The 55,313-nt window shown below is 72.6% G+C and carries 53 protein-coding genes and 5 pseudogenes (2 of these 58 running past the window's edge); 31 read left to right on the top strand and 27 right to left on the bottom strand.

Features of this window, described 5'->3' with window-relative positions; genetic code table 11:
- Positions 1 to 88, bottom strand: the 5' portion of a protein-coding gene (locus ACGFYH_RS24205) for a hypothetical protein (protein WP_393805245.1). Its footprint begins 95 nt before the window's first position; the window shows 88 of its 183 coding nt (coding positions 1-88); its start codon is at positions 86 to 88; its stop codon lies off the left edge, out of view.
- A 62-nt stretch (positions 89 to 150) separates the two neighbouring features.
- Positions 151 to 948, bottom strand: a complete 798-nt coding sequence (locus ACGFYH_RS24200) for an amidase family protein (protein WP_393805244.1) — start codon at positions 946 to 948, stop codon at positions 151 to 153.
- 175 nt (positions 949 to 1,123) lie between these two features.
- On the opposite strand from ACGFYH_RS24200, the gene ACGFYH_RS24195 reads away from it, so the two are divergent.
- A complete protein-coding gene (locus tag ACGFYH_RS24195) occupies positions 1,124 to 1,555 on the top strand; it encodes an NfeD family protein (protein ID WP_393805243.1) in 432 nt (143 codons plus the stop codon).
- A gap of 2 nt (positions 1,556 to 1,557) precedes the next feature.
- Complete coding sequence (locus ACGFYH_RS24190; protein WP_393805242.1) at positions 1,558 to 2,604, top strand: SPFH domain-containing protein; 1,047 nt, start codon at positions 1,558 to 1,560, stop codon at positions 2,602 to 2,604.
- 116 nt (positions 2,605 to 2,720) lie between these two features.
- Here ACGFYH_RS24190 and ACGFYH_RS24185 read toward each other — a convergent pair whose 3' ends face one another.
- Together ACGFYH_RS24185 and ACGFYH_RS24180 are read right to left on the bottom strand one after the other, a co-directional pair.
- Positions 2,721 to 4,298: a carbohydrate-binding protein gene (locus ACGFYH_RS24185; RefSeq protein WP_393805241.1), complete on the bottom strand. Its 1,578-nt coding sequence runs from the start codon at positions 4,296 to 4,298 to the stop codon at positions 2,721 to 2,723.
- Positions 4,299 to 4,483: 185 nt separating this feature from the next.
- Entirely contained in the window at positions 4,484 to 5,392 is a 909-nt protein-coding gene (locus ACGFYH_RS24180; RefSeq protein WP_393805240.1) for a DUF3152 domain-containing protein, read from the bottom strand.
- 113 nt (positions 5,393 to 5,505) lie between these two features.
- Between ACGFYH_RS24180 and ACGFYH_RS24175 the strand changes: the two genes are divergently transcribed.
- The 5 genes from ACGFYH_RS24175 to ACGFYH_RS24155 all read left to right on the top strand — a co-directional run bounded on the left by ACGFYH_RS24175 (position 5,506) and on the right by ACGFYH_RS24155 (position 11,000).
- Positions 5,506 to 6,192 (top strand): response regulator, encoded by a 687-nt coding sequence (locus ACGFYH_RS24175; protein ID WP_393805239.1) that lies wholly within the window; start codon positions 5,506 to 5,508, stop codon positions 6,190 to 6,192.
- Positions 6,189 to 7,721 carry an ATP-binding protein gene (locus ACGFYH_RS24170; protein ID WP_393805238.1) on the top strand — a complete coding sequence of 511 codons (1,533 nt, stop codon included), beginning with the start codon at positions 6,189 to 6,191 and terminating at the stop codon, positions 7,719 to 7,721. Before ACGFYH_RS24175 ends, ACGFYH_RS24170 begins: the two co-directional genes overlap by 4 nt.
- The gene (locus ACGFYH_RS24165) at positions 7,718 to 8,425 is read left to right on the top strand and encodes a hypothetical protein (protein ID WP_393805237.1); all 708 of its coding nucleotides are present in this window, start codon (positions 7,718 to 7,720) and stop codon (positions 8,423 to 8,425) included. Before ACGFYH_RS24170 ends, ACGFYH_RS24165 begins: the two co-directional genes overlap by 4 nt.
- Before the next feature lie 446 nt (positions 8,426 to 8,871).
- Positions 8,872 to 10,593, top strand: coding sequence for a cytochrome c oxidase subunit I (ctaD, locus tag ACGFYH_RS24160; RefSeq protein WP_393805236.1), 1,722 nt, complete (start codon positions 8,872 to 8,874; stop codon positions 10,591 to 10,593).
- Positions 10,590 to 11,000: a cytochrome c oxidase subunit 4 gene (locus ACGFYH_RS24155; protein ID WP_393805235.1), complete on the top strand. Its 411-nt coding sequence runs from the start codon at positions 10,590 to 10,592 to the stop codon at positions 10,998 to 11,000. The genes ctaD and ACGFYH_RS24155 overlap by 4 nt, the downstream gene beginning before the upstream one ends.
- On the opposite strand, the gene ACGFYH_RS24150 is transcribed toward ACGFYH_RS24155, so the two are convergent.
- From ACGFYH_RS24150 to ACGFYH_RS24140, 3 genes are all read right to left on the bottom strand, one after another.
- Positions 10,976 to 12,670, bottom strand: coding sequence for a cytochrome bc complex cytochrome b subunit (locus tag ACGFYH_RS24150; protein WP_393805234.1), 1,695 nt, complete (start codon positions 12,668 to 12,670; stop codon positions 10,976 to 10,978). The two genes, ACGFYH_RS24155 and ACGFYH_RS24150, sit on opposite strands and share 25 nt — an antisense overlap.
- 123 nt (positions 12,671 to 12,793) lie before the next feature.
- Positions 12,794 to 13,150 carry a DUF6479 family protein gene (locus ACGFYH_RS24145; protein ID WP_393805233.1) on the bottom strand — a complete coding sequence of 119 codons (357 nt, stop codon included), beginning with the start codon at positions 13,148 to 13,150 and terminating at the stop codon, positions 12,794 to 12,796.
- Between the two features lie 37 nt (positions 13,151 to 13,187).
- Positions 13,188 to 13,592: a ChaB family protein gene (locus ACGFYH_RS24140; RefSeq protein ID WP_393805232.1), complete on the bottom strand. Its 405-nt coding sequence runs from the start codon at positions 13,590 to 13,592 to the stop codon at positions 13,188 to 13,190.
- A 153-nt stretch (positions 13,593 to 13,745) separates the two neighbouring features.
- On the opposite strand from ACGFYH_RS24140, the gene ACGFYH_RS24135 reads away from it, so the two are divergent.
- From ACGFYH_RS24135 to ACGFYH_RS24120, 4 genes are all read left to right on the top strand, one after another.
- Positions 13,746 to 14,123: a four-helix bundle copper-binding protein gene (locus tag ACGFYH_RS24135; RefSeq protein ID WP_393805231.1), complete on the top strand. Its 378-nt coding sequence runs from the start codon at positions 13,746 to 13,748 to the stop codon at positions 14,121 to 14,123.
- A gap of 40 nt (positions 14,124 to 14,163) precedes the next feature.
- Positions 14,164 to 15,066, top strand: coding sequence for an oxygenase MpaB family protein (locus ACGFYH_RS24130; RefSeq protein WP_393805230.1), 903 nt, complete (start codon positions 14,164 to 14,166; stop codon positions 15,064 to 15,066).
- A 619-nt stretch (positions 15,067 to 15,685) separates the two neighbouring features.
- Positions 15,686 to 17,257 (top strand): phytoene desaturase family protein, encoded by a 1,572-nt coding sequence (locus ACGFYH_RS24125; RefSeq protein ID WP_393805268.1) that lies wholly within the window; start codon positions 15,686 to 15,688, stop codon positions 17,255 to 17,257.
- An 82-nt stretch (positions 17,258 to 17,339) separates the two neighbouring features.
- Positions 17,340 to 17,531, top strand: coding sequence for a DUF2795 domain-containing protein (locus ACGFYH_RS24120; protein ID WP_393805229.1), 192 nt, complete (start codon positions 17,340 to 17,342; stop codon positions 17,529 to 17,531).
- 41 nt (positions 17,532 to 17,572) lie between these two features.
- On the opposite strand, the gene ACGFYH_RS24115 is transcribed toward ACGFYH_RS24120, so the two are convergent.
- Positions 17,573 to 19,348, bottom strand: a complete 1,776-nt coding sequence (locus ACGFYH_RS24115) for a serine hydrolase (RefSeq protein ID WP_393805228.1) — start codon at positions 19,346 to 19,348, stop codon at positions 17,573 to 17,575.
- Positions 19,349 to 19,522: 174 nt separating this feature from the next.
- Here ACGFYH_RS24115 and ACGFYH_RS24110 point away from each other — a divergent pair, with 174 nt between their 5' ends.
- From ACGFYH_RS24110 to ACGFYH_RS24085, 6 genes and pseudogenes are all read left to right on the top strand, one after another.
- Positions 19,523 to 21,022 (top strand): acyl-CoA synthetase, encoded by a 1,500-nt coding sequence (locus ACGFYH_RS24110; protein WP_393805227.1) that lies wholly within the window; start codon positions 19,523 to 19,525, stop codon positions 21,020 to 21,022.
- Positions 21,023 to 21,073: 51 nt separating this feature from the next.
- Positions 21,074 to 21,912: pseudogene (locus tag ACGFYH_RS24105) on the top strand (alpha/beta fold hydrolase).
- Positions 21,913 to 22,026: 114 nt separating this feature from the next.
- Positions 22,027 to 22,269, top strand: a complete 243-nt coding sequence (locus ACGFYH_RS24100; RefSeq protein WP_030403841.1) for a DUF397 domain-containing protein — start codon at positions 22,027 to 22,029, stop codon at positions 22,267 to 22,269.
- 86 nt (positions 22,270 to 22,355) lie between these two features.
- On the top strand, positions 22,356 to 23,258 hold the full coding sequence (locus ACGFYH_RS24095) for a universal stress protein (RefSeq protein ID WP_393805226.1): 903 nt from the start codon (positions 22,356 to 22,358) through the stop codon (positions 23,256 to 23,258).
- 34 nt (positions 23,259 to 23,292) lie between these two features.
- A pseudogene (locus tag ACGFYH_RS24090) lies at positions 23,293 to 23,445 on the top strand (CGNR zinc finger domain-containing protein); the annotation flags it as partial.
- A 58-nt stretch (positions 23,446 to 23,503) separates the two neighbouring features.
- Positions 23,504 to 24,001 carry a hypothetical protein gene (locus tag ACGFYH_RS24085; RefSeq protein WP_393805225.1) on the top strand — a complete coding sequence of 166 codons (498 nt, stop codon included), beginning with the start codon at positions 23,504 to 23,506 and terminating at the stop codon, positions 23,999 to 24,001.
- A 24-nt stretch (positions 24,002 to 24,025) separates the two neighbouring features.
- On the opposite strand, the gene ACGFYH_RS24080 is transcribed toward ACGFYH_RS24085, so the two are convergent.
- Together ACGFYH_RS24080 and ACGFYH_RS24075 are read right to left on the bottom strand one after the other, a co-directional pair.
- Positions 24,026 to 25,963, bottom strand: a complete 1,938-nt coding sequence (locus ACGFYH_RS24080) for an N-acetylmuramoyl-L-alanine amidase (protein ID WP_393805224.1) — start codon at positions 25,961 to 25,963, stop codon at positions 24,026 to 24,028.
- A gap of 282 nt (positions 25,964 to 26,245) precedes the next feature.
- Entirely contained in the window at positions 26,246 to 27,379 is a 1,134-nt protein-coding gene (locus tag ACGFYH_RS24075; protein ID WP_393805223.1) for an aminoglycoside phosphotransferase family protein, read from the bottom strand.
- Positions 27,380 to 27,672: 293 nt separating this feature from the next.
- On the opposite strand from ACGFYH_RS24075, the gene ACGFYH_RS24070 reads away from it, so the two are divergent.
- Positions 27,673 to 29,181 carry a hypothetical protein gene (locus tag ACGFYH_RS24070; RefSeq protein ID WP_393805222.1) on the top strand — a complete coding sequence of 503 codons (1,509 nt, stop codon included), beginning with the start codon at positions 27,673 to 27,675 and terminating at the stop codon, positions 29,179 to 29,181.
- Here ACGFYH_RS24070 and ACGFYH_RS24065 read toward each other — a convergent pair.
- The 4 genes from ACGFYH_RS24065 to ACGFYH_RS24050 all read right to left on the bottom strand — a co-directional run bounded on the left by ACGFYH_RS24065 (position 29,178) and on the right by ACGFYH_RS24050 (position 34,629).
- On the bottom strand, positions 29,178 to 30,458 hold the full coding sequence (locus ACGFYH_RS24065) for a PAS domain-containing protein (RefSeq protein WP_393805221.1): 1,281 nt from the start codon (positions 30,456 to 30,458) through the stop codon (positions 29,178 to 29,180). The two genes, ACGFYH_RS24070 and ACGFYH_RS24065, sit on opposite strands and share 4 nt — an antisense overlap.
- A gap of 206 nt (positions 30,459 to 30,664) precedes the next feature.
- A complete protein-coding gene (locus tag ACGFYH_RS24060) occupies positions 30,665 to 31,750 on the bottom strand; it encodes a Gfo/Idh/MocA family protein (protein WP_393805220.1) in 1,086 nt (361 codons plus the stop codon).
- Positions 31,751 to 31,865: 115 nt separating this feature from the next.
- Complete coding sequence (locus tag ACGFYH_RS24055; protein WP_393805219.1) at positions 31,866 to 32,960, bottom strand: chemotaxis protein; 1,095 nt, start codon at positions 32,958 to 32,960, stop codon at positions 31,866 to 31,868.
- Positions 32,961 to 33,012: 52 nt separating this feature from the next.
- Positions 33,013 to 34,629 (bottom strand): alpha/beta hydrolase, encoded by a 1,617-nt coding sequence (locus ACGFYH_RS24050; RefSeq protein ID WP_393805218.1) that lies wholly within the window; start codon positions 34,627 to 34,629, stop codon positions 33,013 to 33,015.
- Between the two features lie 250 nt (positions 34,630 to 34,879).
- Here ACGFYH_RS24050 and ACGFYH_RS24045 point away from each other — a divergent pair, with 250 nt between their 5' ends.
- Positions 34,880 to 35,593, top strand: a complete 714-nt coding sequence (locus tag ACGFYH_RS24045; RefSeq protein ID WP_393805217.1) for a chaplin family protein — start codon at positions 34,880 to 34,882, stop codon at positions 35,591 to 35,593.
- 1,080 nt (positions 35,594 to 36,673) lie between these two features.
- Positions 36,674 to 37,633, top strand: coding sequence for an NAD-dependent epimerase/dehydratase family protein (locus ACGFYH_RS24040; protein ID WP_393805216.1), 960 nt, complete (start codon positions 36,674 to 36,676; stop codon positions 37,631 to 37,633).
- A gap of 48 nt (positions 37,634 to 37,681) precedes the next feature.
- On the opposite strand, the gene ACGFYH_RS24035 is transcribed toward ACGFYH_RS24040, so the two are convergent.
- Together ACGFYH_RS24035 and ACGFYH_RS24030 are read right to left on the bottom strand one after the other, a co-directional pair.
- Positions 37,682 to 37,951 carry a GlsB/YeaQ/YmgE family stress response membrane protein gene (locus ACGFYH_RS24035; RefSeq protein ID WP_393805267.1) on the bottom strand — a complete coding sequence of 90 codons (270 nt, stop codon included), beginning with the start codon at positions 37,949 to 37,951 and terminating at the stop codon, positions 37,682 to 37,684.
- Between the two features lie 158 nt (positions 37,952 to 38,109).
- A complete protein-coding gene (locus ACGFYH_RS24030) occupies positions 38,110 to 38,553 on the bottom strand; it encodes an SPW repeat protein (RefSeq protein WP_393805215.1) in 444 nt (147 codons plus the stop codon).
- A 1,021-nt stretch (positions 38,554 to 39,574) separates the two neighbouring features.
- On the opposite strand from ACGFYH_RS24030, the gene ACGFYH_RS24025 reads away from it, so the two are divergent.
- A complete protein-coding gene (locus ACGFYH_RS24025) occupies positions 39,575 to 40,465 on the top strand; it encodes a glycoside hydrolase family 19 protein (protein WP_393805214.1) in 891 nt (296 codons plus the stop codon).
- A gap of 28 nt (positions 40,466 to 40,493) precedes the next feature.
- Positions 40,494 to 40,844, top strand: a pseudogene (locus ACGFYH_RS24020) (aldo/keto reductase); the annotation flags it as partial.
- 216 nt (positions 40,845 to 41,060) lie between these two features.
- Here the strand turns inward: ACGFYH_RS24020 and ACGFYH_RS24015 are convergent.
- The gene (locus ACGFYH_RS24015; protein WP_393805213.1) at positions 41,061 to 41,519 is read right to left on the bottom strand and encodes a pyridoxamine 5'-phosphate oxidase family protein; all 459 of its coding nucleotides are present in this window, start codon (positions 41,517 to 41,519) and stop codon (positions 41,061 to 41,063) included.
- A 143-nt stretch (positions 41,520 to 41,662) separates the two neighbouring features.
- On the opposite strand from ACGFYH_RS24015, the gene ACGFYH_RS24010 reads away from it, so the two are divergent.
- Both ACGFYH_RS24010 and ACGFYH_RS24005 read left to right on the top strand, forming a co-directional pair.
- A complete protein-coding gene (locus tag ACGFYH_RS24010; protein WP_393805212.1) occupies positions 41,663 to 42,058 on the top strand; it encodes a VOC family protein in 396 nt (131 codons plus the stop codon).
- Between the two features lie 68 nt (positions 42,059 to 42,126).
- Positions 42,127 to 43,206 (top strand): adenosine deaminase, encoded by a 1,080-nt coding sequence (locus ACGFYH_RS24005; RefSeq protein WP_393805211.1) that lies wholly within the window; start codon positions 42,127 to 42,129, stop codon positions 43,204 to 43,206.
- On the opposite strand, the gene ACGFYH_RS24000 is transcribed toward ACGFYH_RS24005, so the two are convergent.
- Together ACGFYH_RS24000 and ACGFYH_RS23995 are read right to left on the bottom strand one after the other, a co-directional pair.
- On the bottom strand, positions 43,188 to 43,703 hold the full coding sequence (locus ACGFYH_RS24000; protein WP_393805210.1) for a DinB family protein: 516 nt from the start codon (positions 43,701 to 43,703) through the stop codon (positions 43,188 to 43,190). The genes ACGFYH_RS24005 and ACGFYH_RS24000 overlap by 19 nt on opposite strands.
- 40 nt (positions 43,704 to 43,743) lie before the next feature.
- Positions 43,744 to 44,628 carry a LysR family transcriptional regulator gene (locus tag ACGFYH_RS23995; RefSeq protein WP_393805209.1) on the bottom strand — a complete coding sequence of 295 codons (885 nt, stop codon included), beginning with the start codon at positions 44,626 to 44,628 and terminating at the stop codon, positions 43,744 to 43,746.
- A 127-nt stretch (positions 44,629 to 44,755) separates the two neighbouring features.
- On the opposite strand from ACGFYH_RS23995, the gene mgrA reads away from it, so the two are divergent.
- Together mgrA and ACGFYH_RS23985 are read left to right on the top strand one after the other, a co-directional pair.
- Positions 44,756 to 45,748, top strand: coding sequence for an L-glyceraldehyde 3-phosphate reductase (gene mgrA / locus ACGFYH_RS23990; protein WP_393805208.1), 993 nt, complete (start codon positions 44,756 to 44,758; stop codon positions 45,746 to 45,748).
- A 13-nt stretch (positions 45,749 to 45,761) separates the two neighbouring features.
- Positions 45,762 to 46,073 (top strand): annotated as a pseudogene (locus tag ACGFYH_RS23985) (reverse transcriptase domain-containing protein); the annotation flags it as partial.
- A 290-nt stretch (positions 46,074 to 46,363) separates the two neighbouring features.
- Here the strand turns inward: ACGFYH_RS23985 and ACGFYH_RS23980 are convergent.
- Both ACGFYH_RS23980 and ACGFYH_RS23975 read right to left on the bottom strand, forming a co-directional pair.
- Entirely contained in the window at positions 46,364 to 46,708 is a 345-nt protein-coding gene (locus ACGFYH_RS23980; protein ID WP_393805269.1) for a hypothetical protein, read from the bottom strand.
- Between the two features lie 52 nt (positions 46,709 to 46,760).
- Positions 46,761 to 47,050: pseudogene (locus ACGFYH_RS23975) on the bottom strand (nuclear transport factor 2 family protein); the annotation flags it as partial.
- A 384-nt stretch (positions 47,051 to 47,434) separates the two neighbouring features.
- Here ACGFYH_RS23975 and ACGFYH_RS23970 point away from each other — a divergent pair.
- On the top strand, positions 47,435 to 47,845 hold the full coding sequence (locus ACGFYH_RS23970; protein WP_393805207.1) for a hypothetical protein: 411 nt from the start codon (positions 47,435 to 47,437) through the stop codon (positions 47,843 to 47,845).
- Positions 47,846 to 48,047: 202 nt separating this feature from the next.
- Here ACGFYH_RS23970 and ACGFYH_RS23965 read toward each other — a convergent pair whose 3' ends face one another.
- The 3 genes from ACGFYH_RS23965 to ACGFYH_RS23955 all read right to left on the bottom strand — a co-directional run bounded on the left by ACGFYH_RS23965 (position 48,048) and on the right by ACGFYH_RS23955 (position 50,546).
- Positions 48,048 to 49,349 (bottom strand): streptophobe family protein, encoded by a 1,302-nt coding sequence (locus ACGFYH_RS23965; RefSeq protein WP_393805206.1) that lies wholly within the window; start codon positions 49,347 to 49,349, stop codon positions 48,048 to 48,050.
- 197 nt (positions 49,350 to 49,546) lie between these two features.
- Positions 49,547 to 49,963 carry a PRC-barrel domain-containing protein gene (locus ACGFYH_RS23960; RefSeq protein WP_393805205.1) on the bottom strand — a complete coding sequence of 139 codons (417 nt, stop codon included), beginning with the start codon at positions 49,961 to 49,963 and terminating at the stop codon, positions 49,547 to 49,549.
- A 13-nt stretch (positions 49,964 to 49,976) separates the two neighbouring features.
- Positions 49,977 to 50,546, bottom strand: a complete 570-nt coding sequence (locus tag ACGFYH_RS23955; RefSeq protein WP_393805204.1) for a PRC-barrel domain-containing protein — start codon at positions 50,544 to 50,546, stop codon at positions 49,977 to 49,979.
- A gap of 167 nt (positions 50,547 to 50,713) precedes the next feature.
- Here ACGFYH_RS23955 and ACGFYH_RS23950 point away from each other — a divergent pair, with 167 nt between their 5' ends.
- Positions 50,714 to 51,169, top strand: a complete 456-nt coding sequence (locus tag ACGFYH_RS23950) for an ATP-binding protein (RefSeq protein WP_393805203.1) — start codon at positions 50,714 to 50,716, stop codon at positions 51,167 to 51,169.
- Positions 51,170 to 51,202: 33 nt separating this feature from the next.
- Here ACGFYH_RS23950 and ACGFYH_RS23945 read toward each other — a convergent pair whose 3' ends face one another.
- Positions 51,203 to 52,090: an RNA polymerase sigma factor SigF gene (locus ACGFYH_RS23945; protein WP_393805266.1), complete on the bottom strand. Its 888-nt coding sequence runs from the start codon at positions 52,088 to 52,090 to the stop codon at positions 51,203 to 51,205.
- Positions 52,091 to 52,429: 339 nt separating this feature from the next.
- Between ACGFYH_RS23945 and ACGFYH_RS23940 the strand changes: the two genes are divergently transcribed.
- Positions 52,430 to 52,873, top strand: a complete 444-nt coding sequence (locus ACGFYH_RS23940; RefSeq protein WP_393805202.1) for a helix-turn-helix domain-containing protein — start codon at positions 52,430 to 52,432, stop codon at positions 52,871 to 52,873.
- A 57-nt stretch (positions 52,874 to 52,930) separates the two neighbouring features.
- On the opposite strand, the gene ACGFYH_RS23935 is transcribed toward ACGFYH_RS23940, so the two are convergent.
- Together ACGFYH_RS23935 and ACGFYH_RS23930 are read right to left on the bottom strand one after the other, a co-directional pair.
- A complete protein-coding gene (locus ACGFYH_RS23935; RefSeq protein ID WP_393805201.1) occupies positions 52,931 to 53,533 on the bottom strand; it encodes a ClpP family protease in 603 nt (200 codons plus the stop codon).
- A gap of 1 nt (position 53,534) precedes the next feature.
- Positions 53,535 to 54,182, bottom strand: coding sequence for an ATP-dependent Clp protease proteolytic subunit (locus ACGFYH_RS23930; RefSeq protein ID WP_393805200.1), 648 nt, complete (start codon positions 54,180 to 54,182; stop codon positions 53,535 to 53,537).
- A gap of 264 nt (positions 54,183 to 54,446) precedes the next feature.
- On the opposite strand from ACGFYH_RS23930, the gene ACGFYH_RS23925 reads away from it, so the two are divergent.
- Complete coding sequence (locus tag ACGFYH_RS23925; RefSeq protein ID WP_393805199.1) at positions 54,447 to 54,929, top strand: VOC family protein; 483 nt, start codon at positions 54,447 to 54,449, stop codon at positions 54,927 to 54,929.
- A 105-nt stretch (positions 54,930 to 55,034) separates the two neighbouring features.
- Positions 55,035 to 55,313, top strand: the 5' portion of a protein-coding gene (locus tag ACGFYH_RS23920; RefSeq protein ID WP_393805198.1) for a VOC family protein. The gene runs 519 nt beyond the window's last position; the window shows 279 of its 798 coding nt (coding positions 1-279); its start codon is at positions 55,035 to 55,037; its stop codon lies off the right edge, out of view.

The following is a 55,313-nucleotide window of genomic DNA, read 5'->3' as shown; positions in this document are numbered from 1 at the left end:
CGGTGCTCGACCGCGGCCCCGGCGACAGCAGTTCGGCGTCCTGACGGCCGCCGGCCATCAGCAGGAGTGCGACCGGCGGTGCTCCCACGGACCCGGCGGGTACGGACAGGGACGGGTCCCCGGCGACGGCGGCCGGAGTTGAGGACGGGATCACGTCGTTGTCGCCCCGGGCGCAGCCGGTGGTCCACACGGGCGGGTTCGCGGGGAGGCGGGGGCGCCCCGACCGTACTCGGCCATGGTCTCGTCGCTGGACCGCCGGGAGAGGTCTGCCGGCACGGGGCGCATGGCCCGGTACTCGGGGCCCGTGGCCGGCGGCGTGGCCCGTGCCTCCTCGAACAGTCCCTGACCGGCGGAGCATGTCTGCTCGCCGGGGCGCGCGCGGCTGGGCCCGATCAGCCCGGCAAGATCCCGGGGCCCGCGGCGGGTGGCGAGACAGGCGTCGATGTCCCGGCGGAACCCGCTCAGCAACGCCGGGACCTCGAGTCCGGCCAGCCGGTCCTGTTCCGGCGGAGTCACCTCGACGACCCCGGCCCCCGCGGCACGCAACCGGTCGGCCGCGCGGGTCATCGGGGCGTCGGCCTCCTGGCTGAGCGAGCGAGGGCAGCCGGCACGAAGCCGATCCGGTCGCCGCGCGGGCCGGCCGGGCGGGTGCCCCCGTCCGGGAGCCGACGGTGCCGCCGTCGCGCAGGGTGTCCGCCCGCTGGGCACGGAGAGGGCGAGCGCGGCGTCGGCCACGTCGCGCGCCATGGGGCCCGCCGTGTCCCGCTCGGCCGAGACCGGTACGACCCCGCTCGGCCGAGACCGGTACGACCCCGACCGGCCGACCGGCCCGAGACCGGGCTTGTGGCCGACCACTCCGTTCATACCGGCCGGGCACACGAGGGAGCCGTCCGTCTCGGTGCCGACCACCACCTGCCCCCCGTGGGCGCAGGCCAGGAGGGCGGCCACGCCAACGGCCGTGGCAACGGCCGCGCTCCACCGCGGCGACGCCTGGCCTGTTCATGAGGGACAGCCACTGCACCGTGCCCCCGCAGGAGTCCTTCCCGTCGCGCTCCCCGGTGACGAACGGGTTCACTTTTCCCGGGAGCCGGTAAAATAATCTGAAAGCCGAAAGGGGGTCGTAATGGATCCTTGGCTGATCTGGTTGATCGTCTCGGCGGTCCTGATCGTGGCGGAGATCTTCACCCTGACCGCCGCGCTGGGAATGCTGGGCGTGGCCGCGCTGATCACATCCGGATCCGCGGCGGTCGGCCTTTCGACGCCTTTCCAATTCCTGTTGTTCACGGTCGTCTCCACGGTCACCCTCCTCTTTCTGCGCCCCGTCGCACTGCGCCATGTCCTCCAGCCCCAGACCGAGCGGTTCGGCGTGGACGCCCTGGTCGGCAAGGCCGCCTACGTCGTCTCCGAGGTGACCGGCATGGAGGGCAGGGTCCGTATCGGCGGTGAGGAGTGGACGGCTCGTTCCTACGACGAGACGCTGGTGATCCCCCGGGGTGCGACCGTCGACGTCCTGGAGATCAGCGGGACCACCGCATTCGTCTATCCCCGGGAGTGACCATGGAAGTTTCGGCGTTTCTCATCGCCGGTGTGATCGTCGCGCTTCTCGCGGTTTTCACCGTGGTGCGGGCGGTGCGCATCGTGCCGCAGGCCCGAGCCCGCAACGTCGAGCGGCTCGGCCGCTACCATCGCACACTCAAACCCGGCCTCAGCCTGGTCATCCCGTACATCGACCGGGTCTATCCGGTGATCGACCTGCGGGAACAGGTCGTCTCCTTCAAGCCGCAACCGGTCATCACCGAGGACAACCTGGTCGTCGAGATCGACACCGTGCTGTACTTCCAGGTCACGGATCCGCGCGCGGCCTTCTACGAGATCGCGAGCTTCCTCCAGGCGGTCGAGCAGCTCACCGTCACCACGCTGCGGAATGTCGTGGGATCGATGGACCTGGAGAAGACCCTCACCTCGCGCGACACCATCAACAGTCAGCTGCGCGGTGTCCTCGACGAGGCCACCGGCAAATGGGGTCTGCGGGTGAACCGGGTGGAGATCAAGGCGATCGACCCGCCGCAGTCCATCAAGGACGCGATGCAGAAGCAGATGCGGGCCGAGCGGGACAAGCGGGCCGCGATCCTCGGCGCGGAAGGACAGCGCCAGTCGCAGATCCTCACCGCCGAGGGCGACAAGCAGGCAGCCGTGCTGCGCGCGGAGGGCAACCGCACCGCCGAGATCCTGAAGGCGGAGGGACAGTCCCGGGCCATCGACGAGGTCTTCCAGGCGGTGCACCGCAACGACCCCGACCCCAAGCTCCTCGCCTACCAGTACCTCCAGGTGCTGCCGCAGCTGGCGCAGGGCTCGGGCAGTACGTTCTGGGTCATCCCCAGCGAGGTCACCTCCGCGCTCCAGGGCGTGTCCCGCGCCTTCACCGAGGCGCTGCCGCAGTCGCCCGCCACCCGCGAGAACCCCTCGTCGGACGACGGGGCCGCCCAGGCCGCCAGCGACACGGCGCAGGCCGCGGAGGCCGCCGCCGAGGCCCTCGCGGACGCGGCCCGGGCCAACGGCGTGCCGCCCGAGGCGCTGCGCACCCGCCCGCCCGAGGACCGGTGAGACCCTGAGGCGCGGGCGCCCGGCGTACGACTCCCGGTGCGGCGGGCCCCGGCCGAGGCACGGGCCCCGCCGCACCGGGAGGACCGGTCACGCGGGACGGGCGGGTGGCGGTGGGACTACGGGGTGACCCGGTTGCCGCCGAAGGTCACCACGAGGGTGCCGTCCGAGTCGAAGGACCAGTCCAGGGCGCCCGCGTATGCGGCACACCGGGACCCGTTGGAGCCGGTCCAGAACTGGTTCGAACCGTCGGCGTCGCCCACCGTCCTGTCGTTCGGCCCGTCGTCGCGGCAGGAGGTGTTGTCCCGGAACACCGAGGTGCCCGCGTCGAACGAGAAGTTGCGCTCGGCGTTGTCGATGCCGACGTTGTCCGAGACCGTCATCGTGCCCGGGTTCCGGTTGTAGGTGAACCCGTGCTTGCCGTTGTGGTAGGCGATGCTGCGGCGCACCACGTGGTCGACCTCGATGTCCTCGCCGCCGAGCTTGTAGCCGTTGCGGTCGCCACTGGAGTTCTGGGTGCCGTCGGAGAGGGTGCCGTTCTCGTAGGCGAGGGAGTCCTCGACGGTGACCGCGCCGATCGCACCCGTCTCCGACTTGGTGTAGAGGTCCCAGCCGTCGTCGATGTTGTTGTGGGACACGGCGTGGCGGAAGACGTTGCCGGGGCCCGCGGTGAGCTTGGCGGCGAAGCCGTCGGCGTCCTCGCCGTCGGAATCGGCGTTGTCGTGCGACTCCGCGCTCAGGACGAGGTTGTGCGACGGCCACTGGTCGCGGGGCGTGTCGGACGTCATCCGCGAGAGCTGCAGCCCGGTGTCGCGGTTGTAGCGCGTCACCGTGCGCTCGAACACGTTGTTGCTGCCGCCGACGAAGATGCCGTTGTCCCCGGCGTGTTCGACGACGATCCCCTTGACGTGCCAGTACGACCCGTTGACCGCGAGTCCCCGGTTCGAGGAGCTCTCCGGCTGGGCCGCGAAGTTCAGCACCGGCGTCTCGCCCGGGTAGGCGGACAGTTCGGTGCGGTCGCCCGGGGTGCCGTCGTTGCCCCGCGGGACGGTGACCGTCTGCGCGTAGCGGTAGGTGCCGCCGCGCAGGTAGATCGCCCCGCCGGGGGCGACCCGGCTGATCGCCGCGGTGAGGGTCGTCGGGTCGGACTCCGTCCCGGACGCCCCGTCACTGCCGCTCGGCGACACGTACAGCGCGGAACCGGACGGCGGCGTCGTGGTGCCGTCGCCGTCCACCTCGGCGTCTACGTAGTCGACGTTCGGCAGGCCGGCGGACGCGGTCGGGTCGAGCCGGACGGTGTTGTTCCCCGCGCGCACCGGCACCGTGAAGGTCTTCGTCCTCCACGTGGACCACGCTCCGGTGGACTCGAAGGAGGCCGACGCCACGCTCGCGCCGTTCACCATGATGTCCGCGGCCCGTGCGTCACCCGTGCCGTTCGCGAAGCGTACGTTCAGTTTCGCCGTGCCCGCGGCGGGGGCGTTCGCGGTGAACTCGGCGTAGGCGCCGGCCACGTTGGTGCCGTTGCAGAAACCGCTGCCCGAGTAGCCGGACCAGTCGGAGTCGATGGTGCCGGTGCAGACCGCCGAAGTGTTCTCGGCCTCGTAACGGGTGGACTCAGCCTGCGCCGAGGTGCCGGACAGAGCGACGAGCGTGCCGGCCAGCAGGCCGGCGCTCGCGATGAGGGGTCTCGCTTGCATCGTGTCTCCAGGGGTTGGGTCCGACCAGGACTCGATGGGAGGATCGACTGGAGAAAGCGCTTTCCCGGGGGACACTAGAGACTTGCCGTGGACGCGTCAACGCTTCGGTACGTGTTTTATGTTCACCCATATGAATAGTCATCCGGATCGACAGCCGCCGGTGGATGCCCTGGTTGTACGGCTGCTCAGCGGAGGGCGGGCCCGGTGACGGGCCGGCCGTCGGCGTCGTAGGGCCAGACGTTGGTCCGGCAGCCGTGCAGTCCCTTGATCTGCTGCATCATCACGGGTGCCGGCCGCCCCGGCCCGGGGCACCCCTCATGGCCGTGGCCGAGGAAGTGCCCGACCTCGTGATTGATGATCAGTGCCCGGTACGACGTCACGTCGTCCGCGTAGTACTGCGTGGCCAGGAGCCACCGCTTGAGGTTGACCATGACGTCCTGGCCCACGTTGCAGTTGACCTCGCCGCCGGTGTCCAGACCGTACCGGCCGCATATGTCGTCCACCGTGCCCGCCGTGGCGAGCCGGACCCGGAAGTCGGACGTGCCCCCGGCCACCCGCCGGAACCCCACCTTCCCGTCGGCCGTCCAGCCCCGCTCGTCGGCGAGGATGCGCTCGACCTCCGCCGCGACCCTCTGCGCGGAGATGCCGATGCCGTCCTCGACCTGGACCACGTATGTCAGCGTCCGCCCGCTCCCGCCGACCCGGTCGCCGCCGCCGTCGGCCGTGGCGAAGGTCCCGGGACCCGACGACGGGATCGAACCGGGGTCCCGTCCCTCCTCCTGCCCCCGCTTTCGCTCCTTCTCCTTCTCCGGCTCGGCCGTGGCCTCGTCCTTCGGCGCCTCGGCCGTCTCGCCGGCCTCCTGCGACCCGGGCCGCCCGGTCGCCGAGGACGCGCCGGCCGTGCCGGTGGGACGGCCGGCGGATTCCGTGGCCCCCTTGAGGGCCAGGCCACCGGCGAGCACCAGCACGGCCCCGGCCGCGAGCCCCGGCCACAGCAGGCGGTGCCTGCCGCCCCGCCGGTCGCGGGTGCGGCTGCCGCGGCGTCGGCGGCCCGTGGCGGAGGAAGGTGGGGAAGTCGGTCGGCGCTCATTCATGATCACAAAGAGTGCCCCGGGCGTGTGATCGTCCGTGGACGGCTTCTGGACCGCTGTGTAACAGCCGTCACCCGCACGCGGACTCCCCTCCGTGCGCGCGCATACTGAGGTCCATGCCACGGGTCCTGATCATCGAAGACGACCGCGCCGTCCGGGACGGCGTGCGACTGGCCCTGCGCAGGCAGGGACACGACGTCGCCGCGGCCGCCACGGGCGAGGACGGACTGGAGCAGCTCAGATCGTTCCGGCCCGACGCCGTGGTCCTCGACCTGATGCTGCCGGGCATGTCCGGCCTGGAGGTGTGCCGGCGCATACGGGCGCACGACCAGGTGCCGATCATCATGGCCACCGCCCGCGGCGACGACACCGACATCGTCGTCGGACTGGAGTCCGGAGCCGACGACTACGTGGTCAAGCCGGTCCGCGCCCGTGTGCTGGACGCACGCATCCGCGCGGTGCTGCGCCGCGTCGGCGTACCGGACGAGCAGGGCGCGCCGCGTACCGAACACCACGGTGACCTGGTCATCGACCGGGCCGGACTGACCGTCACCCATCACGGCCGGCCCGTCGCCCTCGGCCCCTCCGAACTGCGGCTGCTGCTCACCCTGTCCGCCTCGGCCGGGCAGGTGTTCAGCCGCCAGCAGCTCCTGGAAGCCGTGTGGGAGCACAGCTACCACGGGGACGCGCGGCTCGTGGACGCCTGCGTCAAGCGACTGCGGTCCAAGATCGGGGAAGCCGCGGGCAGCCCCCGCTACGTCCACACCGTGCGCGGCTTCGGCTACCGGTTCGGGCCCCGGTGAGAGCTCCGCGGGCGCTGCGGGTGCCGCGCACCCTGAAGGGACTGCGCCTGCGGCTGGTGGTGGCCTTCACCCTCGTCGCCGTCGTGGCCGCGGTGACCACCGGCGCGCTGACCTTCCGTGAGGCACGGACCGGGATCCTGCAGCAGAGCCAGGACACGGTCATCGAGGACTTCCGGCACCGCGTCGACACCCTGGTCCCCAACTACCGTTTCCCGCCCGACGCGGCCGACCTGCGGTCGTTCGCCGACGACGTGTCCAGGGGCGGACGGTCCCGGCCATGGAGGGTGCTGGTCGCCTACCGGGAGGCGAGCGCGACATCCGTCCCCGGGGACGCGTTCGCGGAACTGTCCTCGTCGATGCGCGAGTCCGTGCGGTCCCGCCGGGCCACCGTGTTCCAGCGCGTGTCGCGCGACGGCCACTCCTCACTCGTCGTCGGCATGCCCGTCACCTTCGCCGGCCGGTACGGCACCGAGCGGCGCGCCTCCGGCCTCGAGGTCTACCTCACCGTGCCGCAGCAGGACGAGCAGGGCTATGTCGACGCGCTGGTCACCGCCATCGAACGCGCCACCGTGCCGGCCCTGGCCCTGGCCGTCCTGATCGCGCTCCTGGCCGCCCGTGGCGTACTGCGTCCGGTGCGGGCATTGCGCCGGGCGACCCGGAGCATCGCCGAGGGCCGCCTGGACACCCGGCTCGCGGTACAGGGCTCCGACGAACTGGCCGACCTCTCGCGCACCTTCAACGAGACCGCCGCGGCGCTGGAGGGCTCGGTGGCGGAACTGCGGCGCATGGAGGCCGGTGCCCGCCGCTTCGCCGCGGACGTCTCGCACGAACTGCGCACCCCGCTGGCGGCGATGTCGGCGGTGACGGACGTCCTGGACGAGGACGCGGCCGGCCTGGACGACGACACCGCGACGGCCGTACGCCTCATCAGCACGGAGACCACGAAGCTGGCCGCACTCGTGGACGACCTCATGGAGATCTCCCGGTTCGACGCGGGGGCGGCCGCCCTGCACCTGGACGAGATCGATCTCGCCGAGTCCGTACGGCGTACGCTCGCCACCCGCGGCTGGCAGGACACCGTGGAGACCGGCCTGCCGGAACCGGGCGGGCTGCGCGGCCGCGTCGACCCGCGACGCCTCGACGTGGTCGTGGCGAACCTCGTCGCCAACGCCCTGCGACACGGCGCGCCTCCGATCCGCCTCGACCTCCACGCGCAGAACGACCCCCGCGCCGGGAGGGAGGCGGTCGTCACGGTCCGCGACGGCGGGGACGGCATCCCCGAGAGCATCCTGCCCCATGTCTTCGACCGCTTCTACAAGTCGGCCGACGCCCGCGCCCTGAGCGAGGGCAGCGGCCTGGGCCTGGCCATAGCCAGGGAGAACGTACGGCTGCACGGCGGCACCGTCCGGGCGGCCAACCATCCGGGCGGCGGCGCCGTCTTCACGGTCGTCCTGCCCCTGCGGCCGGACGATCCGGAGGTCCGGACGACGCGGTCGGACCCGAACTCGTCGAGGGAGGAGCGGACATGAACCCGTCGGTGCCGTCACGGGCGGCCACGGGGGACCCGGGCCTGCGTCCGACCCGCGGCCGCGCCGGCCGAAGCGCCCGGCGCGCGCTCCCCGTCCTGCTCGCGGCGCTGCTCCCGCTCTCCGCCTGCGGCATCCCCGAGACCGGCGTGGTCGAGGCGGGCGAACCCGCGACCGGCGTCCTGGAGCCGGGCGTTCCGGCCGCACCGCCGAAGGCCGTGCCCGAGGAGGCGCCCGCCGTCACGGTCTCGCTCTACTTCGTCGCGGACGGCTCCCTGGTGACGGTTTCCCGCACGGTCCCCGGCGCGCCCGACCTCGGTGGGACCGTGCTCATGCTGTTCAAGGGGCCGGACGGCGGGGAGCGGAAGCGGGGACTGACGACCGAGCTGCCGACTACCGCCGTGGCTCCCACCATCCGTACCGACGGCACGGTGGTCAACGTCCGACTGCCGCGGAGCGCCGGGAGCCTCAGCGACACGGCCGTCGACCAGCTGGCCTGCACGGTCGCCGTCGCCCGGCTGCGGCAGGACCCGGCTCTGGGGAGCGCGCAGGTGACCGTGGAGCAGCCCGGCGGCCGGCTGGCCGGCCGCTCGAGCGACGACTGTCCGACCGGCCGCGGGACCGCCGAGACCCCCGGGACCGCCGAGACCCCAGCCGTGACCCCGGAGACCGGCGGAACCAGCGGCACCGGTGGCCCCGGCGGCTGACGACGCACGGGCGACCCGAAGGATCTCCCTCCCCTCCTCTCTTTCCTCCTCCGACAAGGGGCGTCCGCACGGGCGGAACCCCGACCCGACGGAGTGAGGAGCGCATGCTTGACACGTGCTCGGACGGCATGCGCCGCCGCGACAGCGGTGCTTGACTGGTGGGACCCGCGACCGCCGTGGCCCGGGCCCGCCAGGTGAGACGGACGCCGAGGCGACGGTTCCGACGGTCAGGGACGAGGTCACGGAGCCCACGGAGCACACCGGATTCCGGAGCACGGGCGAGGAGGGCGAGCCGCGGGGACCGGTGCCGACCCGCGCCGTGCCCGACGCTTCGTAACCCGGCTTCCGTACCCGGGCGCGGACCCGGGCGCGGACCCGGCACCGTCCGGCCCGCACCCTCGTGCGCCAGGTGGCCCATCCGGCCGGGCGCCCGTGCAGGACTCGGCGTGGTCGTACGTCTGAGCCCACCGCGCCTGGGTACTCTCCGCCGCATGGCGGTGGACAGAAGGACCGAGCCGCCGCGCCGGACGCCGGCTCGGCAGCGAACGAATCGTACGCTGGGGCGGGCGCTGGTGCGGTGGGCCACGACGACCGATCACAAGGTGATCGGTCATCTCTACTTGGCGACGTCGTTCGGCTTCTTCCTCTTCGGTGGCGTCCTCGCCATGCTGATGCGCAGTGAACTCGCCCGTCCCGGCCTGCAGTTGTTCAGCAATCAGCAGTACAACCAGCTGTTCACCGTGCACGGCACGATCATGATGCTGCTGTTCGCGACCCCGCTGTTCGCCGGGTTCACCAACGCCATCATGCCGCTGCAGATCGGCGCCCCCGACCTGGCGTTCCCCCGCCTCAACGCGCTCTCGTACTGGATGTACCTGTTCGGCGGTCTGATGGTGGTGGCGGGCTTCCTGACGCCCGGGGGAGCGGCCTCGTTCGGCTGGTTCGCCTACGCACCGCTGAACAGTGCGACGTTCAGCCCGGGCCCGGGCGGCGACCTGTGGACGATGGGCCTGGTGGTGAGCGGCGTGTCGACCACGCTCAGCGCCGTCAACTTCATCACCACCATCCTGTGCCTGCGCGCCCCCGGTATGACCATGTTCCGGATGCCGATCTTCACCTGGAACATCCTGTTCACGTCGATCCTGGTGCTGCCCGCCTTCCCCGTGCTCACCGCCGCGCTGCTGGCGCTGGAGGCCGACCGGAAGTTCGGCGCGCACATCTTCGACGCGGCGAACGGCGGGGCGCTGCTGTGGCAGCACCTGTTCTGGTTCTTCGGCCATCCCGAGGTGTACATCGTCGCGTTGCCGTTCTTCGGCATCGTCACCGAGATCATCCCGGTCTTCAGCCGCAAGCCGGTCTTCGGCTACGTCAGCCTGGTCGGCGCCACCATCGCCATCACCATGCTCTCCGCGGTGGTGTGGGCCCACCACATGTTCGCCACGGGCGCCGTACTGCTCCCCTTCTTCTCCCTCATGTCCTTCCTCATCGCCGTGCCGACCGGAGTGAAGTTCTTCAACTGGATCGGCACGATGATGCACGGCTCGCTGTCCTTCGAGACGCCCATGCTGTGGTCGTGCGGCTTCCTGGTCACGTTCCTGCTGGGCGGCATGAGCGGCGTCCTCATCGCGTCACCGCCCCTGGACTTCCATCTGACGGACTCGTACTTCATCGTCGCCCATCTGCACTACGTGCTGTTCGGCACGGTGGTGTTCGCGATGTTCGCCGGCTTCTACTTCTGGTGGCCGAAGTTCACCGGCAAACTGCTCGACGAGCGCATCGGGAAGATCCACTTCTGGACGCTCTTCGTCGGCTTCCAGACCACGTTCCTCGTCCAGCACTGGCTCGGCGAGCAGGGCATGCCGCGCCGCTACGCGGACTACCTGGCCGCGGACGGCTTCACCACGCTGAACACCATCAGCTCCATCGGAGCCTTCCTCCTCGGCCTGTCCACGCTGCCCTTCCTCTACAACGTGTGGCGCACCCACCAGTACGGCGAGAAGGTCGAGCAGGACGACCCCTGGGGCTACGGCCGTTCCCTCGAATGGGCCACCAGCAGCCCGCCGCCGCGCCACAACTTCACGTCGCTGCCCCGGATCCGCTCCGAGTCCCCGGCGTTCGACCTGCACCATCCCGACGTCAGCCAACACGATCAGAGGCACGTGCAGTGAGGACAGAATCCCGTCTGTTCACCGGTGTGTCGGTCTTCTTCGGCGCCGAAGCGGTCCTCTACGGCTGGTGGTCCGGTGAGCCCGCCGGCACCGCCGCCCTCACCATCGCCTTCCTCATGGCCGCGCTCGTCGCGTTCTTCCTGCGCGTGCAGTACCGCAAGCGCGGACTGCGGGCGCAGGACCGCGGCGACGGTGAGATCGTCGACACCGCGGGTCCGCTCGACTTCTTCCCGCCGCACAGCCCGTGGCCGATCACGATCGCGCTGGCCGCCGTGGTCCTCGCGTTCGGCATCGTCTTCGGCCTGTGGCTGGCACTGATCGGCTTCGGCCTGCTCGCCATGGGCGTCTGCGGCCTGGTCTTCCAGTACGCCGGCCGGGGCGTTCAGCGCTCCGGCTCGCCCGAGTAGGCCTCCCGCTCCGGCTCGCCCGAGTAGGCCTCCGGGTCCGACGCCGCCGGCACCGCTTCCGGCGCCGGCTGCTCCCGCTGGTGCTCCGGCTCCCGCCCGGTCTCCTCGACATCGACCCGGTCGCCGTAGTACCACTCGCTCAGCGTCGCCCGCAGCCGCCCCACGTGCGGTGCGGCGTCCTCCTCCCCGGACGGCGCGAGCGGCTCGGGCTCCCTGCGGGCCCGCAGCACATGACGCTCCTCGGGGTCGAGGGGCCCATGGCTCTCGGCGTAACCGCCCGCGAGGGTCTGGCGCACGTCGCCCGTCTCCTCACCCTCGGTCAGGCGCTCGCGGTCGCGCTCCTGCAGCGCCAGGCAGATGCGCTTGGTCGCGGCGAAGGCGAGCGGCGGCGCCACCACCAGGGAGATCCGGAACATCCACGTGAGCAGGTTCAGTGAGATGTGGAAGGTGTGGGCGAGGATGTCGTTGCCGCCCGCCAGGAGCAGCACCCCGTAGAACCAGATCGCGGCGACGCCCAGCCCGGTCCGCACGGGCTTGTCCCTCGGCCGGTCGCACAGGTGGTGCTCCTCGTGGTCGCCCGTCACCCACCGCTCGAAGAACGGGTAGGCGTACAGCACCGCGAACAGGGCGGCCGGCAGCAGGACCGCGGGCACCAGCACGTTCCACATGACGGTGTGGCCCGCCACCGCCGTCTCGAACGGGGGCATCAGCCGCAGCGAACCCTCCAGGAAACCGACGTACCAGTCCGGCTGCGAGCCCGTGGACACGATGTCGGGGCGGTAAGGACCGTAGGCCCAGACCGGGTTGATCTGCGCCACCGCCGCCAGCACCGCCAGGACGCCGAAGACCATGAAGAACAGGCCCGTGGAGTTCGTCATGAACTGCGGGAACAGCGGCTTGCCCACCGCGTTGCGGTTGGTGCGGCCGCGGCCCGCCCACTGGGTGTGCTTCAGGTAGAACACCAGGATCAGATGGAGCGTGACCAGCGCGAGCAGCAGCCCGGGGAGCAGCAGGATGTGCAGCGAGTACAGCCGCGGGACGATGTCGTGGCCGGGATACTGGCCCCCGAACACGAACATGCTGATGTACGTCCCCACGACCGGGATCGACAGCATGATGCCCTGCGCGATGCGCAGCCCCGTGCCGGACAGCAGGTCGTCCGGGAGCGAGTAGCCGGCGAAGCCCTCGGCGAGCGCCAGCGCGAACAGCGTGACGCCGATCAGCCAGTTGACCTCACGCGGTCGGCGGAACGCCCCGGTGAAGAAGACCCGCAGCAGATGCACCCCGATGGCCGAAAGGAACACCAGGGAGGCCCAGTGGTGCACCTGCCGGATCATCAGTCCGCCGCGCACGTCGAAACTGATGTCCAGCGTCGACCGGTAGGCCTCCGACATGCTCACGCCCAACAGCGGCTCGTAGGAACCGTTGTAGACGACCTCGGTCATCGAGGGTTCGAAGAACAGCGTCAGCCAGACACCGGTCAGCAGCAGCACGACGAAGCTGTACAGGGCGATCTCGCCCAGCAGGAACGACCAGTGCTCGGGGAAGGCCTTGCGCAGCAGCCCCCCGCCCTCCGAGACGGGAAGCCGCCCGTCGGCCCAGTTGACGGTGCGTTCGGCCGCGTAGCGGGCCCGCGCACCGGCGCGGGCCCTTCTCCTCTGCAACAGCACGGCGCATGGGTTCCCCGCCGTCCGTGCCGGAAACTACGCCCCGGCCGGGAACGGTCACCCTTCGGCCCGCACTGCCGGCGCGGGTGCCGTGCGGCGGCGGGGCGGGCGGACATCCCGCGCGGGTCAGCGTCCGCCCGGGCCACCGCTGCCGAAGGAGCCGCTGCTGCCCTCGTCCCAGCGGGGCCGGTCCTGCTCGGAGGCGGTGCGGCTGCTCTGGTGCCCGAGCTCGTGCGGCAGCGTACGGTCGTCGCTCTTCGGCATCTCGTCGGGCTCCCGGCGCTCTCGCGTCTCGTGGACGGGCCCCTCGTCGGGCATCCGGGGCTGCTCCTCGGGCCGCGGCGGCGGCGGCTCACGGCGCTTCTGCCGACTGCCGAAGGCGAAGGCGCCGATCAGCACGGCCACCACCACGACGGCCGCCAGGATCAGCCAGATGGCGGGCGCGCCGGAGCCCGCTGCCAAGTCCATCGATGCGTTGGTCATGGAGCGCGGGTACCCCCGGCCCGCGTCGCCAACCAGCTCAGGCCGACCGCGACGCCCGCGTCCGCGAACGGTTCGCCTTCCTGATCGCCGCGAGCAGCTCCGCCTTCGACATCTTCGAACGGCCCTCGACGTCCAGACGCCGGGCGATCCCGTACAGGTGCTCCTTCGACGCCTTCTCGTCGACACCCTCGCCGCTGCGGCCGCCCCGTCCGCGGGGCCGCCCGGACCGGGGGTCGGAGGGGCCCTTGCGGCCGCCCTCCTTGCGCTCCCAGTGATCGCCGACCTTCTCGTACTTGTGCTTGAGCGCCCCGTACGCCACCCGGTGGGCCCGCTCGCCCTCGCCGTACTCCTCCACGGCCGAGTCATGGGCCTTGACCCAGGTGCGCCGGGCCTCCTGCGGGGAGCGCTCCAGAGTCGACGGCAGTTCCTGTCGTCCCGGCATGTCCGTGCACCTCCGTGCGTCTTCGGTGTCGTCGTCCCCACCGGCTGCGGGGTCGTGCACGGGTGCCCGGCGGCGCACCCTGAAAACGGCCCGGCACCCTTGGAAACAGGGGCCCGGCGGTTTGGTGCCGTCTCCAGCGGCAACCCGCGCGGTGTGACATCGACGACGACTTCCCAGCAGGAACTCTTCCGCTTCCTGGAAGACCGCTTCGCATGCGCGCAGGCGTGTACCGAGTGCGCCAGGGCGTGCGCGCTGCGGGCGAGCCTCGTGGACCCCGACGGGACCGAGAACCAGGAACTCGTACGGCGCAGGGGCATCATGTGCGCGGAGGTCTGCGACGCGACCTGCCGGGTGCTGTCCGAACAGAACCAGGTGGACGAGGGCGCCATCCGCGCCCAGCTGGAGTGGTGCTGTCAGGTGTGTCTGGAGAGCGCGCACGTCTTCGACACGCACCCCGGAGCCGAGGAGAGCGCGCAGGCGTGCCGCGACTGCGCCCGGGCCTGCGGAGAGTTCCTCGCCACCTTGCGCTGAGCCCCTGGGAGCGTGCCGCGCGCCGCGTTAGCCTGCCCGTATGGAGGCGAAGGAGACAGGCGGCGATCCGGGGCTGTTCGGTCAGAATTCCGTGACCTGGCAGGCGCACGGCGACCCGATGATGTGGGTGGCCGGTATCCGCGCCCTCTACCTCCAGGCCCTGCACCCGCGCGCCGTGCGCGGAGTGATGCAGAACAGCGACTTCCGGCGCGACGCCTGGGGCCGGCTGATGCGCACCGCGAGCTTCGTCGGCACCACGACGTACGGCACCACCGAGGCCGCCGAGCGGGCCGGTGCCCGGGTCCGGAAGATCCACCGCGTACTCGGGGCGACGGACCCGGACACCGGGGAGCGCTACGGCGTCGACGAACCCGCGCTGCTGCTGTGGGTCCACTGCGCCGAGATCGACTCCTACCTGCACGTCCTGCGCCGCTCCGGATTCCCGCTCACCGACGCCCACGCCGACCGCTACCTCGCCGAACACCGGCACAGCGCCCGCCTCGTCGGTCTCGACGCCGCCCGCGTACCCGCGAACCGGGCCGAACTGGCCGCCTACTTCGCGCGGGTACGGCCCGAACTGGCCGCGGGGGACGAAGCGCACGAGGTGGACGACTTCCTGCTCCGCCCGCCCACGCACCCCCTGCTGGTCCCGGCACGCGAGCTGCTGTGGCGGCGGGTCGCGCGACTGGCGTACGACTCACTACCGCCGTACGCGCACCAGCTGTACGGCAGACCGGCGCCCGCACCCGCCACCGTCACCCGCAGGCTGCGAGTCACGGGCACCCTGCTGCGCGCGATTCCCGCACGTCTGCGCTGGCAGCTGCCGCCCAAACACATCCTGCGCGCCACGGCGCGGCTCGGGCCGGCCGCGCGCCCGGCGCCGTACAGACTCGCACGGCCGGCCGCCATACCGGACCGGCCAGGGGAGGGCCGGGTGGACTGAACCACGGGGGCGGGCGAGGTCATGGGGGACAGCACAGTGATCCAGGGCCGATACCGGCTGCTCGACCGATCGGGCGCGGCGGCATGGCGAGGTCTGGCGGGCGAAGGACGAGTCACTGGGCCGTCGCGTCGCCGTCGAGTGCCTCGAACCACCGGGCATGCGGCACGACCACTCCTTCACCCGCGTCCTGCGGGAGAGGGTCCGGCGCGAGGCACGGGTGGCCGCCGCGCTCCGGCACCGAGGGGTGACCGTCGTGCACGGCTTCGGCGAGGGGGACGGCATGCTCTTCCTGGTCATGGAGCTGCCGGAGAGACACGACCTGAGCCGGCCCCTGGCGGACGACGAACACCGTCCGCTGCCGGTGTCGGCGTCGTCGGCATCCGAAGACGACGCCTGGGCGATCCTCGCCGGCCACCGCGGCACCGAGCCCGAACGGCCCCGCGACCACCGCGCCGAACTGCCCGGATACCCGGACCGGATCATCCTCGACCTGCTGGCCGAACGGCCCGAGCAGCGCCGGCACGCTGACCGGGAGACCGACGCGGGACACCCGCGGCGGCTGCGGACGGCGCCCGGCGGCGGGCTGGCCGGGCCCGATGGGACCGTGTTACCAAGAGCCATGACGACCCCGCCCGGCACCCTGCGCACCTACGACGCCGTCATCGTCGGCGGCGGCCACAACGGACTGGTCGCCGCCGCCTACCTGGCCCGGGCCGGCCGCTCCGTGCTGGTGCTGGAACGGCTGGACCACACCGGCGGAGCGGCCGTGTCCACGCGACCGTTCGCCGGGGTCGACGCACGACTGTCGCGCTACTCGTACCTGGTCAGCCTGCTGCCCAGGAAGATCGTGCGGGATCTCGGTCTCGACTTCCGGGTGCGCGCCCGCTCCGTCTCGTCGTACACGCCCGCCGAGCGTGACGGGCGGCCCACCGGGCTCCTCGTCGGCGGGGGCGAGCGGCGCACGCGCGAGTCGTTCGCCCGGCTCACCGGTTCGGAGCGGGAGTACGCGGCCTGGCAGCGGTTCTACGCCATGACCGGCCACGTGGCCCAGCGGGTCTTCCCGACCCTCACCGAGCCGCTGCCCACCCGGGACGAGCTGCGCCGCAGGGTCGACGACGAAGCGGCCTGGCGGGCCCTGTTCGAGGAACCGGTCGGCGTGGCGATCGAGGAGCACTTCGCCGACGACCTGGTACGCGGCGTGGCCCTCACCGACGCGCTGATCGGCACCTTCGCCGACGCACACGACCCCTCCCTGGCCCAGAACCGCTGTTTCCTCTACCACGTGATCGGCGGCGGCACCGGCGCCTGGGACGTGCCGGTCGGCGGCATGGGCGCCCTCACCGACGCGCTGGCCGACGCGGCACGCGCCGCGGGCGCGGTGCTCGCCACCGGACACGAGGCGGTGCGTATCGACGCGGACGGGCGAACGGCCGAGGTCGTCCACCGCTCGGCCGAGGGCGAGGGCGTCGCCGCCGCACGCCACGTCCTGGTCAACGCCTCCCCGCGCGAACTGGCCGCGCTCACCGGGCAGGCACCGCTCCCGTCCGCGGAGGGCGCCCAGCTCAAGGTGAACATGCTGCTGACCCGGCTCCCGCGGCTGCGCGACCCCGAGGCCGACCCGCGCGAGGCCTTCGCCGGCACCTTCCACGTCGCCGAGGGCTACGAGCAACTGGCCGCCGCGCACGCCCGGGCGGCCGCCGGTGAACTGCCCGCCGCACCGCCCTCCGAGATCTACTGCCACTCGCTGACCGACCCCACCATCCTCGGCCCCGACCCGGCCGCGAGAGGCATGCACACCCTCACCCTGTTCGGCCTGCACACGCCGGCCCGCCTCTTCGCCCGCGACAACGACGCCGTACGCGAGGAACTGCTGAAGTCGACCCTCGCCCAGCTCGACGCCCACCTGGCCGAACCGCTCGCGGACTGCCTGGCGACCGATGCCGAGGGGCGGCCCTGCATCGAGGCCAGGTCGCCGCCAGACCTGGAACGCGATCTGCGCCTGCCCGGCGGGAACATCTTCCACCGCGAGCTGTCCTGGCCCCACGCCCAGGAGGGCACCGGCCGCTGGGGGGTGGAGACCGGCCGGGCGAACGTCCTGCTGTGCGGCGCGGGCGCCGTGCGCGGGGGAGGGGTGAGCGGTGTGCCGGGGCACAACGCCGCGATGGCGGTCCTCGAACGGGCGGGACACTGACCGACGCATGTGTCCGACGGGGCTGGGTACCGCGACATAACGGAAATTACGCACACGAGACCAGCACGACAAGGAGCCCGTCATGGCGGACCTCAGCCCCATCGACCTGCAGAAGGCCCTCAACGGCATGGACTACCCGGCGGACAGGAAGTCGCTCGTCGACTGCGCTCGCAAGAACGAGGCCGACGACAAGGTCGTGAGCCGCCTCGACGGACTGAAGGAGAACAGCTTCGACGGTCCGAACGAGGTGCAGAAGGCCGTCTTCAACGGCTAGCTAGCGGACACGCGTCGTCCCCACCTCACAGGTCGATACACTTAGTCGGCCGACGCCGACCACCCCACCGTCTCGACGCGCGCCGCGTCCGCCGGGCGCGCGTCCTGGAACAGGACGTCACCGCCCGCCTCCGCGCGCAGCCCGTCGACGTACGCCCCGCGGCCCACGTACAGCCGGTCGGTCGTGTACCGCCAGCGCAGCGTGAGCCCGCGCGCGGCCGGAAGGCCGGCCGTCAGCCGGTGCCAGACGCGCCCCGACCAGCCGGTGGCCGAGCCCGCCGGATGCTGCCGGGGCGCCTCGCCGCGCCGCGTCGTGGTGAACGGCACGGGCTGCCAGGCGGCGCCGCCGTCGGCCGTGGCCTCCAGGACAAGGGCGTCCGACCCGGGTTCCGTGTCCCACCACAGCGCGCAGCTCAGCCGCGCCCGGCCGGCCGAGGTGTCCAGCACGGGCAGCGTGAGCGTCGCCGTGGCGGAACTCGCCGTGCCCGAGAACCACGCGGTGCGCCCGTGCGCGGGCCGGACCGGCACGGCCCGCGCCAGGTTGGTGCCGGCCGCCACCCGTGGAGCCGATCCGGAGCGCCAACTACGCACCGGATGCACGGAGTTGCCGAGAACGACGAGAAACGAGTCGGTCGTCGGGTCGAGCACCAGCGAGGTGCCCGTGAAACCGGTGTGCCCGGCCGTGCGCGGCGTCGCCATCGCGCCCATGTACCAGTGCTGGTACAGCTCGAAGCCCAGGCCGTGCTCGTCGCCCGGGAAGCCGGTGTTGAAGTCGGTGAACATCAGCTCCACCGACTCCGGCCGCAGGATGCGCGCCCGGCCGTAGGAGCCGCCGTTGAGCAGCGTGCGGCCGAGTACCGCGAGGTCCCACGCGCGGGAGAACACCCCCGCGTGACCGGCGACGCCGCCGAGGCTGAAGGCGTTCTCGTCGTGCACCTCGCCCCACACCAGCCCGCGGTCCAGGCCGGACCAGGGCTGCCGGGCGTCCTCGGTGGCCGCGATCCCGGGCCGCCAGGAGGCGGGCGGGTTGTAACGCGTGCGGTCGAGTCCGAGCGGTTCGGTGATCTCCTCGCGCAGCAGGACATCCAGGGAGCGGCCCGTGACCTCCTGGAGCACCAGCTGGAGGGAGATCATGTTCAGGTCCGAGTACAGGTACGCGCTGCCGGGCGGGCTCACCGGCGTCTCGTCGTACACGAGCTGGACCTTCTCCTCGTAGGTGGGCGCGCCGTACAGCGGGATCCACGCCCGGAAGCCCGAGGTGTGGGTGAGGAGCTGACGGATGGTCACCTCCCGCTTGCCCGCCCGGCCGAAGTCCGGCAGATACGAGGCCACCGGCGCCTCCAGCTCCAGCGCACCCCGTTCCAGCCGCTGCACGGCGAGGATCGAGGTGAACAGCTTGGAGATCGACGCGAGGTCGAACACCGTGTCCTCGGCCATCGGGATCTGCTCCCCCGCCGGGAACTCGACCCCGGTGCCGGTCGCCTCGTCGTAGGCCCGGTAGCGCACCGCCATGCCGATCGGCTCGTGCAGCGCCACCGTGCCGCCCCGGCCGGCGAGCAGCACGGCGCCCGCGTACCACGGGTGCCGGGGGGACGGGGCGAGGAACGCCTCGGCGTCGGTGACGAGCTGCCGCAGATGACCCGACAGCAGCCCGGCGCGCTCGGCGGAGCCGTGCCGCAGTGTGGGACGGCCGCCCCCGCCGGGGACGGCCTCGGCCGGTCCGGCCGCGAACGGGGTGATGGCCAGGGCGCCGCCCAGGGTCAGGACGCCGGCGCCCAGTTGACGCCGTGTGAATCCGTTCGTCGCCTGTCCGGCCATCGACGAGCCTCCCGCCACCGAAGCTGGAAGTTTCTTTCCCGGATCGCCGTGCGGAGTGAAACTTTCCTGTCGGCGACGGGTGGTGTCAATGGGGCGTACGGAACGGACACGAGGAGTCGGCGGCCCGGGCGCACACGGCTTAACCCGCCCCCGCGACCGGCCGAGGATCATGTCATGACGCCCGGACACGGCAGCACGGTCGACGGGGTGCTGCGGCGCAGCGCCCGACGCACTCCGGCACGGGTCGCGGTCGAGTACCGCGACCGCACCTGGACGTACGAGGAACTCGACACCGCGGTCTCCCGCGCGGCGAGCGTCCTGCTGGACGAGGGTCTTTCCCCCGGCGACCGGGTCGGCGCCTACGGCCACAACTCAGACGCCTACCTGATCGCGTTCCTGGCCTGCGCCCGCGCGGGCCTGGTGCACGTCCCGGTCAACCAGAACCTCACCGGCGACGACCTCGCCCACATCGCCCGCCAGTCCGGCAGCACCCTCGTCCTCACCGACCCCGGCCTCGCCGCCCGGCTGCCCGACGGGACCCGCACCCTGCCCCTGCGCGACGCCGGCGACTCGCTCCTCACCCGCCTCACGGCGGCGCCCGCGTACGACGGCCCCGAACCGGACGCCGAGGACCTGGTGCAGCTCCTGTACACCTCCGGCACCACCGCACTGCCCAAGGGCGCGATGATGACCCACCGGGCGCTGGTGCACGCGTACCTGAGCGCCATCACCGCGCTCGGCCTCGGCGCCGGCGACCGCCCCGCGCACGCCCTCCCGCTCTACCACTCGGCGCAGACGCACGTCTTCCTGCTGCCCTACCTCGCGGTCGGCGCGACCAACATCATCCTGGACGCACCGGACGGCGACCGGCTCTTCGACCTGATCGAAGCGGGCCGCGTGGACAGCCTGTTCGCACCGCCGACCGTGTGGATCGGCCTCGCGAACCGCGCCGACTTCGCCACCCGCGACCTCGGCGGCCTGCGCAAGGCCTACTACGGCGCGTCGATCATGCCCGTCCCCGTCCTGGAGCGGCTGCGCGAACGCCTCCCGCACCTCGCCTTCCACAACTGCTTCGGCCAGAGCGAGATCGGCCCCCTCGCCACGGTCCTGGGCCCGGACGAGCACGAGGGCCGGATGGACTCCTGCGGTCGCCCCGTCCTGTTCGTCGAGGCGCGCGTGGTCGACGAGGACGGAAAGGACGTGCCCGACGGCACCCCCGGCGAAATCGTCTACCGCTCCCCGCAGCTGTGCGAGGGCTACTGGGACAGGCCCGAGGAGACCGAGGCCGCCTTCCGAGACGGCTGGTTCCACTCCGGCGACCTCGCGGTGCGGGACGCGCAGGGCTACTACACGATCGTCGACCGCGTGAAGGACGTCATCAACTCCGGTGGCGTGCTGATCGCCTCCCGCCAGGTCGAGGAGGCCCTCTACACGCACCACGCCGTCGCCGAGGCAGCGGTCATCGGCCTGCCCGACGAGCGGTGGATCGAGGCCGTCACGGCCGTCGTCGTCCCGCGCGGGGAAGTCACCGAGGACGAACTGATCGCCCACGCCCGCGAGAGACTCACCGCCTTCAAGGCACCCAAACAGGTCCGGTTCGTGGACGCCCTGCCGCGCAACGCCAGCGGGAAGATCCTCAAGCGGGAGCTGCGGGACCGCTTCGCCGGTTCCTGACGCGGCAACCGCGTTGCGCGACACAGCGGCGGCCGGTGAGGACCGGGCGTCATGCAGACCTTCACCGCGTACGACGGCACCCGCCTCGCCCACCACGTCCGGGGCGAGGGCGACCCGCTCGTCGTCCTGCCGGGCGGGCCCATGCGCGCCTCCGCCTACCTCGGCGGCCTCGGCGGCCTCGCCGACCATCGCCGGCTGATCCTCCTCGACCTGCGCGGCACCGGCGAGTCCGCCGCACCCGAGGAGTCGGCGACCTACCGCTGCGACCGGCTCGTGGACGACGTAAGGCACTCCGCGAGCACCTCGGCCTCGAGCGGATGGACATCCTCGCGCACTCGGCCGGGGGCAGCCTCGCGATGCTGTACGCGGCCCGCCACCCGGCGCGCGTGGCCAGGCTCGTCCTGGTCGCCGCCACTCCCTGGGCGCTGGACATGCCGGCGACGGCCGAGGAGCGGTTCCGGGCGGCGCTCCTGCGCACGGACGAGCCCTGGTTCGAGGAGGCCATCGGGCCCTTCCGGGCCTGGCCGGCCGGAACCGGCGCATTCGACCCCGTGTTCCTCCCCTTCTTCCACGGCCGCTGGGACGACGCCGCCAGGAACCACGTGGCCCGCGGCGAGAAGGAGTCCAACGACGCGGCAGGCGACGTCTACCTGTCCCCGGACGCCTTCGACCCGCCCGCCGCCCGCGCCGCCCTCGCCCGCTGCCCCGCCCGGGTCCTCGTCCTCGCCGGTGAGCGCGACGGCGGCCCCAGCCCGGAGCTCGCACGCCGCTGCGCCGACGTCTTCCCGCACGCCGAGGCAGCCGTCCAGCCGGGTGCCGGGCACTGTCCCTGGCTCGACGACCCGCGGTGGTTCTCCCACCGGGTCGCCGCGTTCCTCGAACAGAACTGATCTCCGCCGGATCCGTTCCGTATCGTTCCGAAAGGCACCCCTCGCATGGCCTGTCGGCCATCCGACCCGGTCGCTAGGCTGGCCGCGGACGACGACATCGGGAGGAGCACGGACGTGGCCGAGAGCACCACCCAACAGCGCCCGCTCAGGGGCTGGGACAAGCCGGAGCTGGATCTCAGCAACGCGCAGTGGCAGTCCAGCAGCCGGGGCCTGGGGGATGTCCAGATCGCCTTTGTCGAGGGGTTCATCGCCATGCGGAACAGCGGCAGCCCGGAGAGCCCCTCGCTGATCTTCACCCCGGCGGAATGGGGCGCGTTCGTGTCGGGAGCGCGGGAAGGGGAGTTCGACCTCACGTAGGACGCCGGGCGGGGTGAGCCGACCGGCCGAACCGGGGTGTTTCGTCCGTCACCGGGGGGAAGTCCGTACTCCGGAGGTGAGGACCCATGAGCACCCTGCCGGTCATCGCGGCGGTCGACGGTTCGGCGGACGGCCTGCGCGCCCTGGACTGGGCGCTCGATGCCGCCCACCGGCGCGAGGCACCCCTGCGGGTGGTGCACGTGCGCCAGTACGCCGCATGGTCCCAGGCCGACGTCCTGGTCGCGGGCCCGCCCGACACCGCCGAGGATCCCGCGCTGGAGCAGGCCCGCGCGCACCTCCAGGGGCGGGCCTTCGCGGTGGCGACGGAGTACGTCGGCATGGAGGGCGTACCGGGCGCCCTGCTGCCGGAACTGGGCGCCGACGCCCAGTTGCTGGTGCTCGGCTCCCGGGGCCGGGGCGGCTTCACGGGGCTGCTGCTCGGCTCCAACGGCATGGCCGCCGCCCGCGACGCCCAGTGCCCCGTCGTGGTCGTGCCCCGTCCCGGACGCGAGGTCCACGGCGAGGCACCGGCCGAACCCGGCCCCAGAGTGGTGGTCGGCCTGCACGTGGACAGTCCCGACGAGGCCACGCTGTCCTTCGCCTTCACCGAGGCCGAGCTGCGCGGCGCCCGCCTCCAGGTGGTCGCCGCCTACCCGTGGCCGGTGCAGACCTGGGCCGCCGCCGGGCAGCTGATGCCCCCGGTGATCGACGAGGTCGCCGTCGAGAGCGAGACGCGGGTCCTGGCCGACGGTCTCCTCGCCCCCTACCGCGCACGCCACCCCGATGTCCGGGCCGACTCCCATGCCGTCCCCGGCGACGCCGCCGGGAACCTGGTCGCTTCCTCCAGGGACGCCGACCTGGTCGTCGTCGGCCGCCACCGCAGGCGCCTTTTGGCCCCCGCCCGCATGATGGGCTCGGTCACCCACGCCGTCCTGCTCCACGCGGCGTCCCCCATCGCGGTGATCCCGCCCGCCCCGCCGCAGGAGTGACACCCGGGAGGCGAGTGGCCCGGTGCGGGGCCGTGGTCCGCCCCGGCAGCGGCTGCGGGCCTGCCACGCCCCCCGCCGCGTGCGCTACTTCCTCAAGGAGCACCCGCGTCAGGAATGGTGCGGACCCTCCTGCGGCGACCGGGCCCGGGTGGCCCGCCACCAGGAGCGGCACAGGCGGACCGGGTAGTCCGGCCGGGCGCCCGCCCGCACGCCGCTCGACGGCCCCGGGCACGTACCATGGCGGCATGTCGTTCCTCCGCCGCCGCAGCGCCACGCCCGCCGGGCCCGACTTCGACGTACTGGCCATGGACCCGGGCGACTGGCCCGGCAATCTGGGCGCCGGCCTGCTGCCCGCGCCCGACGGCAGCTGCCAGGGCGTCTTCCTGCGCTACGACCTGTTCGGCGGCCGCGGTCCCGCGATGATCATCGGCAATCTCCCGGACGGCTCCCCGGCCCGCGAGGTCCCCGAGGGGGAGATCCCCTTCGAGGTGGCCCAGCTGCTGCTCGCCCTGGGAAACGACGAGGAGATCACGGTCGTCGGCGCCGAGGACGTCCCGGTGATGCAGGGCGACAACCTGCTCGTCGTGCGCCGCCTCAAGCTCTCCGAGAGCCGCATCTCCTGCGTGCAGTTCGACCGCAGCGACGGCGTCCTGGTGACCATCGCCGCCTGGGACCGCCCCATCACCGACGACCTGTACGCCCTGCTGAAGCCGCTCCCGGCGGAGCTTTTCCAGCAGGGCTGAGACCAGGCCGCCGACTCCCGGCCGCTAACGGGCGGTCGCGACCGTCACGTCGGCGGCGCGCACGTACGCGACCCGGTGGCCGTACTGGATCTCGTAGTACTGGTCCTCGCCGGTCACCACCCGGTGGGACGCCTCGCCGAACGTGACCGCGTAGTAGTACTCGCCCGGCACCTTCTCACCGACCACGTACTTCTGGCCCTTCGGCAGCCGGTACGGCAGCGGTGACACGGCCTGGGCGGGCACGTCCGCCGGGTAGGCGGCCTTCTCCGGGTACGCGCGCCCGTACACCGGGACGCTCTCCAGGCCCTCCCGCGGAGTGATCACCCGGCCCGACGCGGGCACCGCCGCGGGGCTCCTGCGCGGGTTGTGGAACCAGGCCTTCTGGCCCAGGTACCAGATCGCCGTCCACTCGCCCCACCGGCCGGCCACCGCGTACTGCTGGCCCGTGGAGACCCGCGAGGACAGGTCGTTCACCCCGGTCGTGGGGGTGGTGCCGAGGCCGATGTCCTTGATCAGGGGCGCCTTCACGTCGTGGTCGGAGTACAGCCGCACCTCGCCGGAGCCGTGCGAGGCGCAGGGCTCGCCCGCCGTCTCGCAGCCGGTGTACTCGGGGCGGTTGGCGGCGTAGTCGGGCCGGATCGTCACCAGGGAGGACCTCCTGCCGGCGGTCGGCTCGACGGGGCGGCCGAGCAGCTGGAAGTAGTGCCGCCAGTCCCAGTAAGGGCCCGGGTCGGTGTGCATGCCCGGAATCGTCGCCGTGGTGGTGCCGGGAACGTTGTCGTGGCCGAGGACGTGCTGCCGGTCCAGCGGAATGCCGTACTTCCCGGCCAGGTACTTCACCAGCCGCGCCGACGAGCGGTACATCGCCTCCGTGTACCAGGCGTCCGGCTCCGCCAGGAAGCCCTCGTGCTCCAGGCCGATCGACTTGGCGTTGACGTACCAGTTGCCGGCGTGCCAGGCGACGTCCTTCGCCTTCACGTGCTGCGCGATGTGGCCGTCGGTGGAGCGCAGCGTGTAGTTCCAGGACACGTAGGTGGGGTCCTGGACCATGTTGAGGACCCCGTTCCAGGTGCCCTCCGTGTCGTGCACGACGATGTACCGGATGCGCTGGGTGCCGGGCCGGCCGCCCAGGTCGTGATTGCCGTAGTCGCCGTCGCCGAACTCCTCGTACGGCGCCGGGACCCACTCGCAGGACACCGACTTCGGGCACTCCGTGCCGGCGGCCCTCGCGGCCCGCAGACGCGCGCCGTCCAGCTGGGTCACGTCGGGAGTCGCGCCGGGGCGGGCGGCCAGGGCGACCCGCTGGCCGGCGTCCGTGGTCCGCCGCTCGCCCGCGCGGATCACCTCGTACACGTCGTCCGCGTACGCCGCCGCCGTCGCGGAGTCCTCCGCGCCCGAGAAGCGGGCCACCGCCGCGTACCAGTCCGCCGGGTCGGAACTGAGCGGCTCGCCCAGTTCGCGCTGGGCGGCGGCGAGCAGCGCGGCACCGCCGGACACGTTCGCGGCCGGGTCCGTGCGCAGCGCCTCGGGGCTGAGCCCGGTCAGCTCGGCGGCCTTCGGCAGCGTGGTCAGCCGGGCCGGCAGTTCGGCGGGTGGCGAGTCGTCTCCGCCCGTCGGGTGCAGCGGGGCGCGGGCGTCGTCGCCGCGCGGGTCCTCGGAGCCCTCACCGTGGTGCGACGCCCCGGCCAGTGCCGTGCGGGCGTCGGTGAGGTGCAGCGGCCCGTAGCCGCCGGTGACGCTCGGTGCGCCGCCGTGCGCGTCCCAACGGGACTGCAGGTAGGAGACGCCGAGCAGAACGCTCTGCGGCACGTGGTACTCGGCCGCCGCGGCGGCGAACGCCCGCTGGAGGCGGTCCGGGGCGGGCGGCGCGTCCACGGGCACGGCGGCGGACGGTGCGGCGCCGAGCAACGGCAGCAGCAGTGCCGCGGTGGCCAGGGCGGGCACGACGGGGGATCCTCGCAAAGCGGCCTCCTGTGACGGTCGGGCGGGACGGGGTGTGGCGGGGCGTGCGGGGCCGGGCGTGGGTCAGTGGTACCCGGCGGTCCGACGATCCGTCAATCATGCCGTCACCGTGGCGATTTCCCACGTCAGCAGGGGGTTCGGCGAGTTTCGTGGCGGCGGCCCACGGGCCTGCGGGGCGTCAGTGGCGTACACCAATGAGCCCCGCGCACACCCGGTCCGGCGGAAGCACGAAAAACCGCGGTGCGCCCCCTGAGGGACACACCGCGGACCCCTGCCCTCCGGTCAGCGGGTGCCGACCGCCGCCCGTACGGCCCGCCGGGCCATCTGGCAGTCGTCGTGCAGCCGGCGCAGCAGCAGCCGCTGTTCCTCGCCGCTCGGCGCGGCACCCGGATGGGCCGGTGCCGCGACCGGGTCGTGCATCGAACGCTGCACGGCCGTCTCGTACGTACGGATCTCCCTGGTCAGTACGAGCATCAGGTTCACCAGGAACGCGTCGCGCGCCGCCGTGCCCGCCGACTGGGCGAGCTGGCTGATCTGACGGCGGGCCACCGGGGCGTCGCCGAGGACGGCCCACAGCGTCGCCAGGTCGTAGCCCGGCAGGTACCAGCCCGCGTGCTCCCAGTCCACGAGCACCGGACCGGCCGGGGACATGAGGATGTTGGACAGCAGTGCGTCACCGTGACAGAACTGGCCCATGCCCTGGCGTCCGCCCGCGTGGGCGATGCCGTGCAGCAGCTTCTGCAGGTCGCCCAGGTCCCGGTCGGTGAGCAGACCCAGTTCGTGGTAGCGGGCGATCCGGGCCGCGTAGTCCAGCGGGGCGTCGAAGGTACCGGCCGGCGGCCGCCAGGCGTTCAGCCGGCAGACCGCGCCGAGCGCTGCCCTGATGTCCGCCCGCGGCGGGGCCTCCAGAGGGTGCCGCTGCAGCGCCGCCACCCGCCCCGGCATCCGCTCGATCACCAGCGTGCCGTTGTCCGGGTCCGCCGCGATCAGTCTCGGCACCCGCACCGGAGGGCGCTGCCGGACGAACGAGCGGTACGCCCCTATCTCGTGCCGGCTGCGCTCCGCCCAGGCGGGGGAGTGGTCCACTAAACACTTGGCCACCGCCGTGCTGCGACCGGTCGTACCGACCAGGAGCACGGACCGCCCGCTGCGGCGCAGCACCTGCACGGGGGAGAACTCCGGGCAGATCCGGTGCACGGCGGCGATCGCCGTGCGCAGTTGGGCCCCCTGGGGGCCGGACAGGTCGATTCTCCCGCTGAGCGGCTGTGTGCCGGGCCCCGCGCCGAGCCGCGCCCTGCCGGTCCCGAGCACCGGGGCCGCCGGACGCGCGGGGGCGAGATAGGGGCCGCCGCCCGCCGCCGGGCGGGGGTGCAGCGAGCGCTGTGGGGCGGACACGGAGGACGATGCTGCGTACATGGGCGAGACAGATCCCTTCGTGTGCCTGCTGTGCCTGTCTGAAGAGCGGCGCCGGTCCGGTCCGTTCCCGTACCGGGGCGCGCCTTCCGAAAGCCGTCGCGCCGCCCGACCGGCCGACTGGGGCCACCCTGGGGAGTACCCCCGCGGCGACCGGGTCGGGGAGGCGCATTCCTACCTGACACCCGGCCGCCCGTGGCACACCATCTGGCGCACCCTGGCGAACGGTGGCGAATAGTCGCCCGGCAACCTGCACGGGGCTACTGTCAACTCAGCCGAGAACCTGGGGGCTTGACGTGAGCGGAGAAGCCAACACCCGTCTGTCGGACCTGTTCGGCCTGGCCGGCTGGTCCAAGGGCGAACTCGCGAGGCTGGTCAACCGGCAGGCGGCGGCCATGGGCCACCCCCAGCTGGCGACCGACACCTCGCGGGTGCGGCGGTGGATCGACATGGGAGAGATCCCGCGTGATCCCGTGCCGCGGGTACTGGCGGCTCTGTTCACCGAGCGTCTCGGCCGTGTCGTGACCATCGAGGACCTCGGTCTGGTCCGGCACGGGCGTGCGGGGAAACGGCCACACGACGGGAGCGCAGAGCATCCCGACGGCGTGCCGTGGGCGCCCGAGCGGACCGCGGCGGTCCTCACCGAATTCACGGGAATGGACCTCATGCTCAACCGACGCGGCTTGGTGGGCGCGGGCGCCGCGCTCGCCGCGGGCTCCGCACTCAGCAGCGCCATGCACGACTGGCTGCACACCGACCCGGCCCTGGCGGCCGAAGCCCCCGACCCCCATCGATCCCTGCACGCCGACCCCGCCGGGTTCGACCGTTACGAGGCCGCCCCCATCGGGTCGCAGGAAGTGGAGGAACTGGAGCGCTCGGTCGAGGTGTTCCGCGCCTGGGACGCCGCCCGTGGCGGCGGACTCCAGCGCAAGGCCGTGGTGGGCCAGCTCAACGAGGTGGGCGGCATGCTCGCCTACCACCACCCACCCCATCTCCAGCGGCGCCTGTGGGGCGTCGCCGCCAACCTCGCCGTCCTCGCGGGCTGGATGTCGCACGACGTCGGTCTGGAACCCACGGCCCAGAAGTACTTCGTCATCGCCGCGCACGCCGCACGCGAGGGCGGCGACCGGCCCCGGGCGGGCGAGGCGCTCTCCAGGGCGGCCCGGCAGATGGTGCACCTGGGCCGTCCCGACGAGGCGCTGGACCTCATGAAGCTCGCCCAGTCCGGCTCCGGTGAGCAGGTACTGCCGCGCACCAAGGCCATGCTGTACACCATCGAGGCCTGGGCGCAGGCCGCCATGGGCAAGGGCCAGGCGATGCGCCGCACTCTGGGACGGGCCGAGGACCTCTTCGTCTCCGACAAGGCGGACGTGCCGGCCCCGGACTGGATGCAGACGTTCAAGGAGGAGGACCTGTACGGCATGCAGGCCTTGGCCTACCGGACGCTCGCCGAGTTCGAGCCGGGGGCCGCCGCACACGCGCGGCACTACGCGGACAAGGCCCTCGCCCTCAGGATCGACGGCCGGCAGCGGTCGAAGATCTTCGACTACCTGTCGATGGCCTCCGCCTGCTTCATCGCCGACGACCCCGAACAGGCCGACCGGTACGCGCGTCTGGCCCTGGTGTCGATGGGGTCCAACTCCTCCCAGCGGACCTGGGACCGGCTGCGCCAGATGTACCGGCTCACCGCCGAGTACGCCGGCTACCCGAAGATCCAGGAGCTGCGCGAGGAGATCAGACTGGCGCTGCCGAAGGGCAGGTCACCCAGGGGAAAGGGGACGGGCGGCAGCGTCGCGCCGGCCTAGGGGGTCACCCGGGCCACCAGCAAGCAGACGTCCTCGCGACCCGGCGACCCACCGAGTTCTCGCGTCACGGTCCGTACGCCCTCCTGTGCCGAGCGCGCCCCGGTCAGTCGGGGGGCCAGCGACAGGAGGTGTTCCACGGCCGTCGGCCCGAGGGCGTCGGTGTGCAGGAGCAGCAGGTCGCCGGCTTCGAGGGTCGCCTCGGACCGGCCGGACAGCGCACGCCCCGTTCCGCCGCGGAACAGCAGCGGGACGGGGCCCGCGGCATGGGCGCACGTCAGGGTCCGGGTGCGCGGCCGGTAGCCGCAGTACACGGCGTCGCGCATCGGCGGCAGGGCGGTGGCCTCCAGTAACGCGGCGAGCCGGTCGCCCAGTTGTGCGGGCCGGGTGCCCGCCAGCGCCAGTCCGCGCAGGGCGCCGACCAGTATCGCCGGGACGTGCGCCTCGGTCTCCGGGGGAGCGAAGTCGCCGACGGTGAGCAGGGTTTCGCCGTCGCCGCCGAGCGGACACGCGTCGTACCAGCGGCCGTGCCGGGAGCGAAGGCCCGGCGCGGGTGTCGACGGGAGGTGTGCGGCCGCCAGTTCCAGGCCGGGCCGCCCCTCGTCCGGGAACCGCAGGAGACCGTGCCAGGGAGGCGGCGGATGGTGCCGGAGCGAGTCCCGGGTCTCGCTCACCGCCCGCTGACTGCGGCGCAGCTCGCTCACGTCCCGCACCACCGCCCACATCGAGGCGGTGCTGCCGTCGGCGTCGAGCACCGGCTCGCCCATCATGTGCACGGTGCGTACGGTCCCGTCGGGGCGTACGACGCGGAACTCGCCGTCGATGGGCCGGCCGTCGACGAGACAGTCCGTGACCATCGCGGTCAGTTTCGGGCGGTCCTCGGCGAGCACCAGGGAGGGAAGTTCGTCGAGGCTGAGCGGGACGGACGCGGGATCACGGCCCAGGACGCGGAAGAGTTCCGCCGACCACTCGGCCTCGTCCGTCAACAGGTTCCACTCCGCGCTGCCGACCCGGCTGAGCAGTGAACCGGCGCGTGGCTCGGGTGCCGGGCCGTCCCTCAGCTGCGCCAAGTGTGTGTCCAGGTCGGTGAGTTGATGCAGCGCCAGGTCGTACAGGGCGCGCTGCCAGCGTCCCCGGGAGTCGCTCGCGTCGCCCTGGCTGTCCCGTCGCACCGCGTCCACGTCGCCCCGCAGCCGCCGCGCCTGCGATATGAGGGCCTCCACCGAGCCGTGCCCCGGTGGCTGGGCGGCCGGGTGGTCCGCGGAGAGATGGGACGACATGACGCACTCCGATGTGCTGACGGTACGACCAAGGCGGGACCGAGGGTGGCGGAAGGACCGCTACGACTGTTGCACAGCCCGCCACCCCTCGTAAGGGATTCGGCAACACACGATACGGTGGTGCTTTTGGCATATGCCACAGTCTTCCCGGGGTGACTCGGGTACGCGTTCGGCGTACCCGGGGACGAGACCAAGTCGTAGGCGGTCTACGGGACTTGCCGGGGAGCGGGGCTTCGAGGCGTCGTCGACCGCGTGTTCGTCGGACCTCTGTTCTGCTCCGGGTCGTGGAGGGCCGGCCGGGACGCCAGTTCGACGGGTGTGCGCACGCCCGTCTCCAACGCCCGCACCCCGGCCTCGGCGACCGCGGCGGCGGCGTACCCGTCCCAGGCGCCAGGACCGGTGACCCGGCCCCGGCGGGTGGCGTCCACCCAGCTCTGGACCTCGCGGTCGTAGGCGTCCGCGAACCGCACGAGGTAGTCCTGCGGTACCTCTTCCCGGGTGCTTCCCGCCGCCGTGACCGCCATGCCGCGCGCGTCCCCGATCCGGGCGCTGCCCGCCTCGCAGACGGCCTCGCAGCGCACCTCGTAGCCGAAGCCGCAGTTGACGAAGATCTCGACGTCCACCACGGCACCGCCCTCGGTCTCGAACAGCACGAGCTGCGGGTCGAGCAGCCCCTCGGGCGCACCCGCCGACGGCCGCGGCCGCAGCACGGTCACCGCGGACAGTTCCTGTCCGAGCAGCCAGCGGGCCGCGTCGATCTCGTGCGAGACGGAGCTGTTGACCAGCATGGCCGAAGTGAAGTGCGGCGGAGAGGAGACGTTGCGGTGCACGCAGTGCAGCATCAGGGTCCGGCCCAGCCGCCCGCTGTCCAGGAGGGACCTCAGCCCCTGGTACTCGGCGTCGTAGCGCCGCATGAACCCGATCTGCGCCAGCCTCCTGCCCAGCCGGGCCTCCGCCTCCACCACGCGCAGCGCGCCCGCGGAGTCCGGCACCATCGGCTTCTCGCACAGGACCGGCAGTCCCCGTGCGAAGGCGGCCAGCAGGGCCTCCTCGTGCGCCTCGCCGGGCGAGGCGATCAGGACGGCCCCGACGCCCGGCGCGTCGAGCGCGGCCTCGGCGTCCGTGTGCACGACGACCCCGCCGATCCCGCCCACGGCCTCCTTCGCCCGCTCGGCGTCCGGGTCCGCCACCGCGGCGACCCGGGCGCCGCTCACCACCCGGTCGAGGCGTCGTACATGGTCGGCGCCCATGTGTCCCGCGCCCAGGACCGCCACACCCAGAAGTTCGCTCACGCTCCGCCCGCTCCCTCGCCGTCCGCCGCGCACCCGTGAACAGCGGGTACGTGTACGGCGAACAGGCTTTCACGCTCGTCAAGGGGGGCGCGGGTCCCGGGTGCGGCGGCAGGCGTCAGTACCGCAGCACCCCCGCGATACCGTCCACGTCCCCGAGCGCCCCGTCCGGTACGAACCGGACGTCGGCGCCGGTCTCCAGGCACTGCTCGACGATCTCGTCCACGATGTCCTCCCGGGCGTCGAGGTCGCCGTCCTGGGCCGGGAGCAGGTGCTCGCCGTCGTCGCGCATCGTCACCTTGAAGTTCTCCTCGACGGCCAGCAGCCGGACGCGGCCCGCGTGGGCGCTCTCCCACAGCTCGTCGACCCCGGCGGCGAAGTCCTTGCGGCCACGGGCCGCCTCCAGTTCCCTGGTCAGCGCCTCGACGGACCCGCGCGCCTCGTCGTCGAGCACCGGCCGGACCGCCTGCCAGACCGCCTCGGCGGTGCCGTGCGCGAGTCCGCCGTGCGGGACGAGCACCGCGTCCGCGGCGAGCGCGCCCGCGTCGTCGAACAGGGACAGCGCCGGCTCGGGACCGGTGACGTAGAGCGGCCGGGGACGGGCGCGCAGGATCTTTCCCATCGCGCCGTCGGCGTCACGGAGGAATTTGCGGGTGCCCTCGTCCCGGAAGGTGCTCGGCGCGTCGCCGATCCGCTCCTGGCGTTCGGGGTCGAAGTCCTCCGCGGGCCGGTCGAGCGGGAAGCCGCCGAGATGCTCCTCGACGACCCGGCCCGCGCCGCCGCTCCACAGCTTGACCCGGTCGGCGGCGACCGACAGAACCCAGAACGGCTGCTCGGCGGCCTGGGCGACGACGAGGTCGCGGGTCAGGAAGGTGTCCGAGAGGACCACGCGCTGGGGAACGGAACGCGAGAGGGTCCAGACCTGGTGTTCGCCCGGAGCGGCGAAGATCGCCAGGCCGTCCTCGGCGTATGTCAGGTCGACCTCGGCGAGGGCCCGGTCGAGTTCGCGGGACACCTCCGTACGCCGTTCGCGGCTGACCGCAGGATCGTCCTCCAGCCGCTTCTTGGCCGCGGCGACCGCATTGCGCAGCCGGACGCGGTCCTGGGCGTTGTCCGGCTCACGGCGGTGCGTCGGCGTCAGTACCGACACGGCCGGATACGGGCGGGGGCGCCGCAGTTCGGCGAGGGCGGCGGGACTCAGATCGTGCTCCATGACAGCACGATAGGACCAACGGGCATTCCGGGCATTCGGAGCGACTCGCCGCTCAGTCGGACCCGTCCCCGGCGGACTCGGAGCCGCACGAGCTGCCGTCGGGCGGCAGGGAGCCGTACAGCAGGAAGTCGTCGACCTTGCGGTGCACGCACTCGGAGGACGCGTAGCCGGTGTGTCCCTCGCCGCGGTTGTCCAGGACCACGGCGGAGGGGCCGAGCCGGTCGGCCGTCTCCACCGTCCAGCGGTACGGCGTGGCCGGGTCGCCACGGGTGCCGACGAGCAGCATCCTCGCGGTGTCGAGGTTCTTCACGTCGTTTCGGATGTAGTCGCTGCCCCTGGGCCGGCCGTAGCACATGAGCACCTGGGTGAGCCGGTACCGGCCGAAGACCGGCGAGGCCTCCTCGTACCGTGCGCGCAGCCGGTCCAGGGACCCGGTGACCCGGGCGGCGCTGGGACGGTCGGGGTCGTCGGCGCAGTTGATCGCCATCAGGGCGGCCGGAAGGTTGTCCATGGGGACGTCCTCCTCGTCGGTGAGGCCGGCGCCCTTGTCCTGTCGGACCGGAACCGGCACGCGCTCCCGCCCGCGGACCGGGAAGGTGACGCCGCCGGACGAGAAGCCTTCCAGGCCGCGGGTGTCACCGTCCTCGAGCAACTGCGCCAGCGCCCGCTCCAGCGTGGGCCACAGCTCCTGGCTGTACAGCGCCTGACCGATCGCGCCGACCATGTCCTGTCCGGAGAAGGGCTCGCCGAAGGCCGACGGCACCGGGTCGGAGTCGAGGGAGGCGACGAGCCGTACGATCCGCTCCCGGGCACCCCGGGCGTCCTGGCCGAAGGGGCAGGCGATGTCCCGCACGCACCAGTCGAGGAAGTTGTCCAGCGCGGTCTGCTGCCCCCGGGCGCCGGCCAGCCCCTGCTCGGTCAGCGGTTCCGTCAGCGTGTCCACGCCGTCCAGCACCATCCGGCCGACCTTGTCCGGGAACTGGGCCGCGTACACCGCGCCCAGCCGGGTGCCGTAGGAGAAGCCCAGGTAGTTGAGCCGGTCGTCACCGAGTGCCCGGCGCATCACGTCCAGGTCGCGCGCGGCGTCGACCGTGCCTATGTGGGGCAGCACGGGGCCGGAGTACTTCGCGCACTCGGCCGCCGCGTCCCGCAGCCGCTTCAGCACGTCCCGCGGGTCGGCCATCCCCTCGTCCCCGTCCGTCGCCTCCACGATCTTCAAGGTGGCCGGCCCGCAGGAGACCGGGGAGGACCGGCCGACACCCCGGGGATCGAAGGTCACCACGTCGTAGCCGTTGGTGAGGTGCATGAACTCCTTGCCACCCAGTGCGAGTTCGCTGACACCGGACCCACCGGGCCCGCCGAAGTTCAGCAGGACCGAGCCCCGCGAGCCGCCGGTCGCCCGGTACCGGGCCAGGGCCACGTCCAGGGTCTCGCCCTGGGGACGGGCGTAGTCGAGGGGGACGGTGACCTTGCCGCACTGCAGGTCCTTCGGCATCTCCGTGCCCTCGCACGCCGCCCACTTGACCTTCTGGTCGTAGAACCGGGACAGGCCGGGTCCGGTGTCCCGCGCGGTCGCGGCGGGCAGTCCCGCACCCAGCAGGGCCAGCCCGAGCGCTCCGGTGACCGCGCAGCGCCGGACCGAGGACCGAGTCTCCAGCTTGGCCAGCATCGATGCCTCCCGGGCGCCCCGTCTCGGACCGGTGGTCGGCGCCCTCGCTCACCATAAGCGGGCTTCGCACCCGGCGCCTCCGGACGCTGTCGCCGGTCGAGCGGCGGGCGTGCGGGGGCCCCGACGCTTGTTCGATGGCCCGCCCACTCGATGGAGTGAAAGACCGATAAGCCATAACTCGGATGGTGCGCCCGCGTTTTAACCGGTGCGGGCGAGTGCCCGCGACCATGTCTGGAAGGCAGGGAACCTCATGAGAAGGGCTACCCGAAACGGTGTGCTCGCCCTCGCCGCCTCAGGCGCGCTGGCCGTGACGATGCCGGCGTACGCGGCGTTCGCGTCCGACGGTGCCACCGCCGACGGATCCTCGGCCGGTTCGCCCGGGCTGATCTCCGGCAACACCGTCCAGCTCCCGGTGGACGTGCCGGTCAACGTGTGCGGCAACACCGTGAACGTGGCGGGACTGCTCAACCCGGCCGCTGGCAACAGCTGCGCCAACACCGGGGAGACGCGGCAGTCGCACGAGGCGGCGGGAGCGCCGGGGGGTACGTCCGGCAGCACGCCGGGGCGTACGTCCGGCGGCGCGGTCGCCGAGGGAAGCGGAAAGGATTCGCCGGGCGTTCTCTCCGGCAACGGTGTGGGGTTGCCGGTGCACCTCCCGGTGAACGTCAGCGGCAACAGCGTCAACGTGGTCGGCGTCGGCAACCCGGCCGTCGGCAACGAGTCGGCCAACACCTCCGGCGACCACCCGGAGCCCGCGCGGCCCCCGGCGGGGCCGGAGCCGTCCGCCCCCGAGGAGGAACGCGCCGGGCCCGAGCCGTCCCCGCACGCCGCGCCGCCACGGGAATCGGCGTCCCTCGCCCACACCGGGGCGGACCAGACCCTGCCCGTTCTGGCGGGCGGCGCCGCGTTCCTGCTGGGCGGAGCGGCTCTCTACCGGCGCTTCCGGCCGGGCGCCGAGGGCTGACCAGGCAGGGCCGACCACGCGGCGCACGACGCCCTGCGGCGCACGACGCCCTGCGGCCCCGGCGAACGCGTCGGCGGTGCGAAGCGCCCACCTGGGACTCGGGTCACGGGCCGCCGGGTCGGGGCCTCCAGGCGCGAGTCGCTCCGCCGCCGGTGCGTGCGCCGCTCCCGCGCCGGCCCCGGGCGGCGGGGGACCGCGAGCGCGGCGCCCGCCGCCCGGACGGGCGTCCCGGCCGGCCGCACGCGTGTCCGGCCCTGTCGCTGCGGCGTCCGCGTCTCCGCCCGCGCGCTCCCTGGGCGCGGTGACTCGGTGGGGGCGGGGAAGGCCTGCCCGGCCCGGCCCGTGTCTCCCGCGGCGGATGATCCGGCTTGCGCGCCGGCCCGCTGCCTCCCGCACCCGAGGCGCGGTGCACCGGCCTCCTCCTCCCGGGCCACCGGCCTCTTCCTCCTGGCCCACCGGCCTCGGTCGCGCGCCTCCTTGCCCGTGCGCTCCCTTGCCCGTGCGCCTCCTTGCCCGTGCGCCCCCCTCGGGCCAGGAACGTCGCGGGTAAAAGCGTCGGTGCAACGCGTGGACCCCTCGGTGGGTTGCGGTACCGGGCCCTCCACGGTCGCGCCGGACGCCACTTGGTGGACCGCGAGGATCCGCACCGGCGGTGCGAGGGAGGGCGCCCAACTCCGTCGGGCCGAGCGTCCAGTTGATCCGATGAAGCGACGTACGCGACGCGCCCCAGCCCCGCCCGAGCGTGCGCGGCCGCGCACGCTCGGGCAGTTGTCTTTCGACGTGTACATCGTGCCCGCCGGCACCGACCCGAACGGCTCGTCGCCGGCCACAAGTGCCCCGGCCGCCGGCTCCGCGCAACGGCGCGGGCGGGGCAGTTCGGCGTCCTTCGCGACCATGACGTACGGCCTTCCTCGTGACGTGATCCTCAGCCGTCCGGCCCATGGCTCCGCGCCCCACTCCCGCCTTATTGCTATGGCCAGTCGCGGCAGTTACAGTGTCTAACGAAAGCAATAGCTAGTACGCGCCCGATCCCTCGCCGGCAACGCGCGGGGGCGACGCAGAACGAGACAGAGGAGTGCCATGCCCACCGCCACCTCGCAGCCGCACACCCCGCACGCCGTCCTGGGATCCGGCCCCGCCGGCAGCACGCTCGCTCGTGAGCTGGTGCGCCGGGGTCACGCCGTCCGGCTGGTGGACCGTGCGGCCGACGGTCCCCCGATCGAGGGCGTCCAGCGGTTCGCCGCCGACGTGAGCACGGTCGCCGGCGCCCGCGCCGCCATAGGTGACGCCGCTGTCGTATATCACTGCGTGAATGTCGCCTATCACCTCCAGGTCGAGGTGATGCCCCGCGTCCAGGAGGCCGTCCTGGCCGCCGTCGAGGCGAGCGGCGCCCGGCTGGTCGTGCTCGACACGCTCTACCCGTACGGCGAGACCGGGGGAGCGGTGATGACGGAGGACAGCCCCTGGCAGGCGACCAGCCGAAAGGGCCGGATGCGCGCCGAGCTGGACGAGCGGTACCTCGCGGCCCACCGGTCCGGCCGGGCCCGCGTGGTCCTCGGGCGCAGCGCCGACTTCGTCGGACCGGGCGTCCTCAACTCGTCCCTGGGGGCGGCCGTCTTCCCCGGCGCGCTCACCGGCGGGGAGGTCCTGGGCTTCGGCGACATCGGCCTGCCGCACAGCTACACCCGCATCGAGGACGTGGCGGCCGGTCTCGCGACGCTCGGCGAGCGCGAGGAGGGGGACGGCCGCGTCTGGCACCTGCCCACCGCACCGGCTGTCAGCACCCGCGAGATCCACGCGATGATCGAGAAGCGTGTGGGCCGCCCGCTGAATGTCGTGGTACTGGAGCGGCCGCGCCCCGTCGGCCCGTTCGACGAGCGGTTCATGGCCGAGTACGAGGAGATGTTCTACCAGCACACGGAGCCCCAGATCGTGGACTCCACCGCCTTCGAACGGTCGTTCGCGGTGGCTCCGGCGCCGCTGGTGGACACCGTGGAGGCGACCGTCACCTGGTACGAGGCGTGGCTCGCCGACAGGTGACGGTCGGGCCCTTGACGGCTGGTCGGGCCCTTGATGGCGGGTGGGGCCTCATCGGCCCGGACGCGACCGGGACCGGTCCAGCGCAGCCACGCCGACAGCGGCCAGGGCGATCTGCAGGAGCCACTCGACCCAGTCGACGCCGTCGGTGTCGGCCACGCCGAACACCGACGCGATCCCCGATCCGACGAACGCGGCGAGGACGCCGACGAGGACCGTCCACAGGATGCCGATGCGCTGCCGGCCCGGAATCACCAGCCGGCCCAGTACGCCGATGACGACACCGATGACGATGGCGCTGATGATGCCGTCGATCTCCATCTCCACCCCTCTTCCTCAGGACCGGGACCTCGCAGGAGTGCGTCTGCCCACTGCGGACGGGTGCAGTCCGCCGGTCCCCGTCCTCAGTGGGCACTGACACGTGCGCGGGCCGGCCCGCGAGTGCGGGACCGGTCCGTGCCGCTTCCTTCCCGTTGTCTCTAGGGCTTGCGGGGAGCGCTCCGCGCCGCCGTACCGGCGCAGACCATGCCCAGGATCAGGGCCAGGGCGCCGATGATGATGTTGTTCCAGATGACGCCGGCGTCCGGGCTCGAACCGACGATCCACGGCGAGATGATCATCCACACTCCGATCGCGCACATGGCCCAGCTGAGGCCGTACATGCGTTCCGGGGCGCGGGTGAATCCGAGGGCCAGCAGACCGATGGCGATGCCCACGATCAGGTTGTGGGCCACGAGTGAGGGCTGGCTGGTGGTGAAGTGGAGTATCCACGGGGACACGGCACAGTAGAGGCCGAGCAGGAACACCGGCCCGTCCACGAGTGCCACGTCGCGACCACCGAGCATGCGCGCGTAGCGCGCCTGCATTTCCGGAGCGTCCGGGTGGCTGGTCATGTCACCTCGGGGGTGCGAGACGTTGGCCATGAGTCGTCTCCTTTGACTTGCAGGGCCGACCGCTTCTGGTGCGGTGTGCGGTAGCGCCGCATACATACATTCTGCTCTTATTTCTCCCTTATGTGTAGTGGTGGGCGGGCCGGGATCTCCCGGCCGTGTGATCACCCAGCGGCGGCGGAGTCCCGCGGGCCCCTCCCCGCGCCCGTGTGCGTCGCGCGGCCGCGCTCCGAGAGCGGCCCGGTTCTCCGCGGCCGTGCTCGACGGCGCCCGCCACACCGACCCGCCGCCTCGTCACCAGCTCGCCGCACCGGTCCGGCACCGCCCTGCGAGTGGCTCCCCGCGCCGCCCGAACCCGGCCGTCGCGCGGGCCGGTTGAGCCCGCGGCTTCCCATGTCCCGGGTGCCGTACTCCCGTAGAGGGATCCGCCGGGGGATTCCGCCGCGCCCGCTTCCCGGGAGAGCCCACGGCCACCGTCCCGTCCGTCTCCGGCAGTGCCTCCCCCGGCGGGGCACCCCGCCCCGGCGCTTGTACCGCCCTGGTCGGCACCCGGACGAGGTCGCGGAACGGGTCGCCGAGTAACACGCCGTCGGCATCGACGAGTTCACCCTCTCCGGCCGTCCGTCCCCGGAGGGGGCCTCCTGCTGCGGGGGAGGGCGTCCTGCCCCGCCTCACCGCCCGAGGGGTGCGGTGCCGCCCGGGACGTGCACCGGCCGACCGCGCCGCCACCCCGGTGCCGGTCGGGCGTCCGGGGCCGGACCGGCACCGGCCCACCGGGGCTCGCCCACCGGCACCGGCCGACCGGCACCGGCCCACCGGGGCTCGCCCAACGGCACCGTGTGCGTGAGGCGTCCGTCAACCCGACGGCCGGGCCGTCGGGTTGACTGGTCTACACCCTTGACTGGTACAGACCAACACGGTTGAGTGTGCCTCCACACCCCCACCACGGCCGCCCCCACGCCGTGGCCGGTCCGACCGGCACGTGCGCACAGGGTTCCGTTCCGCTCCGCCCTTGTACGGGAGCGGCCGTGCTCCGCCGTAAGGAGACAGACCTGTGTCGAGGCGCCGTATATCCGCCGTGGTGACCGCACTCGCCCTCGCGGGCGCCGTTCCCGTGCTCATGCCCGCGGGCGAGGCTTCGGCCGCCGCCTGTTCGAGCTACCCCGCCTGGTCGGCCGACGCGAACTACAACACCGGCGACATCGTCCGCTACACCGACGGCAAGGCCTACATCGCCGAGCATGCCAACCCGGGTTACGACCCGCTCATCAGCACCTGGTACTGGGACCCGTACGCCTGCGACGGCGGCTCCGGAACGCCGGTCGGCAACTTCGTCGTCAGCGAGGCCCAGTTCAACCAGATGTTCCCGGGCCGGAACTCCTTCTACACCTACAGTGGCCTCACCGCCGCGCTCAGCGCCTACCCGGGCTTCGCCAACACCGGCAGCGACACCACCAGGAAGCAGGAGGCCGCGGCCTTCCTCGCCAACGTCAGCCACGAGACCGGCGGGCTGGTGCACATCGTCGAGCAGAACACCGCCAACTACCCCCACTACTGCGACTGGAACCAGCCCTACGGCTGCCCGGCGGGACAGGCCGCCTACTACGGGCGCGGCCCGATCCAGCTCAGCTGGAACTTCAACTACAAGGCGGCGGGCGACGCGCTCGGCATCGATCTGCTGAACAACCCCTGGCTGGTGCAGAACGACTCGGCCGTGGCCTGGAAGACCGGCCTCTGGTACTGGAACACCCAGTCAGGCCCCGGCACCATGACCCCGCACAACGCGATGGTCAACGGCGCCGGCTTCGGCCAGACCATCCGCTCCATCAACGGCTCCCTGGAGTGCGACGGCAGGAACCCCGCCCAGGTCCAGAGCCGGGTCACCAAGTACCAGCAGTTCAGCCAGATCCTCGGTGTCTCTCCGGGCGGAAACCTGTACTGCTGATCTTTCCCGGGTGTGCGGAACTCCGCCGATGACCGCGGAGACGATCACCGCGGAGTCCGCGGGCACCCGGCACCCCGGCGACCTGCCCGTCCGCCGCGTCGGCCTCGGCGCGACGCGGCGGACGGGCAGTGCCGCCTTCCTCCTCGGCACCCCGAGCGACCGCGAGCGCTCCCTCGCCGTGCTGCGCCGGGCCGTCGAACCCGGCGTCGGCCACATCGACACCGCCGCCTTCTGCTTCTCCTCCCCGCGCTCCGCGAACGAGCTGGTCAACAGCGCACTCACGCCCCGCGCCGACGACCTGGTGGCCGCCACCAGGGCCGGCCCGTACCGTGGCTGGCCGGGGGAGCGGGACACCTCCCCCCGCCCCGAGGACCCGCGCGGGGCCGGAAGGTCCGACGCACCCGCGCGGCCCCGCGCGTGCTAGGCCCTGTCGTCGAAGCCCCGTCTGCCCGGCGGCGTCATGCAGGTACTCTCGCCGTACCGGGCCCTGACCCGGGTACCTCCCGTACGAGGCCCAGGACGCGGCACACCGAGAGCACGCACCTGACGCCGCGGGGCCGTCCTCCGGGCGACGACGCGAGTTCGACGACAGGACCTAGACCGTCCAGGCACCGTCACGCATGATGTGCCGCTTCCCGAGCTCGCGCTGTTCGTGCCAGGCCTGCACCGCGAGCGGGCGCACCCGGAACCAGGCGTACGACGGGCTGTCCTCGCGGGGGTCCCAGCCGGTCTTGCCGTGGAACGCCCCGGCCGCCGCGGACGGCACCTCCCGCAGACCGAACGTCTCCACCTCGCCGTCGATCAGCACGACGTCCCGGGTGTGCCCGAACGCCAGCCGCACCCGTCCGCCGTCCCGCAGGTTGCGGCCGGTCGGGTTGGTGAGCCGGGTGCACAGCCACACCGACCCCGCGTGCCACACGAACCACAGCGGCACCAGGCACGGCAGCCCCTCGGCGTCCGCCGTGGCCACCCAGATGTCCCTCTCCCGTTCCAGCCGGTCCAGCACGTCCTGCCTGCGCTGCCCGGGCTCACGCGGCGGCGGGGTGATCTTCATGGCCGTGACGGTAGCGGAGGGGCCGCGCCCGCACCTCGGGCCCGAGGCGTAGGTCCGGAGAACGACACCGGGACCCCCAGACTGGCGCCGCGACGGGTTTTACGTATAACCTCTCCCGTCAATCGCTCCTCCGAAAGGTCCCGATGGCACACATCGCCCTGGTCGCCCTCGTCGTCGACGACTACGACGAGGCGATCCGCTTCTACACCGAGACTCTCGGCTTCCGCCTCGCCGAGGACACGCCCCGGCCCGACGGCTCCCGCTGGGTCGTCGTCGAGCCCGGCGGTCCCGCGCCGGGCACCGCCCTGCTGCTGGCGCGTGCCAAGGGCGAGGCCCAGCGTTCCCGGATCGGCGACCAGACGGGCGGGCGCGTCGGGTTCTTCCTGCACACCGACGACCTCGCCCGTGACCACGACCGCATGACCGCCGCGGGTGTGACCTTCCTGGAGGAACCCCGGCACGAGAGCTACGGCTCGGTCGCCGTCTTCCAGGACCTGTACGGCAACCGCTGGGACCTGCTCCAGCCCGTCGCCCCCTGATCCGCCCCGCCCCTGATCCGTCCCCAGCCCCGTATTCGCGCACCGACCCCGCCGAGGAACCACCGCACATGTCATCTACGCGCATAGACACCGAGACCCTCCGCCGCCTTCCCAAAGCGGTCCTCCACGACCACCTCGACGGCGGCCTGCGCCCTGCGACCGTCGTGGAGCTGGCGGAGAGCGTCGGCCACACCCTGCCCACCACCGACCCCGACGCCCTGGCCGCCTGGTACTACGAGGCCGCCAACTCCGGTGACCTGGTGCGCTACATCGCCACCTTCGAGCACACCCTCGCAGTGATGCAGAACCGCGAGGGACTGCTGCGCACCGCCGAGGAGTACGTCCTGGACCTCGCCGCCGACGGCGTCGTCTACGGCGAGGTCCGCTACGCCCCCGAGCTGATGACGAACGGCGGGCTGAACCTCGCCGAGGTGGTCGAGACCGTCCAGGAGGGCCTGGCGGCCGGCATGGCCAAGGCGGTGGCAGCGGGTACCCCGGTCCGCGTCGGCACCCTGCTGTGCGGGATGCGGATGTTCGACCGCACCCGGGAGACGGCCGACCTGGCGGTCGCCTTCCGGGACGCCGGTGTCGTCGGCTTCGACATCGCAGGCGCCGAGGACGGCTTCCCGCCCGCGGACCACCTCGACGCCTTCGAGCACCTGCGCCGCGAGAACGTGCCCTTCACCATCCACGCCGGCGAGGCGCACGGCCTGGCCAGCATCCACCAGGCCCTCCAGGTGTGCGGCGCCCAGCGCATCGGGCACGGTGTGCGCATCACCGACGACATCCCCGACCTCGCGGCGGGCAAGCTCGGCCGGCTCGCCGCCTGGGTGCGCGACCGCCGCATCGCCCTGGAGATGTGTCCGACCTCCAACCTCCAGACCGGCGCCGCCACCTCCATCGCCGAGCACCCGATCACCGCGCTCAGGGACCTCGGCTTCCGCGTCACCCTCAACACCGACAACCGCCTCGTCTCGGGCACGACGATGACGCGCGAGATGGCCCTGCTGGTCGAGCAGGCGGGCTGGAGCGTCCAGGACCTGCGCACGGTCACGGTGAACGCCCTCAAGAGCGCCTTCGCCCCCTTCGACGAGCGCAGGGCCCTGATCGAGGACGTCGTCCTGCCGGGCTACGACGCCGCGCTCTGAACGAGCCCGCGCACATAGGCGGCCTGTCCGACGTGCTGGAGATCGTCGGACAGGACGCTGACCAGCCGCACGGCGAGTGTGACCGGCGGATCCCAGTTGTCGTCCACGACCCGCTCCAGGTCCGCGGCGGCCAGGGAGCGCAGGGCCCCGAGCGTCTGCTCGTGCACGGCGTCGTAGTAGCCCGTCAGCAGGCCTGCCGAGTCGACCCGCACCTTGGCGACCTTCGCCGGGCTGTGGCCGTAACCGGTGTCATGGCGGGGCAGGCCGAGGCCGAAGCGCTTCTCCCAGTCCCGGGTCAGCCACACCTGGTCGAGCCCGAAGGCGTCCGCGACGTGGTCGTCCTGGACGCGGGTGAGGTGCCAGACCAGCCAGGCGACGGAGTTGGCGTCTTCGGCCGGGCGGGCGTTCAGGCCGTCGGGGTCCAGGCCCTCGACGGCGGCGTGGACTTCTTCCTGGATACGGCCGTAGGCCTCGATGAGGATGTCCTTCGCATGCATACGTCCACCATCGCGCAGTCCACCCGCTCGCGCCCCCCGTTCAGGCGCTTCCCGCGTCCAGCAGCCCCATCAGTGCCCGGGCCGCGGGACTGGTGGCCTGCGCGGGCGGCAACAGCGCGATCGTCTCGTACTCCGTCCCCTCCACGTCCTTGAGCGGCAGTGAGGTGAGGGTGGCCCGCTTGTGCCTGAAGTGCCGGGGCACGACCGCGATGCCGAGGTTCTCGTCGACCAGGTCGAGCAGACCGTGCACGTCGTTCACCTCCAGCGGCACGGTGCGGCGTACGCCCGCCGCGGCGAAGACGGCGTCGGTGACGCGCCGCGGACCCCAGTCCGGATGGAAGTCGACGAAGACCTCGTCGGCGAGATCGTGCGGAGTGAGTACCGCGCCGTCCGCCGCGAGCCGGTGGCCGGGGTGGCACAGCACCGTCATCGGCTCGCCGGCCAGCGAGACCGAACGCAGCTGGTCCGTGTCCGCCTGGGTGCGGTAGGCGAAGGCCAGGTCGAGCCGCCCCGCCGCGACCTCCTCCGCCAGCTCGCCGGAGCCCGCCTGCCGCAGCCGGATCTCCACGTCGGGGTGCTGTCGCCGGAACGCGGCCAGCAGCCGGGCCACCGGCACCCCGGCGATGCACTGTTCGGCGCCCAACGACAGCGTCCCGCGCAGCACCCCCTGCACCGCGGCGACCGCCTCGTGCGCCGACCGCACCTGGGCGAGGATCCGCTGCGCCTCGCCCAGCAGTGCCCGCCCGGCCTCCGTCAGCGTCACCCGACGGGTCGTGCGGACGAACAGCGGCGCCCGCAGCTCCCGCTCCAGAGCCCGGACGGACGCCGACAGGCCGGACTGGGACACCAGCAGCCGCTCCGCCGCTCGGGTGAAGTGCTGGTCCTCGGCTACCGCCACGAAGTGCTGGAGATGACGCAGTTCCATGATTGAGAAGCGTAACCGCGCAATCCCATCGGATTCTTCTGTTGGACCACTGCCCGCAGGTCACGCGAGAGTGGAGGACGGTTCCGCCCAAGCCCCGTACCGCGGGAGCCAACCCCCTGGAGTCGCGTTGTACACCGCACACCCCGACCGCTACGCGGAGATGCCCTACCGGCGCACCGGACGCAGCGGCCTGAAACTCCCCGCGCTCTCGCTCGGCCTGTGGCACAACTTCGGCCCGGACCGCCCCGTCGAGACCCAGCGCGCCATCCTGCGCCGCGCCTTCGATCTCGGCGTCACCCACTTCGACCTCGCCAACAACTACGGTCCGCCCCCCGGCTCCGCCGAGTCGGCGCTCGGCGAGGCCCTGAAGGCCGACTTCGCGCCGTACCGCGACGAGCTGGTCATCTCCACCAAGGCCGGCTACCTGATGTGGCCCGGCCCGTACGGCGAGTGGGGTTCGCGCAAGTCCCTGCTCTCCTCGCTCGACCAGAGCCTGAACCGGATGGGCCTGGACCACGTCGACATCTTCTACTCGCACCGCCCCGACCCGGAGACTCCCCTCGAGGAGACGATGGGCGCGCTGCACACCGCCGTGCAGCAGGGCAAGGCGCTGTACGTCGGCGTCTCCAACTACTCGCCGGAGCAGACCCGTGAGGCCGCCCGCATCCTCGCCGGGCTGGGCACCCCGCTGCTGATCCACCAGCCGCGCTACTCCATGCTCGACCGCCGCCCCGAGACCAGCGGCCTGCTGGACGCCCTCGACGAGCTGAAAGTCGGTTCCATCGCCTACTCCCCGCTGGAGCAGGGGCTGCTGACCGGCCGCTACCTGAACGGCATCCCCGAGGACTCGCGGGCCGCGAGCGACAGCCCCTTCCTGAACTCCGACGCGGTCACCGGGGAACTGGTCGGCAAGCTGCGCGCCCTGGACGAGATCGCCAAGTCCCGCGGCCAGACGCCGGCCCAGATGGCCCTGGCCTGGGTGCTCCGCCAGGGACGCGTGACCTCCGCCCTGGTCGGCGCGAGCAGCCCGCGGCAGCTCGAGGACAGCGTCGCGGCCATCGGCAACCTCGACTTCGACGCGGGCGAACTGGCCCGCATCGACAAGATCGTCGAGGGCTAAGTGGTGTCTTAGCATGTCACGCCCCGGCGGTGGCTTGCTGCCCCGCTCTCGATGCCCGACGGCATCCTGCGGGAGACGGGAACACGGGACGCCGCAAGGCGCCCCAGTTTCTCCCGTTCCGGCGAATCCGTTCCTGCACTATGCGTTCGACATGTGGATGGGCCGGGAGTTCCCGACCGTCCAGTTCGAACGCTATGCGGATGGCGCGGTGATCCACTGTGCCACCGAGCGCCAGGCCAAGCAGGTCCTGGATGCGCTCACGGGCAGGATGGCCAAGGCCGGACTGGGACTTCATCCGGCCAGGACCCGGATCGTGTACTGCAGGGACGGCAACCGCCGGGGTTCTCATGAGCACACGGCCTTCACGTTCCTCGGCTACACGTTCCGCGCCGGGAGGAACCGGAGTCGGCACGGGAACCAGTTCCCGTCAATCGAACCGGCGGTCAGCGAAGACGCTGTGAAGAAGATGGGGCGGGAGGTGCGTTCCTGGCACCTGCACACCCGCTCAGACCTCTCCTTCACCGAGGCCGGGCACTCAAGCAGGGCCGGCTCCATACCCGCGGTCGTACCGGGACCCAGGGCGGACACCACGGTCAGATGTGACCCCGCAGGCAGTCACGCGGCGTCGGAGGCGAGCGCTTCCTTCACGGTGGCGAAACCGGCGGCGAAACCGGCGGCGTGCGGGACGACGGGCCGGTATCCCAGTTCGGCCACGGCTTTGTCGGTGCGCAGCGTGCACGGTCGTCCGACGAACCACCCTGCGGGCACCGGCACCACCTGGGCGGCGGTGTCGGCGTCCAAATCGGGGATGGGCGCGTCGACGCCGTAGAGCGAGAAGAGTGTCTCCAGGAAATCCCGCAGGATGACCGGATGCTGGTCGGTGACGAAGTACGCCCGACCCGGCCGGCCGTGCCGCCAGTCGAGTATCAGACCTTCGACGGCGTTGTCCACGTACGTCACATCGGTGGTGTGCCGGCCGCCGTGGGGAGTGTTCGTTTACCGGACACACCCCCAAAGGCGGTGCCCCGGCCTCGCTCACCGGCTCCGAGGAGAAGCGCGCCGTGTCGTGGTGCCCGTCCACGGCACCGGACAGCCGGAAGACGAAGCCGGGGAACCGCTCGTGCGCCGCCGTGCTCACGCCGCGATCTGCTCGTGGCCCCGGACGCCGGTCAGGGGGTCGGCGCAGCCGCCGTTATTGGTCCAGGCCGCGGCGACCGCCTTGGCCCGCGCGTCCGGTCCGGCGGCCCAGGCCTCGAAGCGGCGGGCGACGGCGTCCCCGTGGCGACGGGCGGGTGCGGACACGGCGATCAGCCTCCACCGCACCGGAAGGGCGTGCCCTGGTCAGGGGCCGGACTCCGGACTCGGTGACCCGAACCCGCGACCATGTCCGCGCCCGTCGTCGGCGTCGGTCACCCCCGAGGCCGCGCGACGGCCTCGCGGGCACGCGAAGGAGGCGGTCCGCCGAGGACACCGGGCCGACGCCGCACAGCGCATCGTTTCGGCCACCAATCGCCATGAATATGCCAGGAGACTGGCCGGAAATTCATGGTGACAGTGGTTCAGTCGTGAACATACTCACCTCTAGGGCCTCTCACACCTTGCGACAGCGCCCTCACGCACAGCACACGAGCCGCACGGACGCCATACCCGACCGGCAGGCGGGCTGAGTGACGGGGGAGGGCAGCAGTGCACGACGAGTTCCTGTGCCATGTCACCGCCTACGGAGTCTGTGACGGCCGGCGCATCGGTGTCCCCCTGGGCACCTACCGGGCCCCGACCCTCGCCCTGGCCCTGTGGTGGCTGCGGGACCGGGCGTCCTGGATCGCCGAGCGCCTGGACCCGCAGCCCGACACCCCCCACTTACCGCGCGGCGCCCTGACTCCCGTCGCCGACGACGCACCCGACGTACCGCGCATGCTGCGCACCTGGTGCGCCGACGACACCCAACAGGAGCTGGTCGCCGATGAGCTGGCCGCGGGACATCTGGTGCGCGTCGCGACCAGCGACGAGACCACCGAGTACGAGCTGATGGCCGAGTCCGTGGACGCGCTGCGCATGCAGCGGGCCTCTCCGCCCCTGGTCGTCCCCGTCGCCTGAACCACCCGCGACGCCGTACCGGCAGACCTGGGCCCTGTCGTCGAACTTCCGTCTGCCCCGCGGCGTCACGCACGCACGCTCGCCGTACCGGGCCCTGGCCCGAGTACATCCCGTACGAGGCCCGGGGCCCGGCACGCCGAGAGCACGCACCCGACGCCGCGGGGCCGCCCTCCGGGCGACGACGCGAGTTCGACGGCAGGACCTAGGACGGGCGGTCGGCCCGCCGGCCCGCCCAGCGTGCGAGCAGTGCCCCCAGGAACCCGGCGACCAGCCCCCACAGCAGGGCGAGACCGATCGCACCCCACAGGCGCGGACGCAGGAACAACCGCCCGGACAGCCCGCCGCCCAGGTCGCCGATGCCCAGCACCGACAGCCCGTAGTGGGCGGAGATCCGCCCGACGAGGCCGATCACGAGCACCGTGAGCGCCAGGGCCACGGCCATGCGCACGGCGTGCAGCCAGAGCGGGGACCCGGCCGGGGAGCGGGACGCCAGGAGGAAGGCGGCGCCCAGGACGAGGAGGGCGGCGACGACCAGGAGCCACCACATCCGTCCGTCGCGCTCGGCAAGCGTGCCCACGTTCAGGGTCGAGACGTCCGGCGTGCGCAGCACCTCGTCCAGCACCCGCGGCATCGGAAGCCCGAACGGCCCCTCCACGCGCCCGTTCCAGGTCGCCCCGAGGCCGATCGTCAGCGCGGGCCACGCCAGGTTCGGCAGCCCGAGCAGCAGTACGGCGAAGGTGTCCGCCGGATGCCCCCGCGTCCCGGCGGCGACCAGGGCGACGACGACACCGACGCCCACGTACGCGAGCAGCAGCGCGACCATCGCGTACGCGGCCGGCCGCACCGACGTCCGCAGACGCGGCAGCCGCCCGGGCAGCGGCGCCGCGGGCGAGACCAGCAGGGCGATGACGAGCACCCCGGCCAGCCACAGCAGGCCGAAGAGGACGGTCAGCGGTACGTCCGTGGTGAAACCGACCCGCGGCTCGACGCCGAACAGGTCGCCGAGATCGCCCAGCAGGCCCTCCCCGAGGGAGACCTCGAAGGTCTGCCGCGCGGCGAAGGCCGTGCCGAGGAGGGCGAACAGCCACAGGACGGCGATCCGTCCGGCCCAGCCGGCCAGCTCCTCGGCCCCGGCGACGGCCCGGTGCCGCAGCGGCCGCAGAAAGCCCCGGGCGATCACCAGCGCCCCGGTCAGGGTGACGGACAGCGGCATCACGGTCAGTCCCGCGCCGGTGTCCGCCAGCTCACCGGCGTCGCCGGACATCTCCAGCGCACCGCCCACGGCGGTGACGACGGTCGCCACGACGACCCGGGGAAAGGCGTTGTCGGGCAGGTCCGCGGCACCGGCCGCCCACAGCCCGAGCGCGGCCACGGCCCCCATGGCGACCAGCCCGGCCAGTACCGTACCCAGAGCCTGCGCCCAGCCGTGGCGGGCGACAGACGGGCCGGAAGGTCCAGAACGGCCTGCAGCCCCGGAGGGTGCGGAGGGGGTTGGCGAACTCACGCTGCCACGCTAGGCAGCCCCCGCCGGGTGCGCCCGCCGACAGGGCCGTCCGCGTCGGCGGGCCCGCGGCACCGGAGCCCTTCGCCCGCCACCTCGACGGATGTCCCCCTCCTGGCCGGTGCCGGCCCCCGCCCGCCCCGCGCCCGGCCGACGCCGCGGCGGGACCCGCCTGCCGCGCCGGGCATCCGGAGCCTTGCTCAGCCCGCCCGGACGACCAGGGCGTGGTCGCCGAGTCCCAGCAGTCGGCCGGCCGGCAGTTCGCCGCGGGTGGTGAAGACCGCGAGGATCCGGGCGGTCCGCGTGTCGAACGCGACGTCCAGGACCGTGCCGTGCGCGGTGCCCGTGTTGGTGAGGACCCGGTGGCCCAGCAGGTCGTGGCGGGGCGGCACCGACTCGGCGGCCGTGGCGGACCGGACCCGGACGGTGCCGGGGCCGATGGCGTGCACCGACTCCCAGGGCAGCGCCGTCTCCCGGCCGAACCGGCCGCGGCGGAGCAGGACATGGCTCACCGTTCCGGACGCGACGTCGACGGCCAGGGACGTCACGGTGCCGAGCGGCCCGGCCCCGGCCAGGGGTACCACCGGCAATCCGCGCACCTCGGTGAACAGCATCACGGCAGCGCACTCCTCAGTGGCCGGGGACGCCGCAGCCGACCAGGGCGGTGAAGCCCGGCAGGTCGTCCGCGACGTGCCGGACGGCGCTCTCGGAAAGGAACAGAGCCCGGCCGGTGACCGTGAGCGTCTCGCCACGTGGTACGTACACCCGCCGCCGGTGCCGGGTGGGGCCCGGCACGAACCGCCGGCTCGCCGCCACCCGGAAGCCGACGACCCACCCGCCGGTGCCGCCCTCCACCACGACGTCGAGCACCGTGCCGATCTCGGTGCCCGCCTCGGTCAGCACCTTCGCCCCCAGCAACCGGGACCGCACATTCTGCTGGTGCGCCGTCATCGCCGCCGCGCTCACCAGACCCCGCCGGTCGCGGATCATCACCGCGTCGTGGCCCAGCGCGTACACGGCCGACCAGGGCAGGCCCTCCCGAAGCGGACCGGACAGCAGCCCCCGCCCCGTCAGGGTGAAGCCGGTGATACGGCCCGCGGCGGCGTCGCATACGGTGTCCTTGACATGAGCGACCGCGTCGCCGCCGAGGGTGACCACCGGCCTGGTGGTGAGGCTTCGTGCGGCCATGAGTTCGTTCATCGCACACCCTTCCCCCACCGGATCGCACATCCTTCCCACGCCCCGGGTTCCCCGCGCCACTGTGACGATGCCCGCAGTACGAAGAGAAGGGGACTGCGCGGCGCGGGTCGGGGTACAAGGGCAGGTGCAGCAGCGTCCGACCAGTCCGGCTTCCGAGAGAGACACGCATGACCGAGTACCTGGACGGGGCAGTGATACCGACCGGTTTCGACGTACCCGTCGAACCGCTCAGGCGGGCGGCACACTACTCCGGCGAGCCGGGATGCATAGCGCAGGCGCGTGCCTTCGCCTCGCTCTTCCTCGATCAGCTGAGGACCGAGTGGTGCGCCACGGTCGGCCCCCGCGCCGAGGGCGCGGTGCTCCTGGTCGTGAGCGAGCTGGTCACCAACGCCGACCGCCACAGCAGGGGGCCGTACATCCTGGAGCTGGAGAGCACGGGGACGTCGGTGGCGGTGACCGTCTACGACAGCAGCGGCGCGGTGCCGATACGCTCCCCCCGGGACCCCGAGCGCGTCGGCCGGCACGGCCTGGAGATCGTGCACGCCCTGGTGGAGTCGGTCGTCGTCGAACCCGTGCCGGTCGGCAAACGAGTGCGCGCCGTGGTGCCTCTCACCGAGGGGTGAAGGGCACCGGCGCCGCCGCTCCCGGCCGAGGGCTCAGGCGCAGCCGAGTTCGCCCAGCATGCCCTCGCGCAGCCGGGTGATGATCCGCTTGATCAGCCGGGACACGTGCATCTGCGAGCAGCCGAGCTGTTCACCGATCTCCGCCTGGGTGGCCTCGTCCACGAACCGCATGTGAATGATCCGGCGGTCGCGTTCGCTGAGCTCGGCCATCAGCGGGGCCAGCGAGTGGAAGTCCTCGACGAGCCGCAGCCCGTCCTCCTCCACACCGATGAAGTCGGCCAGGACCGACTCGCCGTTCTCGGCTCCGTCACCGGTCAGCGCGGCGTCCAGCGACGAGGAGTTGTAGCCGTTGGCCGCGATCTGCCCCTCGACCACCTCGCTCTCGCCGATGTTCATCAGCGTGGCGAGTTCGGCCACGGTGGGCTCGCGGTCCAGGCGGGAGGAGAGCTCCTCGCGGGCCTTGGCCAGCTCCACACGCAGCTCCTGGAGCCGGCGCGGCACGTGCACCGCCCAGGTGGTGTCCCGGAAGAAGCGCTTGATCTCCCCGACGATGTAGGGCAGTGCGAAGGAAGTGAACTCGACCTCGCGCGCCAGTTCGAAGCGGTCGATGGCCTTGATCAGACCGATCATGCCGGTCTGGACGATGTCCTCCATGTCGTCCCCGCGACCGCGGAAGCGGCCGGCGGCGAACCGCACGAGCGACATGTTCATCTCGATCAGGGTGTTGCGCGCGTACTGGTACTCGTGCGTGCCCTCTTCGAGCTCCGCCAGACGCCGGAAGAACTGGCGGGACAGCCTGCGCGCGTCGCGCGGTGCCACGGTACGCGGGTCCACGACACGTCGCGGTGATCCTTCACCCGTTCCGCTCCCGGCGGTCCTCTCGACAACCTGCGCTCCCGGCCGGACCACGGCGGTCTCCATTGCCTCTCCCACGAAAGTCACGGTGCGACGTCTCTCCCTAGGCTCGTCCCGCGTGCGGGTACCCGGGGCGCGGCAGCACACGCCTCCCGTTTCCACGGGGGCGGAAGATCCGTGCCACGGCGTCTTCGCGGGGTGATGCGCCACCTCTCAGAGTAGTCCCGCCGACCGTGCCCGGCACCCGGGGTTCGGGGGCCGGGGTTCGGGGGCCGGGGTCCGGGGGCCGGGGTCCGGCCGGGATTCTTCGCGGATTCCCCGGATACTCCCCGGATCTTGCCCGATTTCCCTGAGGGCGGAATGCCGCCCCCTTCCGTGGCGGGACCGCGATCCTAGGCTGGGGAGGTGACCAGCCACGTGCCGAACGAAGCCCGCGTCATTCCGCTGCGCCCGCAGGCCGCGCGCCCGGCCGCCCCACACCCGGGGGCGCGTCCCGCCGCCTCGCCGGCTCCCCCGGAGCGACGGCCGCCCACCGTACGGGAGCCCCTGTGGCGCGACCTGGTCGGGGACGTCCTGCGGCGTGAACGCCTGGAGCAGGAGCGCACGCTGAAGGAGGTCGCGGAAGCCGCCCGTATCTCCATGCCCTACCTGTCGGAGGTGGAACGCGGCCGCAAGGAGGCGTCCTCGGAGGTGCTGGCCGCCGCCGCGGGCGCCCTGGGACTGGGCCTGGGCGACCTGTTGGCCCGTGCCCAGGGAGAGCTGGTCCGTCTCACCTCCCGGCACACCGGCGCGTCGCCCGCCCGGGGCACGTCCGCAGCGCGGTTCGACGGGATGTGCCTGGCCGCCTGAGACCGCGCACGGGCCGGCGCCCCGCCCCGGCGGGGGCGGGGCGCCGGCCCGTGCTCCTCACACCCCGGCCAGGCGCCGACCGAGGACCTCGTCCGCCAGCCCGTACGCCACCGCCTCGTGGGCGGTGAACACCTTGTCCCGGTCCATGTCCGCGCGCAGCGTCGCCGGATCGTGGCGCGTGTGCCGGGCCAGCACCTCCTCCACCTGGGAGCGGATGCGCACCATCTCCTTGGCCTCCAGGGCCAGGTCGGAGATCGTTCCCCGCCGTCCGCCGCTGGCCGGCTGCCCCAGCAGCACCCGCGAGTGCTCCAGCACGAACCGCCGTCCCGGATCCCCGCCGGCCAGCAGGACGGCCGCCGTGGACGCCGCCTGCCCGACGCAGAACGTGGAGATCGGCGCCTGCACGAAGGTCATCGTGTCGTAGATCGCCATCAGTGACGTGAACGAGCCGCCGGGGGAGTTGATGTAGACGGCGATCTCGCTCTCCGGTGACGACGACTCCAGATGGAGGAGCTGCGCGATCACGACGTTGGCCACGCCGTCGTCGATCTCGGTCCCCAGGAAGATGATCCGCTCCGACAGCAGCCGGCTGAACACGTCGTAGGACCGCTCGCCCTGCGGGGTGCGCTGGACGACGTGGGGAATCGTGTAGCTGCTCATGTCACAGTCCCATCCGTCGCCCGGCGGTGGCCGGGCGCACGTCCGCGAAGGACTGGACGACCTGGTCCACCATTCCGTACTCCCGGGCCTCCTCGGCCGTGAACCAGCGGTCCCGGTCGCCGTCCCGGCGGATCGTCTCCCGGCTCTGGCCGGTGTGCTCGGCGGTGATCCGCTCCATGGTCCGCTTGATGTAGTCCATGCTGTCGGCCTGGATCTCGATGTCGGCGGTGGTGCCGCCGATGCCCGCCGACGGCTGGTGCATCATGACCCGCGCGTTCGGCAGCGCGAAGCGCTTGCCCGGCGCGCCGACGCTCAGCAGGAACTGCCCCATGCTGGCGGCGAACCCCATGGCGAGCGTCGAGACGTCGTTCGGGATCAGCTGCATGGTGTCGTAGACGGCGAGCCCCGCGTGCACGGAGCCACCGGGGCTGTTGATGTACAGGCTGATGTCGGTGCGCGGGTCCTGCGCGGACAGGATCAGCAGCTGCGCGCAGACCCGGTTCGCGGAGACCTCGTCGACCTGCGTGCCCAGCAGCACGATCCGCTGGTCGAGCAACTGCTCGGCGAGCCGGTCGTCGAACGGGCTCGGGGGCGTGTCGCCCTCCTCCGCCCGGGGCAGTGCGGCCGGGCCGGTGATGAGTGGAGACATCGGTGCTCCTTGTCGGAGTCGTAGCGGACGGTCGTCGGAGGACCGGTACGCGGCCGTCGGCGCCGCGGTTCCTCCACTCTCGGCCCGCCGCGGCCCCCGCCGGGACTTTCTCTGCCCGCGGCAGATTCGCCACCGGCAGAGCGCTCACCGGCCGCCGACCCGGCCGTCCGGACGAGGTCCGTGATTCGACCGGCCGGCACCGATGAGTTCCTCGGTCCGCACCGGTCGACAGTGGTGACCGTGTTCCGCGCCCAGGAGGTAGTCATGAACACCGACGGATTCACCACGTGTCTGTGGTTCGACGGCGACGCCGAGGAGGCCGCCCACTTCTACGTCTCCCTCTTCAAGAACTCCGGAATCGGCTCCGTCACCCGCTATCCGGAGGGAGCGCCCCAGCCCGCCGGCTCCGTGCTCACCGTCGACTTCACGGCCAACGGCCAGAGGTTCCTCGCCCTCAACGGCGGCCCGCAGTTCAAGTTCAACGAGGCGGTCTCCTTCCAGATCACCTGTGACGACCAGGACGAGGTCGACCACTACTGGACCCGGCTCACCGAGGGCGGCGGCGAGGACGGCCCCTGCGGCTGGCTCAAGGACCGGTTCGGCGTGTCCTGGCAGGTCGTGCCGGGGAGGCTGGAAGAGATGTTCCGCGACCCCGACCCCGCGAAGGTGGCCCGCGCCAACAAGGCCATGATGTCGATGCGCAAGCTCGACATCGCGGCGCTGGAGCGGGCCTACGCCGGGGAGTGACCCGTCGCCGGCGCGCGGGGCGGGGGCGCGATGGCTAGCGTGGAGAACCGGATCGTTCCCCGTCCCCCGCAGTCCCACCACCCATCCGCACAGGAGGCGGCAGTCATGGCCGTGCAACCTGAAGGGGCCCCCTGCTGGGCCGACGCGATGTTCACCGACGTCGAGGGAGCCAAGAGCTTCTACGGCGACGTTCTCGGCTGGACCTTCGGCGAGACGTCGTCGGAGTACGGCAACTACACACAGTGCTACGCCGACGGCAAGGCGGTGGCCGCCGTGGTCCCGCCCCCGCCCGGTCACGAGGACCAGTCCCAGTGGTGCCTCTACTTCGCGTCCCCGGACGCGGCGGCTGCCGCCGGCCGGATCCGCGAGGCCGGTGGCGAACTG

This window comes from Streptomyces sp. NPDC048392 (genome assembly GCF_043200575.1).
In the GTDB taxonomy this organism is placed as follows: Bacteria; Actinomycetota; Actinomycetes; order Streptomycetales; family Streptomycetaceae; genus Streptomyces.
Note: the sequence above shows the minus strand (reverse complement) of the source record. Positions and strands in the feature narration are given on the sequence as shown.

Coding starts and splice junctions, on each gene's coding strand:
- ACGFYH_RS24010 (WP_393805212.1), top strand. CDS start 41,663: ATGGCACACATCGCCCTGGTCGCCCTCGTCGTCGACGACTACGACGAG.
- ACGFYH_RS23955 (WP_393805204.1), bottom strand. CDS start 50,546: ATGAACGAACTCATGGCCGCACGAAGCCTCACCACCAGGCCGGTGGTC.
- ACGFYH_RS23945 (WP_393805266.1), bottom strand. CDS start 52,090: ATGGAGACCGCCGTGGTCCGGCCGGGAGCGCAGGTTGTCGAGAGGACC.
- ACGFYH_RS24045 (WP_393805217.1), top strand. CDS start 34,880: ATGAGAAGGGCTACCCGAAACGGTGTGCTCGCCCTCGCCGCCTCAGGC.
- ACGFYH_RS24125 (WP_393805268.1), top strand. CDS start 15,686: ATGACGACCCCGCCCGGCACCCTGCGCACCTACGACGCCGTCATCGTC.
- ACGFYH_RS24190 (WP_393805242.1), top strand. CDS start 1,558: ATGGAAGTTTCGGCGTTTCTCATCGCCGGTGTGATCGTCGCGCTTCTC.
- ACGFYH_RS23935 (WP_393805201.1), bottom strand. CDS start 53,533: ATGAGCAGCTACACGATTCCCCACGTCGTCCAGCGCACCCCGCAGGGC.
- ACGFYH_RS24000 (WP_393805210.1), bottom strand. CDS start 43,703: ATGCATGCGAAGGACATCCTCATCGAGGCCTACGGCCGTATCCAGGAA.
- ACGFYH_RS24145 (WP_393805233.1), bottom strand. CDS start 13,150: ATGACCAACGCATCGATGGACTTGGCAGCGGGCTCCGGCGCGCCCGCC.
- ACGFYH_RS24180 (WP_393805240.1), bottom strand. CDS start 5,392: ATGAATGAGCGCCGACCGACTTCCCCACCTTCCTCCGCCACGGGCCGC.
- ACGFYH_RS24195 (WP_393805243.1), top strand. CDS start 1,124: ATGGATCCTTGGCTGATCTGGTTGATCGTCTCGGCGGTCCTGATCGTG.
- ACGFYH_RS24075 (WP_393805223.1), bottom strand. CDS start 27,379: ATGTACGCAGCATCGTCCTCCGTGTCCGCCCCACAGCGCTCGCTGCAC.
- ACGFYH_RS24050 (WP_393805218.1), bottom strand. CDS start 34,629: ATGCTGGCCAAGCTGGAGACTCGGTCCTCGGTCCGGCGCTGCGCGGTC.
- ACGFYH_RS24140 (WP_393805232.1), bottom strand. CDS start 13,592: ATGCCGGGACGACAGGAACTGCCGTCGACTCTGGAGCGCTCCCCGCAG.
- ACGFYH_RS24110 (WP_393805227.1), top strand. CDS start 19,523: ATGACGCCCGGACACGGCAGCACGGTCGACGGGGTGCTGCGGCGCAGC.
- ACGFYH_RS24130 (WP_393805230.1), top strand. CDS start 14,164: ATGGAGGCGAAGGAGACAGGCGGCGATCCGGGGCTGTTCGGTCAGAAT.
- ACGFYH_RS24005 (WP_393805211.1), top strand. CDS start 42,127: ATGTCATCTACGCGCATAGACACCGAGACCCTCCGCCGCCTTCCCAAA.
- ACGFYH_RS24085 (WP_393805225.1), top strand. CDS start 23,504: ATGTCGTTCCTCCGCCGCCGCAGCGCCACGCCCGCCGGGCCCGACTTC.
- ACGFYH_RS24185 (WP_393805241.1), bottom strand. CDS start 4,298: ATGCAAGCGAGACCCCTCATCGCGAGCGCCGGCCTGCTGGCCGGCACG.
- ACGFYH_RS23995 (WP_393805209.1), bottom strand. CDS start 44,628: ATGGAACTGCGTCATCTCCAGCACTTCGTGGCGGTAGCCGAGGACCAG.
- ACGFYH_RS24120 (WP_393805229.1), top strand. CDS start 17,340: ATGGCGGACCTCAGCCCCATCGACCTGCAGAAGGCCCTCAACGGCATG.
- ACGFYH_RS24030 (WP_393805215.1), bottom strand. CDS start 38,553: ATGGCCAACGTCTCGCACCCCCGAGGTGACATGACCAGCCACCCGGAC.
- ACGFYH_RS24175 (WP_393805239.1), top strand. CDS start 5,506: ATGCCACGGGTCCTGATCATCGAAGACGACCGCGCCGTCCGGGACGGC.
- ACGFYH_RS23925 (WP_393805199.1), top strand. CDS start 54,447: ATGAACACCGACGGATTCACCACGTGTCTGTGGTTCGACGGCGACGCC.
- ACGFYH_RS24095 (WP_393805226.1), top strand. CDS start 22,356: ATGAGCACCCTGCCGGTCATCGCGGCGGTCGACGGTTCGGCGGACGGC.
- ACGFYH_RS24040 (WP_393805216.1), top strand. CDS start 36,674: ATGCCCACCGCCACCTCGCAGCCGCACACCCCGCACGCCGTCCTGGGA.
- ACGFYH_RS24055 (WP_393805219.1), bottom strand. CDS start 32,960: ATGGAGCACGATCTGAGTCCCGCCGCCCTCGCCGAACTGCGGCGCCCC.
- ACGFYH_RS23950 (WP_393805203.1), top strand. CDS start 50,714: ATGACCGAGTACCTGGACGGGGCAGTGATACCGACCGGTTTCGACGTA.
- ACGFYH_RS24065 (WP_393805221.1), bottom strand. CDS start 30,458: ATGTCGTCCCATCTCTCCGCGGACCACCCGGCCGCCCAGCCACCGGGG.
- ACGFYH_RS24035 (WP_393805267.1), bottom strand. CDS start 37,951: ATGGAGATCGACGGCATCATCAGCGCCATCGTCATCGGTGTCGTCATC.
- ACGFYH_RS24115 (WP_393805228.1), bottom strand. CDS start 19,348: ATGGCCGGACAGGCGACGAACGGATTCACACGGCGTCAACTGGGCGCC.
- ACGFYH_RS24165 (WP_393805237.1), top strand. CDS start 7,718: ATGAACCCGTCGGTGCCGTCACGGGCGGCCACGGGGGACCCGGGCCTG.
- ACGFYH_RS24015 (WP_393805213.1), bottom strand. CDS start 41,519: ATGAAGATCACCCCGCCGCCGCGTGAGCCCGGGCAGCGCAGGCAGGAC.
- ACGFYH_RS23930 (WP_393805200.1), bottom strand. CDS start 54,182: ATGTCTCCACTCATCACCGGCCCGGCCGCACTGCCCCGGGCGGAGGAG.